Origin of the sequence: Ruminococcus sp. BSD2780120874_150323_B10 (genome assembly GCF_015553695.1) — a bacterium.
GTDB classification, from domain to species: Bacteria; Bacillota; Clostridia; order Oscillospirales; family Acutalibacteraceae; genus Ruminococcoides; species Ruminococcoides intestinale_A.
The window spans coordinates 1-57,671 of the sequence record NZ_JADNHD010000004.1 but is presented as its reverse complement, the minus strand read 5'-3'; the positions used below and the strand labels follow the sequence as shown (position 1 = coordinate 57,671).

Sequence of the window (57,671 nt, the reverse complement as noted above, 5' to 3'; positions counted from 1 at the left end):
AAATTCAATTACAACAAATTCAATCCTGAAAAGGACGGCTCTATAAATCTATCCATATTGGATTTTAAATGTGATGTTGGGAATATCGTCGTCAGGAAAGCTGATAACTATAAATCTATCCATATTGGATTTTAAATATGTAAAATTAATCGGTTATCGTGGGGTAATGATGACTATAAATCTATCCATATTGGATTTTAAATAGATTGAAAGAGCACCCTCTTGCTCTTTCAGGCGACTATAAATCTATCCATATTGGATTTTAAATACAGTAAAGGCAAAATTTTTCAACAGCAAGACAACCTATAAATCTATCCATATTGGATTTTAAATATAAACGACATCCCAACATTCGTCCACTATTGCACTTCTATAAATCTATCCATATTGGATTTTAAATAGCACAAGGTTAATTCTGTCGATAATCTTGGTTTTCTATAAATCTATCCATATTGGATTTTAAATCAGCACGGCAACTGGCACAATATTTTTGACTTGCGGCTATAAATCTATCCATATTGGATTTTAAATCAACTTGTCAGATACAAGATTAAAGATTTAAAGACTATAAATCTATCCATATTGGATTTTAAATAAGCAACTTAATACTACAAATATCGTTGTGTCAAACTATAAATCTATCCATATTGGATTTTAAATTAACTCTGCTGGAACAACTACTCAACCCAGTTCAGACTATAAATCTATCCATATTGGATTTTAAATTATGGTGTTATAATATTTAATGTAAACACCGAACGCTATAAATCTATCCATATTGGATTTTAAATTTAATAGTGAGAAGATTTTTAAAATCCTGCCAGACGCTATAAATCTATCCATATTGGATTTTAAATTCTAAAATTGAAGGTGATTTTTTTATTAATAAAACCTATAAATCTATCCATATTGGATTTTAAATCCTGTTGATGAGGATGAGAAAGCAAAGAATTTATTGCTATAAATCTATCCATATTGGATTTTAAATTAATAAATACAGAGCTATCAAAAAATGATGTGTTAAACTATAAATCTATCCATATTGGATTTTAAATAGAAATGTTAAAGGTTCGAATGAATTAAGTAACTGCTCTATAAATCTATCCATATTGGATTTTAAATTCTGTTGCGACTACTTCAAGTTTTATTGATTTTAACCTATAAATCTATCCATATTGGATTTTAAATAAACGATAGATTGGCTTGCTGGTCGAGGTCGATTAGCCTATAAATCTATCCATATTGGATTTTAAATGCAACTGATGATATTAAAGCAGCTTTCTATGATTCACTATAAATCTATCCATATTGGATTTTAAATAAATATAAGCTATTGCTTGCAGAGGACAAGGCATACTATAAATCTATCCATATTGGATTTTAAATGTGACATCATGATTAACAGTTTGAATTTGCTAAAACTATAAATCTATCCATATTGGATTTTAAATCTCTTGAAGCAGAGGTAACGCACATTACCTCAAACATCTATAAATCTATCCATATTGGATTTTAAATATTAAAACAGGCGCAAGCATTACGATTCGCAATTGTGCTATAAATCTATCCATATTGGATTTTAAATGCCTTAACTGATGAGGATTTCATACGCTCTACAAGCTATAAATCTATCCATATTGGATTTTAAATTAGGAAAATATAGCCCCTGTGAAGCGGTGCATCACCTATAAATCTATCCATATTGGATTTTAAATATAAAAAAAATTCAATCAAGGAGGCAACAAAATGACTATAAATCTATCCATATTGGATTTTAAATAAAACACTTGATGATATCGAGAATTATATAAACCGTCTATAAATCTATCCATATTGGATTTTAAATTTGTAGTTGACAATGCTCAACGATTTTTCTCTTTTCTATAAATCTATCCATATTGGATTTTAAATTAGCTCTGATATGCTCAAGGCTGTTTGTATCTGTACTATAAATCTATCCATATTGGATTTTAAATGATAATTCTAAGTACTTCTTCATAAATAATGACGGCTATAAATCTATCCATATTGGATTTTAAATAAAACGCAAATTTAAAAATCGGAGTGTATTGGTACACTATAAATCTATCCATATTGGATTTTAAATAATGGAACATTAGAATATACAATCGTAAAAAGAAATGCTATAAATCTATCCATATTGGATTTTAAATTTTAATCTCTTATACTACAGATAAACTACAGATTTTCTATAAATCTATCCATATTGGATTTTAAATTAAAAATGTCCCCTTATTAGTAAGATTTAACAATACTATAAATCTATCCATATTGGATTTTAAATAGAGTTCAACAAGATTTCTTTCGTTAATCTTTTCAATCTATAAATCTATCCATATTGGATTTTAAATTAACGAAAGTAAACCATATTATCGGAAGTATATTGACTATAAATCTATCCATATTGGATTTTAAATCTGACAAATATTTGCATTGTGTCATTACTTCGCAACTATAAATCTATCCATATTGGATTTTAAATATGCGGTATATCATCCGACTTGTTACGCTCAGCAGCTATAAATCTATCCATATTGGATTTTAAATAAAGCGTCTTTATAGTAATAGTATTACTATTCACTCTATAAATCTATCCATATTGGATTTTAAATTAGTTCACATATTAACTATTGCATTTAGTTGATATGCTATAAATCTATCCATATTGGATTTTAAATCGGCACTCCTTACGAGCAACTATCAGTCAATGATTGCTATAAATCTATCCATATTGGATTTTAAATGAAAATTACGGCGCAACTGTCGGATATGCTTGTAGCCTATAAATCTATCCATATTGGATTTTAAATAATTTTTTAAGTCAGTGAACAGATTATCAACAAGTCTATAAATCTATCCATATTGGATTTTAAATTTTGGTTACAAAATTGTAACTTGATTTTTTTAAAACTATAAATCTATCCATATTGGATTTTAAATATTTTGTTGTCGCAACTATTCAGATTTATAAAATAATCTATAAATCTATCCATATTGGATTTTAAATTTACTTCTCTTGCCGATTATAACATTATAATCGGCTCTATAAATCTATCCATATTGGATTTTAAATTATTTTAGCCTTTCTTATTAAAAAGTGTTTCACGTCTATAAATCTATCCATATTGGATTTTAAATACATTGCAAACATTGATTGATATTCAGCAATATTTCTATAAATCTATCCATATTGGATTTTAAATGACGTTGAAGAAAATCCGTCATGGAAACTGACAAAACTATAAATCTATCCATATTGGATTTTAAATATGAATGCTCTAATAGACTTAAGATTATTCCCGTTTCTATAAATCTATCCATATTGGATTTTAAATAAAGACCCCTTTGCGTGGCTTACATATCAGCAGGGAGCTATAAATCTATCCATATTGGATTTTAAATTTAAAAAACGAAAAAACATTAAAAATCATTGAGTCTATAAATCTATCCATATTGGATTTTAAATACACATTTAACGCAAAAGTTTGACAAAACGGCTCTACTATAAATCTATCCATATTGGATTTTAAATTTTAATTTTGTTTTATCGTTGTAAAGTTTTAATATCTATAAATCTATCCATATTGGATTTTAAATTAATTTTCTGGAACATTTGTTTGTGGCGATTTAATTCTATAAATCTATCCATATTGGATTTTAAATGAAGTATAAATATAATTAGATTCAGAAGATTTATCACTATAAATCTATCCATATTGGATTTTAAATCAATACAAACGCAAACCATATAATTTAAAATAATCTCTATAAATCTATCCATATTGGATTTTAAATTAAATAGTTCCGTCATCACAGACCATAGAACCTATACTATAAATCTATCCATATTGGATTTTAAATAAAGATGATGTAGTAGGACTTGCAGTTGAAACATTTACTATAAATCTATCCATATTGGATTTTAAATAAAAGAAAATGCCTTTGCGGTTATAAGTCCGATAACCTATAAATCTATCCATATTGGATTTTAAATCAAAAAAACCGAAACTCGCATGAAAAATTCCGTTACTATAAATCTATCCATATTGGATTTTAAATATTCTTCAAGTAGCAACTAACATTGTGCAAAAGTTGCTATAAATCTATCCATATTGGATTTTAAATAAAAACATTGACATCAACTATTTGAATATGTGTTTCTATAAATCTATCCATATTGGATTTTAAATCTCTTTGATAATATGATTGGATTGTATGTAGAGGCTATAAATCTATCCATATTGGATTTTAAATAAATGTATAGAAATATTAGAGAATGTCTCTCTGTACCTATAAATCTATCCATATTGGATTTTAAATAAAGATAAAAGTGATAAACAAGTATAAAGTGCAAAACCTATAAATCTATCCATATTGGATTTTAAATATTGAATCAATATTAAGACTATACATAGAATCACTACTATAAATCTATCCATATTGGATTTTAAATGTAAAAAATCGTATAATTTTTATTTGTTCTTCATAACTATAAATCTATCCATATTGGATTTTAAATAGTGAGAAATCTCATCTTGTTTATTGCGTTCAGCTGCCTATAAATCTATCCATATTGGATTTTAAATACAACACCGTCCGCAGGAGAAATGCAAAAAAGATTGCTATAAATCTATCCATATTGGATTTTAAATATATAATCATCAGTAACACCGATTGACGGGTCACAACTATAAATCTATCCATATTGGATTTTAAATAACGCAAAGAGGTAAAAACAATTAACGACCAATCACTATAAATCTATCCATATTGGATTTTAAATTAATATCAGAACCAATAATCTCTATCATCGTACTGCCCTATAAATCTATCCATATTGGATTTTAAATTTTTTTTGGTTCTGGTTTAAGCACCAAAGGTGACGACTATAAATCTATCCATATTGGATTTTAAATTTAATTACTAAATAACGATTATTGAAATCGACATCGTCTATAAATCTATCCATATTGGATTTTAAATTCAGATTAGAGGATTGCTTGAATATGACATTAAACACCTATAAATCTATCCATATTGGATTTTAAATACCAATAAATCCCATATATAAACCTCATTTCATTTCTATAAATCTATCCATATTGGATTTTAAATCCTTTTAAAAATATTTTACACAAAAAACACAATTATCTATAAATCTATCCATATTGGATTTTAAATATCAGTAATTCTCCATCATCAAATCATATTGCAAATCCTATAAATCTATCCATATTGGATTTTAAATAAGGAAATGCTACTCAAGCATGTATTAAGTATTACCTATAAATCTATCCATATTGGATTTTAAATGTAAAAATATACTGCATTTTTTAAACCTCCTTAAACTATAAATCTATCCATATTGGATTTTAAATATCGTCTTCCCTGCCCCTTGGCGACCACAATAAAGACCTATAAATCTATCCATATTGGATTTTAAATATAAATCCAAGAAGTTGATTAATATTATACAAAATTCTATAAATCTATCCAGAACATCGTTGTCTAAAAAGAACGGTTGGATAGATAAAAGCGGTATAACATTTGTTTACTACAAGCAAGAGCTTGTGCAGAAGCAACTCAATATTGGCAGAGATAAAGCTATGCGTATATTTAGTGAGCTTGAAAAAATTGGTCTTATAATTCGCAAAAAGCAAGGATTAGGTAAGCCTACTAAAATTTTTGTTATGAATTTCGCAAAGCCAATAGATAAATCGGATGATGAAGATGAAGTTATCTGCAAGATTAATGCTCTTACTAAAAGCACAAAAACTCAGCAAAAATCTGATAAGTCGGCTCAAAAAGATGAACCAACATCCCAGAGGTCGGAAAAATCGACCTCTGAAAAATCGAAATCGACCTCTTGAAGTTGATAAAAACGATGTCAGGACATCGGAAATCTCGACCTATATCCATACTGAGTTAAACCATACTAATCCATCTATCAATCAAGCTGATACAGCAACAGAATCGACTTCTGAAAAACTTGATAGAAGGATAGAAGAATATGAGGAATATGTCCAAAAGGCTGAAATACAAATTTCATACTATGCGTTGTTGTCGCAAGGTTACAATCAACATTACCTTAACTTAATTGTTAATCTACTTGCGGATACATATGTACATCGTGCAGAAAGCAAAATCAAAGTGATAATATCATTCTGACACAATCTGAAAGATTGACAATGAATAAAGCAAAATCACCAAAGTATGAGCGTAACAAAAATGTAATAGTTTATGGTGGTTCAGGCTCAGGTAAAACTCGCTTTTATGTAAAACCTAACCTGATGCAGATGCATTCAAGTTATGTTGTAACAGATCCAAAAGGCACAATAATTAATGATTGCGGCAAATTGCTTCAGCGTGGCAAACCAATTTATCAAAAAGGCGATATTATCGGTTATCAACCGTATGAAATTAAAATTTTCAATACAATTGATTTTAAAAAATCAATGCACTATAACCCGTTTGCATACATTCGTCCCGAAACTCGTGAGCAAGATATATTGCGTACTGTTGAAGTGCTGATAGCAAATACAACCGGCGAGCAAAAAGGCGGAGATGAGTTTTGGGTTAAAGCAGAGAAATTGCTTTATACATCATACATAGCTCTCATTCTGACTATGTGTCCTGAAAATGAGTGGAATTTTGAAACGCTTATTGATTTTGTCAATGCATCAGAATGCCGAGAAGATGATGATAGCTTTAAAAATGCAATCGATTGGGCATTTTACTATCTTGAAAAGTGGATTGAAAAGGATTGGGATAAAGATGAGCAGTTTGAAGAACAAAACGAAAACTATGCTGATTTAGTTGACATTGATGTAGAGCCTTGGAGAGCAAGTCTTGGCAGATTTGCTGTGCGACAGTACAAAGCCTATAAACTTGCGGCAGGTAAAACAGCTAAATCAATCTTGATTAGCTGTGCAACAAGACTCGCTCCGTTTAGTATTGACAGTATACTTGAAATTACAAGCTATGACGAAATGCAGCTTGATACTATCGGAGATAGACTTACTGCATTGTTTATAGTTGTATCAGATACTGACGCTACATTCAACTTTTTGGTTGCGATTATGTATTCTCAGCTTTTTAATCTTCTGTGTACTAAAGCTGATAAAACTCCGAAAGGCAGATTAAAGTATCCTGTACGATGTTTGATTGATGAATTTGCAAACATAAAGCAAATACCTGATTTTGAAAAAATAATTGCTGTTATACGAAGTCGAGGTATTTCTGCGAGTATTATTTTGCAAACAAAATCGCAACTAAAATCTTTGTATAAAGATAATGCTGAAACAATCGAGGGTAACTGTGACTCGGAACTATTTTTGGGTGGTAAAGAAAAAACAACGCTAAAAGACATATCAGATAATTTAGGAAAAGAAACAATCTATATGTTTAACACATCTCGTACAAGAGGAACTCAAGAAAGTTATGGAGTTAATTATCAAAAACTCGGTAAAGAATTGATGTCACGAGATGAAATAAGCGTAATGGACAACTCCCAATGCGTATTGCAAATCAGAGGTTTGCATCCATTTTTGTCTTACAAGTATGACATAACAAAGCACAAAAATTATAAATATCTGTTTGATTATGATGATAAAAATTATTTTGATGTAAAAAAGTATGTTAAGCGTAAGCATAACCATACCGCTGAACTTAGAAAAAGCACAAAATATACAGAATTTCAAACAGTAGATGAAAGGAAATGATTAGTATGAATTTAAACAAACCGAAAAAATTATCAAGCAGAAACAGAAATGCAAAAAAAGTTATTCTCGCAGTTACAGCCGTATCGGTTGTGATTGCTATGAGCTGTGTAACAGCGTTTGCTGCAGTAAGCACTACAGATTTTATCAACAAAACATCAACTGTACTTACCGCTGTTATTTCGCTCATTGGAGCAGGACTCGGAGTTTGGGGTGTTGTAAATCTTATTGAAGGTTACGGAAATGATAACCCGGGTGCAAAATCACAGGGTATGAAACAGTTCATGGCTAATTAAAGGGAACAAAAAGAAAGGGAATGCACAATCCAGACGGTATCAGCGGCAGGCTACAAGAATAAATTGTGATTTCACAAGATTGGTGTTATAATAAGAGAAAAGTTCCTGCCGGGGCAACCGCCCCGGTGGTATGGATAGAAAGGCAGGAAAACAATATGCACATCAGCTATAAACCACTCTGGCACACACTGTTAGAGCGTGATATGAGAAAAGAGGATTTAAGGCTTGCTGCTGGTATGACAACAAATATGATTGCCAACATGAGCAAAGAGGGAAAGCACATCAGCATGGATACATTAGCCCGTATCTGTGAAACTCTGAATTGTGAGATTACTGATGTGATTGAGTTAGTACCAGACGAGCCTGCTTCCACAGGAGGTAAGGAACATGAGCGAATTGAAACCAAGAATAACGGAAAACGGAATTGATTATATCCTTGTCGGAGATTACTACATTCCAGGCTTGAAACTGCCGGAGGAACACCGCCCTATCGGAAAGTACGGACGAATGCACCGGGAATATTTAAGAGAAGTCCACCCAGCCAGATTGAATACATTGATACTGACCGGAGAATTGTTGACATATCTTGCAGACCTGAATGAACAGGCACAAAAACGGTTAGACACTATCATGGAGCAGATGAAAGCTACCGAGGGCGTGACAGAGGAATTGAAGTGTACCCGACAAATGGAATGGGTGCAGCGTTGCAATAACATTCACAACAGGGCAGAAGAAATTGTTTTGTATGAGATGATTTATTCATAACGGGAGCAATTAAATCGGAGGTATATAAGATGATTGAAATTGTATTTGGTGAAAGTGCCTGTGGAAGTTTGAAAATTGCCCAAACTTACGGCAAGGGAAAGTATAGAGGAAGTGCTGTTTCAATATTTATGAGGCACGAAGACGGGAGTGTTCCATCTTCAGATGAAATGAAAAAGGCACAGCTTCAAGCACAGGAACAAGAACGCATTGCTTGGGAGAATGCTATTCCATTGGGAGGCAAGAGCAGTGATGTTTATTGTTTTGATATGGTTCTTAGTGTGGGAGATATTTCTGATAATGGAATTGGCGAACAGCGGAAAAATATTTTCAAGAAAATGCTGTCTGTCTGCTTTGTAGAGGATTTAGATTATCAGGTTGAAGAAAAAATACAGAAAATTAAAACTACATTGACCTCAGTGATTGAACGATATGTAGCTGGGGAAGAAATTCGCATTTGGTATAGCTATAATCCAGATGAGCTTTGTGGTATGTATTGGCTTATGAAACAACTTCAACCATTAAACTGCCAGACAACAATTTATTTGGTTAAGTTACCTACATGGGAATATGGAAAAGAAAATACTATGACATCCAAAATAGCATGGGGCGAGGTGTCTCCTGGCGAATGGGGAAACTATATAACTCTACAAGAGAAAGCTAATCCTGTATTTCTTTCAGCTTGTACTATGAAATGGAATCAACTTCAAAATGAAAATGCACCTTTGCGTGCAATGTTAAATGGTAAATTGCAAAGCGTTTCAGAAGATATATATGATAGTTTCATTCTTCGTGAAATTGCGGAACAGCCAGAGCAATTCAAAATGGCTATTGTCATAGGTAATGTTTTAGGAAAATATCAACTTGGAATTAGTGATGTATGGATTTCCAATCGCATTGATAAAATGCTTGAAGATGGTGTGTTGGAAATTATACAGGACGCACCAAAGGGAGAAACAAATTATCGCCGAATATTAAGAAAACGAATGAAATAATAACCACAGCACAAACCGCTGCTACATGGAATCCAACAAACCATGCAACAGCGGTTTTCCTTTACCGTTTTTTCCTCTGGCTGATAGGCGTTCCCATTTTCTTTGATTTTTTGAGAATACGAATGAACCAGCGAAATTCTTCTTCTGACAGGTTTTTATAGTTGATACCAAGCTGCTTGCAGTAAAGGATAACCAGTTTTTCATCTCGACTGCCCTTGAAATTTTCGACCGCTTCCAGATTTTCTTTCAGTTCATCGGCAACGGTAGTTTGGGGCGCACTCTCGCTGTCCTTTTTGTGGAATTCCCGAATATCCCGGATAATCAGGTTGAGGTCATCCAGAACCATGTGACTGAAATACTCATCATCACTGATATGTGCGGCTTGCAGCACCTTCAAATGCGGGTCATCTTCGCCGGGGCGATACCGTTCAATAATTTCATGCCGGACGGTATCAACAAGGGAGTTGAGATTTTGGATTTGCATGGTGGCAATCCCGTCCACATAAATCTCAATGTCCGCAAGAAACTTGATAAAGTCCTTATGGGTGGCAAGTTCGCAGAGCAGACGGTTGTTAATCCGACCGCTTTTCAGCAGTGCCACCATCTCATCGTTCAAATGCAGCTCCGTCAGTGGCGTGTTGATCTGCTCCCTATTCTCTGTCCGGCACAGCAGATAATCGACGGAAACCCCATAGAAGTCTGCCAGCGTGATAAGGTTGCCATGATTGATTTCCTTATAATCCTCTTTTTCATAACTGCCAAGGGCTGATTTAGAAATGCCCGTCAGCTTTGATAGTTCTTCCAGATTTAAGCCTTTGTCTTTGCGGAGTTCCCAAAGGCGTTCCTGTATGCTTGTTGCAACTTTCATGGGCGCACGCTCCTTTCCGGTGGTTTTATTTCTGCCGTTTAACTGGATTATATCACACTTTCCGCAATCGTGGAAATTTCTGATTTTCCCCCTGATTCCTACTTTGTGGATATACGGCACAGGGCACAAAAATGTTCTATGATACAGGTAGTTCATCGATGGATTATTCCAATCGAATGACCAGCCTGTGTGGGATATGCTTCCCCGGCGATGTAGCGCCATGACTTTTGGCAGGGATATGGAGGAACCCTGACCGAAACGAGCGTACCAAAGGGAGCGATACGCCGCTGTGAGATTCAGGGGAGGAACGACACCGGGGAGAACTGGCGAACTGACACCGAAATGATACCGAAACACGACAATCTGATAGGGGGATAGTCTACCCTATCGCTGATACTTCGGGAGATTTTAAGCGGCTCTATGACCGTAATTTTGCCGAAAATCGCCCCGAAACCATACACAAAAACGGGAGGAAGCGCAATATGCCGAGAATGAGCAAAAAGAGGAAGCATGAGCTTTCCTTTTACCTCAATGACCGGGGGCGTGTCACTTACAACGAATTATGCCGGAAATGCCAGCATGGGTGCAGGCAGAGCTTCCGGGCGGTTGTGGTTGACTGCCCCCGTTATTTATCCAAACGAGCAAAGAAAAAGGAGGAACACACCGAATGAATTTTGAATTTATGACGATAGACACACCATTGCCGCCGTGTATGCCATTTCCCATAGCGTTGACAGGATTTCCAGTCAGCAGCACCGCAAAGGTCATGTACTGCCGGATGCTGGACGCTATGCTATCCAAAGGGCAGGAGGACGAAAACGGAATCCTGTTTGTCTGCTTCCCTGTCACAGCCATTGCTACAGTCCTGTCCCGCAACTCCATGACGGTCAAGCGTTCTCTGAATGAACTGGAAACCGCTGGGCTTATCATGCGGGTGCGTCAGGGCGTGGGAGAACCAAACCGGATTTATGTGCTGATACCGGGAAAGGAGGACGCTGCCCTTGCCTGAGACCTCAAAGCTGGAAAAACTCAACTGGGAGCTGGAGAAAAGCGAAAAGAAACTGCGGAAAGCCATCAATGATGAAAAGGCATTGCAGTACCAGTTAAAGCAGCTTACCCGAAAGGAACGAACGCACCGGCTCTGTACCCGTGGCGGTATGCTGGAAAGTTTTCTGCAAGAGCCGGAACGCCTGACAGATGATGATGTCATGCTGTTGTTGAAACTCATTTTTCACAGGCAGGACACGCAGGAACTATTGAAAAAACTGCTGGAACGGGAGAAGCCGGAAACCCCTTAGTTTACTAAGGGCGCAATTATACACCACCCAGAGGTTGGTGCATTGCGTTCTCCGAAGGCTCCTTGCCGGAGGGCTGTGATTTTCCGCAGTCAAGGTCTGCTCCAAATCATACAGGGGACGCTACGCTTCCCCTGCGCTGGCTGCCGCCAGCTACCCTTTTGTGGACTTGCCATCTGGGGACACCTTGCGTTGCAAGCTGTTCCCAGCCGATAAGTTTCATAAAATATAATGCAAATGGAAAGCTAACTTGACATAAAAGAACTATGTGATATAATGGAAGCATGGAAAGTTAACTTTCCATAAGAGAGGAGGATGACATGAAAAATCGCCTGGAAGAATTACGAAAGCAACGAGGCATAAAGCAAGAAGATTTAGCAAATGCATTGGAAGTATCACGACAGACCATCGGCTCTTTGGAAAACGGACGCTATAACCCATCTATTCAGTTGGCATTTAAGATTGCCAGATATTTCAACATGAGTATTGAAGAAATTTTTATTTACGAGGAGGATTGATTATGAAAAAAAGGTTGTTGATTTTAATGACAGTTACAGGAATGATTATTCTACTGGGAGGATTGCTAACATACGGTTTGGGAGTACATGAAATAATACCTGTGCCACGTCCCGACTTAATAGTAGTAGGTACATCTCTCATTGGAATTTTGCTGATTGTATCTGGTGTGTGCGACTTGTTCGTTAAGAAAACCAAAGAAATGGAAATAGAGGAAAATGACGAGAGAAATATTTCGCTTAGTAATGCTGCTATGGCAAGTGGCTTCAAGGTAATGAATGTTACGATTGCTGTTTCTATTTTTGCTTTGATTTTCACCGGATATATGACAGTAGTCCCATGTTTCACTATTATTGGGGCTTATGCTATTGGACAAATTGTATTTATTGTGCGACTTTGGTACTTGCACAAAACTATGTAAATGTATTACTAAATACCCGCCGCCCCCAGCGGCACAACAAGCAGGAAATCTGAAAAGGTATCCTGCTTTTTCTATGTCCAAAAACGGAAAGGAGGAACACAAAATGCCCTGTCCACACAACGAAATCTCTATTGTGCAGCGCAGCCACCGCCAGTCTGCGGTTGCCGCCGCTGCTTACCAGAGCGGCGAAAAGCTGTTCTGTGAATATGACCAGGAAGTAAAACACTACCCGGAAAAGCGTGGTATCGTCCACAATGAAATCCTGCTCCCGGCAAACGCTCCCCTGGAGTACACAGACCGCAACACCCTCTGGAACGCTGCCGAAGCTGTTGAGAAGCAATGGAACTCCCAGCTTGCAAGGCGGTGGGTGCTTTCCATTCCCAGAGAGATACCGCCCGACCAGTACGCCGCCCTTGTACGGGATTTCTGCCGCCAGCAGTTTGTTTCCAAAGGAATGTGCGTGGATTTTGCCATCCATGACAAAGGGGACGGAAACCCACACGCCCATGTCATGCTGACCATGCGGGCAATGGATGAGCGTGGGAAATGGCTTCCCAAGAGCCGCAAGGTCTATGAACTTGATAAGAACGGGGAACGAATCAAGCTCCCGTCCGGCAGGTGGAAAAGCCACAAGGAAGATACGGTTGACTGGAACGACCGCAAATATGGCGAAATCTGGCGGCATGAATGGGAGGTCATCCAAAACCGCTATCTGGAAGCCAACAACCGCCCGGAACGAGTAGATCTCCGTTCTTACGAAAGACAGGGGCTTGATATTATCCCTACCGTCCATGAAGGGGCTGCTGTCCGGCAGATGGAAAAGCGTGGGATTCAGACGAACATCGGCAACCTGAACCGAGAAATCAAAGCCGCCAATAGTTTGATGAAGTCCATCCGGCAGCTTATTAAAAATCTCAAAGGCTGGATTGCGGAGCTTAGCGAAAAGCGGAATGAACTGCTTGCCCAAAAAGCTGCGGAGGAAGCGGTCTTTCTTCCCAATCTGCTGATGAAGTATATGGAGATACGAAAGGCAGAACGGAGCAGCTGGACACGGGCGGGACAAAGCCGGGGGACTTCCAAAGACTTAAAGGCAGTCAGCGAAGCCCTGTCCTATCTCCAGAGAAAGGGACTTTCCACCGTGGAGGATTTGGAAAACTTTATAGAAACGTCCGGGAAATCTGCCGCCGACTACCGAAAGCAGATGAAGCCAAAGGAAACCCGCAGCAACGTGATTGACGCTATCCTTGCCGCCCGGACGGACTGTAAGGAATGTAAGCCCGTTTATGAGAAATACCAGAAGATATTTTTCAAGAAAACTAAGGAAAAATTCAAGCTGGAACACCCGGAGGTTGCCCGGTTTGAGAAAGCCAGTGCCTACCTTGCCAAGCACCCGGACGATAAGGACAGCACGAAAAAGGAGCTTTTGCTGGAACAGGCGAAGCTTGTGGACGAAATCGCAGACTTGAAAGTACCGTTGACCGAGGTGCAGGAAGATTTGAAGAAGCTGTGGGACATCCGCTACTGGGTACGGAAAGCCACACCCGGCACAGAGGAAAGCAAAGAGCCGCCCAAGAAGCAGCCCCTCAAAGAAGTCTTGCAGGATAAGGCTGACGAGAAGAGAGCACAGAAAAACGCCCCGGCGCAGACGAAACACAAACAACAGGATATGGAACTTTAACAGGCACTTGCCATTTTCAGATTGAGAATGATAAGTGCCTTTTCTTTTTTACAAGGAGGAATTGATTTGAATGTATTTGAAGCTGTGAAGCAGTCCGTTACGACAAGACAGGCTGCGGAGCATTACGGAATCCGGGTAAACAGAAACGGGATGGCTTGCTGCCCGTTCCACAACGATAAGACCCCCAGCATGAAGCTGGACAAGCGTTTCCACTGCTTCGGATGTGGTGCAGATGGGGATGTGATTGATTTTGTAGCTGCCCTGTACGGGCTGGGGAAAAAGGAAGCCGCCGCACAGTTGGCGAGTGACTTCGGGCTTGCCTATGAGGACTGGAAGCCACCGGGCAGGGCAAGGAAGCCCAAGCCCCGGCAGAAATCCCCGGAAGAACAGTTCCGGGAAGCAAAGGCACATTGCTTCCGTGTCCTTGCCGATTATCTACACCTCTTACGGGTATGGAAAACCGACTATGCCCCGCACTCCCCGGAGGAAGCGTTTCATCCCCGGTTCGTGGAAGCCTTGCAGAAGCAAGCCCATGTGGAATATCTGCTGGATGTGCTGCTGTTTGGGGATACGGAGGAAATCGCTTCACTGATTACGGAACATGGAAAGGATGTGATACAGCTTGAACAGCGAATGGCAGAGCTTGCCGCCGCAGACGCAGCAAGAACTAAAAAACACCATGAACGCCATGCAGCCGCCCCAGAGCGTTGAGGAAGTAAAGGCAACTCTGGAAACCACCGAGAAAGGCGGTGTCCGCCAGAGCATACGGAACTGCCTGACCGTATTCCAGCGTGACCCGGTGCTTGCCGGGGCAATCGCCTATAACATCCTGACCGACCGAAAGGACATCATAAAGCCCATCGGTTTTCACAGAGAAAGCACAGCCCTGACCGATACAGACATGAAGTATCTGCTTCTCTATCTGGAGGAAACCTACGGGCTGACCAGTGAGAAAAAGATTGAAACCGCCATCGGGATTGTGGCGAATGAGAATAAGTACCACCCCATCCGGGATTTTCTGAACAGCCTTGCATGGGACGGGACGGAGCGCATCCGCTTCTGTCTGCGGCACTTTCTGGGGGCGGATGTGGACGATTACACCTATGAAGCCCTAAAGCTGTTTCTTTTGGGGGCGATTACAAGGGCATTTAAGCCCGGAAGCAAGTTTGAAATCATGCTGTGTCTGGTAGGCGGTCAGGGGGCTGGCAAGTCCACCTTCTTCCGTCTGCTGGCAGTCCGGGACGAGTGGTTTTCCGATGATTTGCGGAAGCTGGACGATGATAACGTGTACCGCAAGCTGCAAGGTCACTGGATAATTGAAATGTCGGAAATGATGGCAACCGCCAATGCCAAGAGCATTGAGGAAATCAAGTCTTTTCTAAGCCGACAGAAAGAGGTTTATAAGATACCCTATGAAACCCACCCGGCAGACCGTCCCCGTCAGTGCGTGTTCGGCGGTACTTCCAACGCCCTTGACTTTCTCCCCCTTGACCGTTCCGGCAACCGCCGATTTATCCCGGTCATGGTGTACCCGGAGCAAGCCGAGGTTCACATTTTGGAGGACGAAGCCGCTTCCAGAGCCTATATCAGCCAGATGTGGGCGGAAGCAATGGAGATTTACCGAAGCGGCAGGTACAAGCTGTCATTCAGCCCAGCCATGCAGCGGTATCTCAAAGAACACCAGCGGGATTTTATGCCGGAGGACACCAAAGCCGGGATGATACAGGCTTACCTTGATAAGTACACCGGGGAAACGGTCTGTTCCAAGCAGCTCTACAAGGAAGCCTTAAATCACACCTTTGACGAGCCGAAGCAATGGGAAATCCGGGAAATCAACGAGATAATGAACCAGTGCATTACCGGGTGGAACTACTTTTCCAATCCAAGAATGTTTGCGGAATATGGCAGACAAAAGGGCTGGGAGCGTGAAATCCCGGCAACGGACACCGACAACCCGCCCGAAAAATCTATGGACGGTTTTGTGGAGGTCACGGAGCAGATGGAGCTTCCATTCTGAAAATGACAGCCCGTTGCCGACTTCGTTGCTATCCCGTTGCCGAGCCGGTTGCCGGGGAAAAACCCATAACTGCGGGCTTTTCTCCCCTATGACAACCAAAACAACAGAAAAATAAAAGAAAAGTATAAATAGTAACCACCGCCAGATTGAGATTGTTTGCAAGGTCTTTTGAAGCCCGTTGCCGGACTTCGTTGCCGACACCCTCTGTCTGGCTATTTTCATGTATGGAGGATAACTGCCTATGGCAAAAAACAAAACAGAGATTCATGTGACCACTGTATTTGACGGGGAGCTGGACGCCACCGATGTGTTCGTCAGCCTGATTTCCCAGAAATACGGCAAGACAAATACAAAAGAATATCTTGCTAAAAAGAAAGAATTGAAGTATAATGAAGATGAGGTTCAAAAGAGCCGGATACCGTCTGGATTGTGTGGGTAAATGGCTATGATGAACGAAATGGAATACAGAACAATCGGTTCGGCACTTGCCGGGGGCTATCGTGCAGCGGTCTATTGCAGACTGTCAAAGGACGATGACCTGCAAGGCGAAAGTGCCAGTATCGCAAACCAGCGTGATATGCTGGAAAAATACTGCGAAAAGCAGGGATGGGAGGTTGTGGCAGTCTATCAGGACGATGGCTTCACAGGTCTTAATATGGAGCGTCCTGATTTACAGAGAATGTTGAGATCCATTGAGCGCAGGCAAATCAACCTTGTTATCACGAAAGACCTCAGCCGACTGGGGCGTAACTATCTGCAAACCGGGCATTTGATTGAGGACTTTTTCCCAAGAAACGGGGTGCGCTATATCGCCATGAATGACGGTATCGACACCTTACGGGATAACAACGACATTGCCCCGTTCAAGAATATCCTGAACGAGATGTACAGCAAGGATATTTCCAAGAAAGTCCATTCCTCTTATCTTCTGAAAGCGCAGAAAGGACAGTTTACCGGGTGTCTTGCCCCGTTTGGGTATCGGAAAGACCCGGAGGACAAAAACCATCTGCTCATTGACGAGGAAACCGCCCCGATTGTGCGGCTGATTTTCGGATATGCCCTAAACGGTCATGGTCCGAACTATATCCGCAGACGGCTGGAGGAAGAAAAAATCCCCTGCCCCACATGGTGGAACCGGGAACGGGGGCTTCGCAATACCCGCACCAAATGGGAAAAGAAAGACCCGGAAAACGGGCGGTATATGTGGGACTTCTCCGTTATCAAAGACCTTTTGATGAATCCCGTCTACACCGGGGCGATTGCTTCCCAGAAAAAAGACTACCGCTTCAAAATCGGCACGATTGGGGAAAAGAAACCGGAGGACTGGGTTGTGGTTGAGGGACAGCACGAACCGCTGATTGACCGCATGAGCTTTGATATTGTGCAGAACAAGCTGAAATCCCGCCAGCGTCCGGGGCAGACCAATGAAATCAGCCTGTTTGCCGGACTGATAAAATGCGGCGAGTGTGGGAAGTCGCTGACGATACGCTACACAAACGCAAAACATCCCCAGCGGATTTACTCCTGCAAGACCTACAATGCCTTTGGAAAGAACCACTGCACCCAGCACCGGATTGACTATGACACCCTTTACAGCCATGTGCTGCGGAAAATCCGGGAATGTGCCAGAGCTGCCCTGATGGACGGGGAAGCGGTTGCTGACCGCCTGACCAATACCTGTGAAGCCGAGCAGCGGGAACAGCGGGAAGCAATGGAACGCTCCCTTACAAGGGACGAGGAACGGATTGAGGTTCTGGACAAAATGGTCATGCGGCTTTATGAGGATATGATTGCAGGGCGTATCAGTGAGCAGAATTTCAACACCATGCTGGAAAAGACACAGACCGAGCAGACGGAGCTTAAAACAAAAGTGTCCGAGGGCAGAAAGCGGCTGTCCGATGAAGTCCAGCTTGCCAATGACGCAAAACAATGGGTGGAAGCCATTCAGGAATACGCCAACATCACAGAGCTGGACGCAGCCACCCTCAACCGCTTAATCAAAGAAATCGTCGTGCATGAGCGCATTGACGAAGATAAAACAAGACACATTTCTATCGAAATTCATTTTAATCTCAAACCCATCCCGGAGGTGGAACAGGTCACTGCCTGACCTGTCCCGCCGGGACGGTTCTCTTAAAAAATACCATATAGATTTTTTGTACGCCGCCGCCCGCCATCGAGCAGAGTTTTACACCTAATTGGGGATAAAACAGTTGATGGCAGGTATTGCACTTATTGCTGTAGGTGTACTTATTGTGCCAGTCTTGAAAAATATGATGTCATCTGCTATGACTTCGTAATATTACTGTTGTTATCTTAAAGAAGGGTGTGATAGTTTGGAAATTTGGGAAGACTTTATCTCCGGAATAGATGAGTGGTTCAGAGGATTTCTTGCCGGAGCAATTGAAGGTTGTTTAAAAACAGTAAATTCTATGCTGTCAGGTGCTCTCAACAATGGTGATGATGGAGGAATTAATTCAATTTTTAATTCTTTTCTCGGTGACCCTACGACTTTCACGGGGTCAACATCTACAAATGAAAGTCTGACTCCGATTTGGAGTACGATAGAAACACTGTCAAATAATGTGATTGTACCTATCGGCGGTTTTGTTCTTATGGTTATTGTATGTTATGAGCTTATACATATGGTTGTTGACGGCAATAATTTTAAGGATGTTGATGATTCAATAATTATACGGTGGATACTTAAAACATTCTGCGGAATTTTGCTTATAAGCAATGTTTTTTATATAGCAACAAGTGTATTTGCGTTTGGTACAGATGCTGTCAACGATGCATTGACAACCTTGTTTGGCACAGGCGATTTTGTTGATGATGAGTTAATAAGCAGCAGTACATTTCACGATGTATTAATGGCACAGGACAAAGGTACTCTAATTGTAACTCTGATAATAAGTTTTGTAATGATTATAGTCACTTTCTTGCTATTAGCATCAATTATCGTAGTGCTTGCATCGAGAATTATTGAAGTATTTATGCAATTATCTATTGCCCCTATTCCATTTGCAACATTTCTTAACAAGGATTGGGCTGACATAGGCAGGAATTGGCTAAGGAATATTTTAGCACTCGCTTTTCAAGGATTTTTTATCATCGTTGCACTCGCAATATTCCAATCATTGTTCAATAACGCACTTGTCACAATGATGTCAGGGTCAAGTACAGATGTCATTATGACTATGGCTATTCTTCTTGGATTTATAATTGCATTTATATTTACGATGTTTCGCACATCAAGTATTTCAAAGTCAATATTTTCAGCACACTAATAACTTGTGCCCCATCGGGGCACAAGTTAAAAGAAGAGGAGGAAATTACATTATGCAGGTGCAGGAAAATTTTGTTCACATACCAAAAGATTTATCACTCATTAAGCAAAAATTCCTTTTGGGACTTACAAAAAGACAAGCAATAGGTTTTGCTGTCGGACTCATATGTGGTTTACCTGCGTTTTTTATAGTCAAGGCTATAATTAACAATTTGACAGTTGCAATATTTGCAATGGGTATGTTTGCTATTCCGGGGATTATGTATGCTTTATTCAATAAAAACGGTATGTACTTTGAAACATATATTGCATTGCTTATTAAATTTTTTAAAAAGCCGAGAGTACGAAAGTATGAACCTTTATCTGCTTTAAAAGCTATTGAAAATCAAATTGAATATAACAGATTAAAAAGAATTCTTTTAAATGCAGATGTTGATGTTCCGGTATTTGATAATAAGAAGGTGACATTATTTGAAAAAATCACAAGTAAACACAAAAAATAACAATCAGAAAAAGCAATTAAGTAAGGAAGATATTAATTCTATAAAAAGAAGAATGTCACAGCTGAGGAAGGAAAATACAGACAGAAAAGCATCAACTCAGGCACTGATACCATACAAAACGATGCTCCCTGATGGTACTTGCCATATTGGCGGTAAGAAGTATTCTCAGACTGTTGAATTCTATGATACGAACTATCAACTTGCAACATTTGACGAAAAAGGCAGTAAGTTTTCTTCGTGGTGTGATATTCTCAATTACTTCGATGACAGCATTGAATTTCAAAATACATACGAAAATCAAATCATTGATAAAGACTCAATGATTAAGTATGTAAAAATTAATGATGTCAATGACTCTTATAATGACATCAGAAAAGAGTACAGTAATATTCGCATTGAAAATTTATTTGGAGGAAACAACGGTAGAAGCATTAAAAAATATCTTACCTTCACAACAGAAGCTAAAAATCTAAGAGAAGCAAGAGCAAAACTTAATACAGTAGCAAATGAAGTTATTCAACTGTTTGCCGATATGAAAGTATCCGCTCGCAAACTAAGCGGTGAAGAACGACTTGAGAGTATGTATAAATCGCTCAATCCTTTTACTACACAACCTTTTCTTTTCGATTGGAATCTCGTTAGGAAAGGTTATGATACAAAAGACTTTATTGCTCCTTCATCTGTAAAATTTGTTGGTAAAAATCAATTTGAAATTGGTAATGCGTATGGCTGCGTAACATCAATTAATATTCTCGCCGGTGAATTATCGGACAGAATAATTGCAGATTTTCTTGACAAAACAGAAGGACTTGTTTCGTTAAATTTCCATATAAAGCCTTTTGACCAAATAAAAGCTTTAAAATATGTGCGTGGTAAACTTTCTGATGTTCAAAAAATGAAAATTGATGAACAAAAGAAAGCCTTTCAAGCAGGTTATGATTCAGATATTTTGCCTGAGTCAATTCAAATATATCTTAACGAGTTAAAAGGCTTACTTGAAGATTTAAACAGTAAAAATGAACGCTTATTTGACATTACAATTACTGTCAGACAATATGCTTTGAGTAAACAAAAAAGCAATTTACAGCTTGAAACATTATCAAGAATTACGCAAAAAAACAACTGTAAACTCATATCACTTGATTATATGCAAGAGGAAGCACTCGCATCGTCATTGCCAATCGGCTACAATGATGTACCGATTGCAAGAAGCTTACCGACAAGTGCAGTAGCTGTATTTATACCTTTCTCAACGCAGGAAGTATTTCAAGCAGGCGGAACATATTACGGACTGAATCAGGTCACTAAAAATATGATTTTGGCTGATAGACTAAAATTGAAAAACCCTAACGGCTTATACTTAGGCGTGCCGGGTGGAGGTAAATCTTTTGCTGTAAAGCGTGAAATAACAGATATATTTTTAACAAGAGATGATGATATTTTTATAACCGACCCTGAGGGAGAATATTATCCCATTGTCCAACATTTGAAAGGTCAAATAGTAAAAATATCATCGAACAGTCCTCATCATATTAATCCGCTTGATATAAATATTAATGCAGCCAATTTACAAGATGAAAATCCTGTTGCAACAAAATCTGATTTCATCATCTCTTTATGTGAGCTTATTGTTTCAGATAAATTAGGATTAACAGCAGAAGAACGCTCAGCTATTTATAAATGTACGAAAAGACTTTATCAAAGATTTTTTTCAAACAGTCCAAGCAGAGAAAATATGCCAACACTTGCTGATTTACAAAAGGAATTCAGAGCAGCTGATGTTGTACATACTCTCAACCGAGTTGCTAATTCGCTTGAAATGTATGTTACCGGCTCACAGAATATTTTTGCATATAGAACAAATGTTGATATTGATAATCGCCTTGTGTGCTTTGACATTAAAGAGCTTGGCTCACAACTAAAAAAAATCGCACAGCTTATTATACAAGATCAAGTGTGGTGCAAAGTTTCTGAAAATCGTAACATCAAAACAACACGCTACTACATTGATGAATTTCATTTGTTGCTGCGTGATGAACAAACTGCGAAGTATTCGGTAGAAATGTGGAAACGCTTCAGAAAATGGGGCGGTGTGCCCACCGGCATAACGCAGAATGTAAAAGACTTGCTCTCATCACCGGAAATTGCAAATATACTTGATAATTCTGACTTTATATATATGCTGTCGCAAGCCAATGGTGATAGAAAAATATTGCAAGAAAAACTTGATATATCCGATGCACAAATAAAATATGTAAAAGGTAGTCAACCGGGTCACGGATTGGTTTTTTATGGTGATATTATTTTACCTTTTGAGGATGATTTCCCCGAAAATACAATTATGTTCCAACTTTTGAATACTGACCCTGCAAAACGAAAAATACCTGCAAATTTGAATTGAGGTGAAATGCAATGAGTTTAACGGGTAAGGAATATCATATTGAATTTACAAGAGTTAAAACAAGTACAGGCTTTCACAGACAAATTAAATTAAAGAAAGCTGATGCTCCTGCATTTGTTCAAAACGGTGTTTTGCATAAATTGTATAATGTTAATCGCAGATTTGAAGGTGATGTTCCGAAATTTTAAATCTCACAAAAAATTGAAAATATACAACCGCATACAACTCAAGGCAAAAGTGTAAAATATACTCTCTTGGCAGTAAGTAAGTCACGCAAAATTGCTACAAGTGCTGCCTGGAAAGCTGCTTTATCAGCCGAAACGATAACGCTTACTTCGGCAAGGTTAGCAGGCAATAGACTTACTCAAAAGATAAGGAATAACGCTGATACGATTGATAGCGGTAAAGCGATTTTAAGTGCCGTTACAACTATATCAACTGCAAACAGAGTAAGAAAAACTTTAATTCAACATAAACTGCAACGCAAAAGATATAAAGCATATAAGCAAGCTGTTGCCACTTCAAAAGCTCAATTCAAATCTGCTAAACACAGACTGCAAATTAAAAAGAAAGAGTTTAAGTCCGCAAAAAAACTGCAAAAGCAAAAATTGAACAATATTTCTAATGAATTTAAAAACTCTTCAAAATTTATTTCCGCAAAAAAAATAAGGGTTATTGCACGAATTTTGCATAAAAACATAAAAGCTAATCGTAAATTCATAATAGAGAAAGATAAAGTAGAAGTTCAAAAAGACTTATATAAAAGCAAAATTAAGTTAAAACGCTTATATAAGCCTAAAAACATCGTTTTGCAAGGACTTAAAAGTGCTGCTGTCCGTGGTGCATACAGTGTTTCAAACAAAATTGCCCAAAATGCTCAGGACAATGATTTCGTTCAGGCTATATCAAACGCTGTTACAGTTGATAGACAAATAAAAACTATAATAAAATCATATAAAAATCAAAAAATTTCAAAAGCTGAAAAAAGACCCGAAAAATTAAACAAAAGGAGAAACAAACTTCAGCAAAAGCAGAATAAGCTAAATCAGACTCGTATGAGGAAAAGAAGTCATAAGCCTAAGCCGAAAAGTACAGCAAAAGATAAAGTAAAGCAACTTAGTAAAGGAATGGTGAATATTATTGCTAAGCTGTTTGGAGCTTTAGCATTTCCTTTGCTGATTATAATACTGGTTTTTGGCTTAGTCGTTATGATGTTCGGCAGTTGTACGGCTAACAGCAGCTTTCTGCTCGGCACTTATTATTGTTCAGATTACGATATGGCACAAGCGATTGAAACATATACCGATATTGCTTACAGCTATAATCAAGAATCGGATACATTAAATCTTAATGTACCTAAATGTGAAATGCACATAGTAGATGTTGAACCGACCGAATTGCAGGAAGAGCTTGTTAATGAACTATCAGACAGAGCCGATGAGGTCAATAACGGCTCCGTAGATCCGTCACAGGATAATATGCTCAAAATTACCGGTGACGGCAGAAAGCTCGGACTTGACCCTCGACTTATCGATGCAGAATTTGAAGATAATCCCGGTACAAAGTTAAATGTGTGTGTTAATAATGTTTTTGACATTTATGAGAAAACCACTGATAAAAAACTTACGCAAATTATATTCTGTGATTTAGGTGTTCCGGGCAAAGGTGTAAATGTTGATGCAGACAGCAAAGACGAGGATACAAAGAGTGTTACAGAAATTGACTCTCTCGAAGAATCAGGCAAATTCTGCGTGTATGACGATATTAAAGATAAACTTATTGCTAAGGGTGTATCGTCACAAGAGATAGCGTTTATTCACGATGCTAAGAATGAAAAGCAAAAATCTGAGCTTTTTGCCAAAGTACGAAGTGGCGAGGTTCGCATACTCTTAGGTTCTACTGGCAAAATGGGCACAGGAACAAATGTGCAGGATAGAATTATTGCCCTACACGATTTGGATGTACCCTGGCGACCTTCTGACCTCGAACAAAGACGAGGAAGAATGGTAAGGCAAGGTAATATTAACGAAAAAGTGCATCTCTATCGCTATGTCACGAAAGGCACTTTTGATGCTTATTCATATCAATTACTTGAGAAGAAACAAAAGTTTATTAGCCAAATTATGACATCAAAAGCTCCTGCAAGAAAATGTAGTGATGTTGACCAGGCTTCATTATCTTATTCAGAAATTAAAGCTCTTTGTACCGGTGATGAGCGTATTAGAGAGAAGCTTACCCTTGAAAACAGAGTAAAAGAACTTACAGCGTATAAGTCTGAATATGATAATACCCGTTATGAGCTTGAGGACAAAGTAAACGCTTATCCTGAGCAAAGAAAAGATTTGCTCTGCACGATTGGTAATATCCAAAAAGATATTGATAAGTTAAATGCATTGCCTAAAGATGATGAAGGCTCGATTGTTTATACATATAATTTTGGAGATGCAGCTTATACCAACTCGGAAGAAGATAGAAAATCCGCAGCTAAAGCTCTTGGAGCTTTTGTAGCATTATCAAGGCAGCACCGAAATGAAACCATTAAAGTAGGTGATATTTCAGGATATGAGGTTGAAATAATCAATAAAGGCTTGATTGTTGATGATATTACTGCGAGATTAGGCAACGGAAAATACAAGGTTAATTTTGGTAGTCTTAATATTCACAATCTTTCTAAACTTGAAAATCTGTTTACAAAATTCAATGAATTTCTGTCTAATGCTAAAAAAGAATTGAATCGAATTGATTATGATTACAATTCAGCAAAAGAAATGCTTACAAAACCTTTTGAATTTGAGCAAGAACTTACTGAGAAAACTCAAAGATTAGCCGATTTAACAACTGCCTTGAATATTGAGCTTGCCCAGCGACAAAATACATTGACAGAAAAGGAATGCAAAACACGCTATTTTAGCAAAAACTCAATTTTGCACAAGGGAAAAAGTAGTGTTATTTCTGACCAAAACAGTCTTGAAGTAAAAAGGAGTGCACCTGAATTATGATAGCTTATGCAAAAGGCAATATAACAAAGTTTGATGTAGATGCAATTGTAAATGCAGCCAACGGCTTTGGATATATGGGAGGTAAAAGATGTGTTACAGAACTACATAGAGGAGTTGCAGAGAGCATTCAATTTGCATCTCAAGGTGCTGTTGAACAGCTTGCAAGAGCAAAATGTAAAACGCAACCTTTTTTCAGCTATGCACCGGGAGATGTTTTTGTGACCGATGCTCCTAACTTGGTATGTAGAAAAGTAATACACGCAGTTACTATGCGTACTCCCGGAAGTAAAGCAAAAATTTCAAATATAATAAAGCTAATTCCCAAAATTATAGCAACAGCTGAACAGCTTAATATAGAATCAGTAGCTGTCCCCTTGCTTGGGTGTGGAACAGGCAGACTTGATACAAAAGTTGTTCAAGAATTATTAGCTGATAATCTTATAAGTGATAAAGTGACTTTTTATATTGTTGATTTCTCTTAAAATAAGCTGTAAAACGATTTTTATAAAAACCTGAAATTATATTCTTTTTTAGAACTGCCGTTAAAATCAATTTAAACGGCAGTTTTACTTTGTATTATACTTGCATTTTTAGCGTTTTTAGCATATAATAATATAAAAGATTATTTGTTTATAAAAGTAAGCGTGGTGATATTTATGATGTCAATTACAAGTACAAGGTATCTTTCTAATGTTGACTGGTTGCAGGATGTGGTTCAAGGAACGGATTTAATCCTGTGCGGAGTTTCGGCACTTGAGTATCTCGAACTATTTAATGGTTATGTTAATGAATCTAAGATACAGGTATATGCAAAAAATAAGGGGCAATTTGATAACATAGAATATCACATTGTCAATTCGTTTGACCACATAGAATATCTCAATTTTAACGGTGTTTTGTGTACTACTGTTAATCAGACTATAAATGATATGCTTGCTAATTATGATAACATAGATGAGCTTGCTTTTCTTGAAGCATTGAGTAATTATTATTTTGCAAATGATGAATCCTTTGATAATCTTAAAATTAAACCTGAAAACAGAGATGTTTTTAATCAAGTGAAGCAGATGGCGATAGAATATTATTGTGAGGAGTAATATGACTGAACAGGAAAAACTGATGTACGAAATTCTCGGACAAATAACCACCTCTGATATTCCTATTGTGTTCAAGGGCGGTCTGATAACTAAACTGATTTTAAACGAGAGTGGCCTTAGCTCAGTTCAACGAACCACGAAAGATATTGATGCGAATTGGATTGGTCAACCCCCGTCTATGGACTATTTAGTTGATTCTTTAAATAACAGTTTTGGCGATTTACAAAGATGCTATAAAGCTGTTGCGTCACGGCAATACGGAGAAAAACAATCTGCCGGTATAAGTGTTATTGATAAAAACACAGGCAGAAAATTTATTACTATGGATATAGACATTAAGCCGTTGATTGACAGCAAAACCTATTATTATGAACAAACTAAAATCAGAGGAGTACTTCCAAATGAAATTTTGGCTGATAAGATTTGTGTCTTGTCGGGAGAAGCTATATATAAAAACAGAGCCAAAGATGTATTAGATGTTTTCCTATTATCTAAATGTGTGAAAGTGTATTCTAAGGACATTTCTGATATTTGCAAAAGAGCAGGAAGGGAAATAAAATCATTTGATGCTTTCCATAATAAAAAAGCTGAAATTGAACACGCATACAACAAATTAAAGGGTATTGAAGGAAAACCTGATTTTAATACTGTTTACAATTACTTGTATGAATTTATAGTCCCATTTGCACAGGAAGTAATTCCAAATAAAATGTGGGATTGCAAATCATTGTCGTGGAATGATGTATGTAAAACAAAATCTCCTCTATCAAGAAAGCAGATAAATCAAAACGCAAAAATTATATCCCGTACACAAGAAAATCAATCGCAACATAATAAGGACAAAAATAAAGGCATATAGCTCCTTTTACGGTGTTATATGCCTTTTAGTATGAACTACTCCGTTTTCACTAACAACAAATTCAGTTCCCTTACCGCTATTACCAAGAGTAAGGTCATTCGGTTTTGTAATTTTATTTTTATCAAAATATTCTTTTGTCAATAAAGAATATTTTGAAACAGAATCGTTCTTTGAGTCTGCAACGATAAAAATAATATCTTTGCTATCATACTCTTTAAACATTTATTATCACCTTACAATTAACAGTTTAAATTATATATGTAATTCATATCAACTTTTTCGGGAATACCATTAACCTTGCCATTCCACGAATACTGATGAATGTCAACATATGACGGAATGTCAGAGTAGGAAGTATTCGGAGCTGCTATCCAAATCAGATATTTAGATGAAAGTTCGTCCGGATATGCACTATCGACTAACATACTTTTTGCACTATACATACCAACATCATAACCATAGCTTTTTATGCCGTCACAAAATGTTGAAATTATATCAGTTAGTGTTCTGCGTGGCAAAACAGCTTGTCTGTATTCTTCTACATCAAGAAAAACCGGCAAGTCAAACTCTTTACCTTGAATGGTTTTCATACAATTTCTTACTTCTGCTTTTGCCGCATCGACAGATGTAGCGTAACTATACCAATACGCACCTACATTCAGTCCTGCGGCTTTTGCTTGCTTATAATATTTCTGAAATTCATTATCCTCTTGATTCGGGTCTTTTCCATACCCAGCCCTAAGAATTACACAAGTAACACCCGATTTTTTTACCTTGTTAAAATCAATATTGCCATTCCATTCAGATAGGTCAATACATTTCGCTTTTTCAACATTAAACTTAACCGATACGGACTTAGAACATTGCTTTGCAGTTACAGTAGCAGAACCTACTTTATTGACTTTAACCTTGACGGTATTACTGTCTGTTGAAACTATTTTTGCGACAGAGCTGTCTGATGATGAGTATGTAATGTCGCTTATATCGTTATTGGTTGTTATTGAAAATGTAACTGTATCACCGACATTTTTCTTATACTCATTTGTTGTCACAGATAGTTTTGTGTTTGCCTCAATGGTTTTAATATCGTTGTTTGAAATTTCTATTTGTAAAGTTGAAATATCATTTACATCAATTCTGCCGTCATTGTTTAAATCATAGTCTGTATTATCGTTGAAATTAGATATTTCATTCTGCAAGAATGTAACATCGTTTACATTCACAGTGTTGTCGTTGTTGACATCAAAGCCGGCAGCAAATACAGATGTGCTGTAACAGATGACCGACAATATTGCTGTTGCTGTAATCAGCGATTTCTTAAATAGATTATTCATTTTCCGTTCCTCTTTCTTTTCTCTAGTTTATTTTATTGTAGCAATACAAAGTAGCTCTGCAGTCAGCTAAACTATCGTGAGCAATGTCTGTTCCCCAGTCATAACCGTAATACTCTGCACACTTAGTTAGTTTCTGCCATTTATTGCAGCCATACTTATCACTCCATTCGCCGTATATGTCTGCGAAATCTTGCATAACATCTATGACAGTTGCCTTGCTGTTTTCGATACCAAAAGCAGCAAGAAATTCTAAATCGAAAAGTATGTTGTATCCAACAATCACATTCGCTGAATTAATTATCTTGTTAATTTCTTGCTTGACTTCAATGATGTTGGGTGCGTTTGCTACCATTTCGGGGGTTATATGATTTACCGCCATAGCTCCATCCCAATTTTCGGTAAAAAGCGGCTTAATATAGCTGTTGAAGAGCGTATTGCCCTGACTGTCTATAATTGACACCTGTAACAGCTCATCGGTATCGGCATTAAGTCCTGTTGTTTCTGTATCTATGACTATTTCGTCATATTCTATGCCTGAATCAAAATTTTGAGCTGTAAAAGTGTTTTTAATAATGCTTTAACAATGTCCTGTGTGATTTCTCGACGCAGTTGCAGTAACTCTTCTTCCTTCTTTACCTTTTGTTGCTGTAAAAAGGCTTTTTGACGAGCAACACGCTTTCCTTTCTCTTTTGTTCGATAGGCTGTAAGTTCTTCATCAGTCATTTTGCGTACTTCCTCATCCCAAAGATACAGTTCTTGATTAGGACAATAAGCATTTACCCAAAGATACCTACCGCACTTATCATCAATTTTGATATAATGCTTGAGCTTCCACTGTCTTTCGGTCAGCAAAAGTCTATCTTGCTTAACATTTATCCTTGTCCTTACGCTTGTTTTATAATCGTCCCAAATGCTCATATATACGCTCCTTTCTATCAATCACCTTTATAAGCTAACTGTGAGTCAATATCTCTTTGTAATCATAGAGTGCTATATCAACAGCCTTGGCAATACATACTGAATTATTGATTATTTTATTTCTCATTGGTTTCATCATATTAAAACTCCTTTTTATACAAAAACCATATTTTTATACACATCTTCTCTTACAATCAATCTTAGATTGTTGAGCAGCTTCTTATACTTCTCAGTATCATTATTGCGTTTGGCAAGCTGAATATCGTTGTTGCTGTTCTCAAGTTTTTTTACTGTATCATCGATCTTTTTGTCAGTATCAATAACCTGTTGCATAATTGTCTTATACAATGAGCCGTCATTGAGCATTTTTTGTAATTCATCACGCTTTTGATGATAAAGATAATGAGTAAAAATGCCCTCGTTCCAATATAATCTTCTCATATTGTAGTTGTCTGTTTTAAAGTTGTAACTGTAATAATTATACTCTTTTTTGCCGGGTTCGTCAATTACTTCCTCAAGGGCGTATTTTGGTATCGCAGATTGTAAAATGAAGATGAAAGAATAAAAAAGAATATCCGTAGAAACGATTTCGTAGTAGAATTAAGTTACCACAACAAAAATTCGAAAGGAAACCGTCACTATGGATATGCTTAATTTTACACCAAACCACAAGAAAGGTCAACACTTAACAAGAGAAGAACGCTACTATATATCAATCAGGCTTAATGTAGACCACTGGTCAGTTTACAAAATAGCAAAAGAACTTCATCGCCCATATAATACAATCAATAAAGAAGTACAGAATGGAACGGTGTATTTGTATAACGGAAAAGTCAAAAGGTATAAACCTGATATTGCTGAACAGAAATACAAAGATAAGCGAGCAAACAGTAAAAGAAACTACCGTTGTCTTGAATGTGTTGAATTTCTCAATTATGTAGTTGAAATGTTTAACAAAAAGGGTTGGTCATTAGATGCCAGTGTCGGATATGCCCCAAAAAACAATCTGTTTTCAACTGATGAAATGGTATGTACCAAAACACTTTACAACTATGTGGATTTAGGGATACTGCCAATCAAAAACATAGATTTGCCTGAAAAGCTTAAGCGAAACACCAAATCCTCAGGCACTCGAAAAAACAGAAAAATACTGGGCAAAAGTATTGAAGAACGCCCCGAAACAGTGAATTTAAGGGAAGAATTCGGTCACTGGGAAATAGACAGTGTGCTTGGTAAAAAGAAAGATACAGAGCCGGCCATAATGACAATAGTCGAAAGAAAAACACGAATGTCTTTGTGGATAAAAATAAAAGATCATTCATCAATGGCTATTGATGAAGCCCTACAAAGTCTGATTAATCGCTTTGGAACTAAGAAATCCGAAGTGTTTAAAAGTATCACAGGCGACAACGGTTCTGAGTTTGCCAATCTATCAAACATAGAAAATAACGGAATATCCGTGTATTTTACACATCTTGTGAAAAAGGAACTAATGAATGTCACAACAAAATGTTAAGACGGTTCATTCCTAAAGGAAAAGGCATAGATGACTATAGTGCAGAAGATATACTATTCTTTTCTGATACAATCAATGGACTGCCAAGAAAAATTCTTAACTATCACACACCGGAAGAACTGTTTGATAATCAATTGGACAGAATATATGCTACTTAAATGTTTGTGATAACATTTCTTATTGCGATAACTCACAAATTTCTGCTTCAGCGGATATGATATTTTTTATTATTTCAACTTGCTATTGCAATTTGCAAATTTATTTTTTCATAACTCTGAATTGAGTTGCTAAAATTGAAAAACTCTAAAAAATTATCAACTGTCATAATAGTTACACATCCTTTCTATCGCTGTAAAACATTTCAAGAGATTGTTCAACTATTTGTTGAATTTCATCATTGTTTTTGTCTGTAAAATACTTTTTATAAGTGTTTGGACTGATAGCAATTTTTTTATCAGGCTTTTTCTTTTTAATGTCAAGCACCTTGAGCATTTGGTTTCCTGTAAGCTCAAGGTTTTCTTTTTTGCAATCAACCGATAAAACTCGTAAATCTCTTGCTTGTGCTTCTGATATTTTCATCAGCATATCATTATTATCAGCTGTATTAATCTCAAGTAGTGTTGACTGCTCCTCTGCGGTCAAATATGACAACTCAACACCGGCTCTAACTGCAAGCTGACCTTTATCGAGCCAAGCAAGTATTCCATCACACAACTTACTTATTCTCACAAGTCTTGCTATTGTGTTTCTTCCTAATCCATATTCTTCTGCAACCTTTTCTCGGCTGTTACCGTTGCTTTCAGACTCACCGTTTAACGCTCTTATTTCATTGATAATGTCATTACGCTTTTCCTGAGAGAACATTTCGGAATATCGTCTTGCAATAATTCTTGCCTGCTCTGATATTTTAAGGTCATTAAAACCTCGTTGGATAAGGTTGCTCTCATCAACATAAGTTTGAGCTTCATCCTCTGTGAGTTTTTCTTTGATGATAGCCGGTATTGTTTCAAGACCGACTATCTTTGAGCAATTCCAACGGTTATGACCAATGAGAATTTCATATGTGTCTGAACCGTCAGGATTAGGACGGCAAACGATTGGAGATGTAACACCGTTCTTACTTATTGACTCAACCATATCATCCCTGCGTTCACCGTCATAGAGTGAAAACTGATGATTGTGAAACGGTACAAGCATATCAAGCGGTACTTGCTTTATCTGATTATTTTGTGAGAGCATTGTTTCAAAGTTAAAACCTGTCATTTTAACACCTCTGTAATTTACGCACCGATTCTTTCGGTCAGCTCATCGGTACAGGCTATGTATTCCTCACCGAGTTTACTTCCTTTAATCAAGCATAAAGCTTTGTGTTGTTTAGTGCTTTCAACTGCCTGTGTAGCACGATGTATGTGAGTGCTAAAAAGAGCTTCGTTATAGATGCTTTCAAGTTGTTCAACAACACGCTTGCTTGCGTTGGTACGGTCAACCATTGTCGGCAGTACGCCGAGGATTTTTAAATCAGGATTGATTGTTTCCTGTATCTGTGCAATAACACCTGTAAGCGTTTTAAGACCGCCAAAGGCGAAGTCTTGTACCTGTACAGGAATAATTACTCCGGAACTTGCAGTCAGAGCGTTCATCAGCAAAACACCTAATGACGGATTGCAGTCAATGATTACATAATCATACTGCTTAATTATGTCATCATTCAGGATACGCTTGAGTATGGTTTCTCTTGAAAGGACTCCTGCAAGGAATAAGTCTGCATTTGCAAGGTTAATATCGCAAGGTATGTAATCAAGATTATTAATCTCGCTATGTCTGATGCAGTCTTTAATTTTGACTGTCTTACTCATACCTACCTTGCCGATGAGAAGGTCACTCATTGTAGGGTTACCATCCGTATTGTCGAAATCGGCATATTTTGATAAGTCTGCCTGCGGCTCAAAATCTATTGCAAGGACTCTGCTGTTCTTGAGAGCAAGTGCTGCTGATATATTAAATGCTGTTGTAGTTTTGCCAACTCCGCCTTTTTGGTTTGCTACTGATATAATTTTACACATTATGCATACCTCCGTTATCGTGATTTTTCTGTTTGTTTTTCTTCGATGACTGTATTCTTTTGAGCAATTATTTTAGCGTTGCTCTTAATCTGTTTGCGAGAAATAGGAGCTTTTTTCTTAGTTCCTTTTTCTTTAGTTTCAACTGATTTAGACTGCAACTTTGATTTTTCAGGCTTTTGAAATATGTATATCAAATCGTGTTCTTCGCCTATATCGGTAACATCAAATTTCTTTACACATTTCCGTAGCCAAGGGAATGTTGTATTCATATCATCAATAAGGTTTATGATTTCGTAATCAAATAGTTTTCCTTTTGAAATATATCCCGACCATTGTCTATGGACGAAGCCGTTATCAGTAAAGAATTTGTTAATTTGTTTGTATGCTTTTAGATATATAAAAGGATTATCAGATTGATATATTTTTTGAAGAGCCTTAGAGTCTAAATCAAAATTGATTGCTTTTAATGATTTAATCATTTCTTTCTGCATTTATTTAAACCTAACATAATATCTTCAATGCTGCCATTTGACTTGTTATGCCAAAAATATTTTACGGCATAATTTTTAAACCAATCCATATCATACAAATCAAGAATTACTCTCCATAATGCACCGTAATCTCTGCTTCTGCCTTTGTCGGTAAAAATCAGGTGATAGGGCTTGTCTGTTTTGATTTCGGGTAAATCAAACCGCCTGAACATATTTTTGATATATTCGTACATTTCTTTAGGGTCGTAAATATCGTCATTGATAACCTTTTCTTCGTCAATAACAATTTCGACTTTATATTTATACTTCACTTTTCTCGAACTCCTTTATTATCTTAATTTATCTGTTTGTTTTTCTTTGCTGACTGTATTTTTTTGAGTGATTATTTTAGCATTGTTCTTGATTTGTTTGCGAGAAAGGGGAGTTTTTCCTTTAGTTTCGTTTTCTTTAGTTTCAACCGATTTAAACTGCAACTTTGATTTTTCTGACTTTTGAAATATATACATTAAATCGTGTTGCTCACCTATATCGGTAACATCAAATTTCGTTACGCATTGGTGAAGCCAAGGTAAAGTTTTATTCAAACCTTTTACAATAGCTGTAACTTGAATTGGTGTTAAAGATTGTTTTGATATATAACCTGACCACTGTCTGTGCTCAAAACCGTTATTTATCAAAAATCTACCTATTTTTCTGTAAGCAATCATATAAACAAAAGGATTATTGGATTTAAAAATCTTTTTAAGAGATTCGGTGTTTAAGTCGAAATTTACAGCTTTTCGACAAAAATCATCAGCTGTTCCCATATTCAAATCCCCTTGATTTTGAAATCATTAAGTTCATCAAAGATACTACTTTTTGATATGGTATTGTCGTTGTTGCGTGAATGCCAGTAAAATTCAACTGCGTATTTTTTGAACCAATCACTTTCATACAAATCTATAGCATTTGATGCTAAAATTCCCATATCTCTGCTTCTGCCTTTATCGGTAAAAATCAGGTGGTAGGGTTTATCCGTTTTTATTTCGGGTAAATCAAACCTTCTGAACATATTTCTGATAAATTCATACATTTCTTTAGGCTCGTAAATATCGTCATTGATAACCTTTTCTTCATCAATAACAATTTCGACTTTGTATTTCATTTTTATATCACTCCTTAAAACGGTAAATCTTCTTCATTGCAAAGAGCATCGTGTATCATCTGATATTCTTCCTGGGACTTATGGTCAGGGTCAAGCTGTGACATTGGCTCTTCTTTGTCAATTCCCTTTTTGGTAAAACCAAGGAAATCAACTTCCGTAACAATAATTTCAACAATGTTGCGTACAATATTTTTACTGTCAATATAACTGCGTGTTTTTAAGTAGCCTGTAACGGCAATTAAGTCACCTTTTGTTTTGTATTTACAAAGATTAGTTGCTTTGCTCTCCCAAAACACAAGGTGAAAATAATCAGCGTCATTGTTATAGCTGTTATTAACAGCAAGTACAGTGTTGCATACAGCTGTATTGTTGTTAGTTGTGTACTTTAATTCAGGCTCTGCTGTTAATCGTCCAATAAGTCTTACTTCGTTTCTAATCATTATTAAAACTCCTTCTGTATGTGTTTTATGTTCAAATAACTTGTGCTCCGTTGGGGCATAAGTTATTTTTGTTTTACTGTGGCTTCATTATATATCACAATAATATTATTGTCAAGCATAAGTTTTACAAAAAATCTAAATTTTTTATTGACAGCATTAAAAAACTGAAATATAATCAATATATCACAATAATAACATTGTCAAATATATAAAAGGGTGAGATGTAAATGGATAAAATAAATAAGAGAAGTATTCCAAAAGAAAGAGAGTTTATTTGCAAGATGTGCGGAAACACATTCAAATCAACTGCTACACACGCAAGCTATTGCAAATATTGCAGAGATAAAAGGCAGCTTGAAAGGAGCAAAGAGCATTATCAAAAAATGCTCGAAAATAAAATTCGAAGACTCGGCTCTGAACAGATATGCCCGGAATGTGGCAATACATATATACTTAGGAGCGGTACTCAGAAGATGTGCGAAGACTGTGCCAACAAGCACAGTATGCAGCTTAAAAAAGAAGCTAATCGTAATTATTCAAAAAGAACATATGACTCGTTCCTTATGTATTTTCCAAAAGGCAAGAAAAAGGAATTGCAAGACTATGCAAAAGAGCATAAAATGAGTTTTAACGAATTTATTAATACTTGCATTGATTATTACATAAAAAATCATAAAGACTGATTATTCCAATTCGTTTTTATGTGATTTATCAGATACCTTTAAATAATCTTCGATACTCTGACGGGCAAACTCAAGTTCTTTTAATTCGCTTACTGTTTGTTTGTACTGCTCGTTTAATTCTTTTATATCTTCAATCAAGTGATTCCTTTCGTTTGTTAGTTTTTCAATCCTCGGCAATGTTTTGTCAGGATACAAATTTAATAATTTATTAACGGCATCATCGTACTTATGTAGTGCGGTGATGTTTTCTTTTTTATAACGGCTCGGATTTTTTGAATTTTGCAAACCTGTATGAACAGCTTTGTATTTTTCGTATGTGTTAATGAGTTTTATTACATCTCCGATTTCATCAATCTGCCGTTGTTTCTTGTTAAGCTGCGATACAAGCATCATTCTTTCGTTGTATTTTTGAGTAGAACTGTTTTCAATATCCTCCTGATTGCTGATATTGTGCGTAGTCAAAAAATTAATAAGTCTTGACGCTTCTTTCATATTTTGCAATTCTGCCCAATGCAATAATCCTTTAGATGCTTGAAATTTATTAGTGTCTATAATATTTGTCTTATAAGTTTTTCCTGAAATGCCTTTTTTAAGAAACTGATATTGTTCAATCCTTTTTCGTATTTGTGGTCCGTCATAAAACCAACCGAGAGTTCGACCTCTTGAAAATCTTTCTTGTCCTTCAAGGCGAAACTTAATTTTCACAACATTATTTGGGGTATATACACACTCAACTTTTTTGCTTTTGATTAGTGTCAGAAATTCGTCAAAGTTTGTACATTGCATTATTGTTTCATCAATAATATATCTGAGTTTAGACTTCCAACTCGTGCCTAAATAATCCTGTTGCCACTCGTAGTAGCACTTACCTTTATTTTTAGGATTTTCAATTACAGACAAATTATTTTCTCGACACAAATCATCGTTAATATTTCTTAACTTTTCCCAAACTTTGCCACCTCGGTTTTTTTGATATTCAAAACTTCGGAAATTCACAAAATCAATATTATTAAAGATAATATGATTATGTATATGAGCTTTATCAATATGTGTAGATACAATATATTGATAGTTATTATCAAGCAATCGTTCTGCAGTTTTAACTCCTATTTCTAATGCTTGTTCCGGTGTGATTTCTCCGATTTTGAATGATTGTTTTATATGTTGTGCAAGGACAGATCCTTTTCCTGTTCCTAATGCTCTGATATCTAAAAATTCAACGCTCTGCTGTTTTACCGTCTGCAGTACATCCAAATGTATGCACTAATCGTCCATTGTCTGTTTTTTCAGGATTTAGTATATAGTCTATTGCTACAGCGAGAGAAGTTTTGATTGCACCGATTTTAGTGACTGCCATATATTTTCCGATACTTCCTTTATATATTTAATGTCATCATCGTAATAGCGATTTGTCGCATTTACTCTTTTGGCAATTTGATTTATATTAGCACCGATATTAATTAATGATTTATTAAGCTGTGCAATTTCTTTTAAATCTAAATTAATTATTAGTCCGTTCATTGCCATTTTTCGACTATAAGAACTTATAGAAATTTCTCTTGTTAATGACATTCTATTTTCGATAATTTCAAATTCTTGTGGTGATACTCTGAACTTGATAATTATATTTTTATTTTTGCCATTGTCTTTTATATTTCTATCTTTCATAAGATAAGCCTTTCGTAAAATAAGTATTTAGGGGTTTTAGGGGATTTGCCCTTAACAAGCATTTTTTTCGGAGCTTAAAGCGGAGAAAAAATTAGGATTTGTGTCCACACAAAGCAGTGCTTGCTATTTTAGTGAAAAGGGATATTTGAAATAATCTGTACTCCCTATATATAATCCGCAAAAAAACGCATTTTGCACCTAATTTTGATAAAAATTTTTAAAAATATATATTTTTGTAATTTTTATATTGTTATATGGCAAATATTGTGATATTATAATGTCATCGATGTTGTCTGTTAATCGTTATTGGAACGGAGAGTTTTAATGACGAATAACAGTAATAATGCTGATGATAAGCAATTAATTTTGCTGAAAGCATACAAAAGACAAACTGCAAGGCAAGAAAAATATTTGCTTTTTGAAAAAGATTACAGAAGCAATAAATGCAGAAGTATTTTATCTCTTAATGATATAAACGATAAAAATATAAATCAAGTTGATAATAGTGCAGATATTAATAGCGTTATAAACAAAAATAATCTGCACAAAGCACTAATGACTGCATTGCAAGAGTTATCAGTAATCGAAAGGCAAATAATAGATGAGTGCTTCTTTTATGAGGATGTAAAGCGAAAAACTTATCAAGAACTCGGCAAGAAGCACAACATATCCAGGCAAGTCTATGTACGCAAGCTCAACAGAACTTTAAGCAAATTAAGACAACTTATTGAGCAACATTTTGACGAATTTTAAAATAAAATCAAAGATAATTTATTTTTTTACAAAAAAAGAGGTGCAAAAACCTAAAAAATGCGGAACATATATAGAGGACTTGGCTTCTCTGTATATTATCCGCAACTCTTGCAATGAATATTTTGTTGTGTTATGATTGCTGTAATCAATTGTTGTCTGTTTATAATGGAGGATAAAATGCACGAAAACAGACAAGATTTAAAAATAACAGCGTTGTATTGTCGCTTGTCGGCTGATGATGAACTTAAAGGTGACAGCAACTCTATCATACATCAAAAAGAACTATTGCAAGAATATGCTTACAAACACGGCTTAAGGCAGATAGAATTCTATGTTGACGATGGATACACCGGTACAAATTTTGAGCGTCCTGACTTTCAAAGGCTAATATCCGATGTAGAAAATAATCTTATTGGAAGCGTTGTAGTCAAGGATTTATCACGATTGGGAAGAAATTATCTAAAAGTAGGTTACTACACAGAGGTACTTTTTCCTCAAAACGATATAAGGTTTATTTCTGTAACAGATAATATAGATTCTATAAGTGAAGCAGGAATGAATGATTTTGTGCCATTTAAAAATATAATGAATGAATGGTATGCAAAAGATTTATCACGCAAGCAACGAGCTGTTGTAAAAAGCAAAGGTAATTCAGGTAAAAGATTAACTTGTCGCACTGTTTATGGTTATAAAAAAGACGAAAATGGTGAGTGGGTAATTGATGAACCATCTGCGAATGTTGTTAAAACAATTTTTAATTTGTATCTCAAAGGATACGGACAATCAATGATTGCAAATTATCTTTTTCAACAAAAAATTGAAACACCGAATGCTAAGAAATCAGACAAAACTAAAAATCCATATCGTTGGTCTGTTCAGACAATAACACAAATACTATCTCATCAAGAATATGCAGGTGACACTGTAAATTTCAAAATGTCTGAACTTGGTACTAAAAAAGTGTTTACAAACACACAACCTGCAATAATTGAGAGAGAGGTTTTTGAAAAAGCTCAATTGCTCAGGGAAAAGCGAAAAAGAGTGTATAGACGATTTGACGAACAATCAATTTTTGCCAATGTATTGTTTTGTTCCGACTGTGGTAGTAAGATGTACATACAGCGTAAATTCAATAGAAATTGTACAAACTCATATGTATGTTCTAAATCAAGATTGTCATCAGACTGTTCTTCTCACTATGTTAATGAAAAAAGGTTAATTACTTATGTTTTAAAAAGCATAAATGCTCTTATTACGACAGATAGAAAAAGCCTTGTTTCATTGATTGAAACGAAAAAGCAGTTAGAAGCTCAAAAGCAAAAAATTGAGAACGAAAAAAATCTCCAAAATGCTAATAATCACATTTCGGAGATTGATAAAATTCTTATTAATTTGTACGAGGATAAGGTCAAAGGCAATATTACTCTTGAAACATTTCAAATGTGTGACAAAAATTTTTGTATTGAAAAAGCTGAGTTGCAAAAACTCATTATTGACGGTTCAAGACAAAGTGTAGTTATTAATAAGCAAGAAGTAGAAATTTCAAATTTCATAAAGATGCTTAATAAGTACCATACACCATTGTCCGAATTAACACCTGAAGTCATAGATGATTTCATTGAAAAAATCGTAGTATTTGAAACAGAAAAAATTAACAATGTTCGCAATCAACAAATTAATATCTTTTACCACAGGATTGGTATGATAAGCCTTGAGTAAAAGTTGTACCTTAATTCATCTATCCATATTGGATTTTAAATTTTTGAAAAAGGCTTATACAAGGCTTATGCGTAAAACTATAAATCTATCCATATTGGATTTTAAATAGACACCCTTATCCAGCAAAACAGTGACTAAAACGGCTATAAATCTATCCATATTGGATTTTAAATTTTGCGCTCTCCCATACATTTAAAGCAAAAGTCTGGCCTATAAATCTATCCATATTGGATTTTAAAGGTGATTGGCTTTATAATCGCCTTGGTAACCTTGCCTATAAATCTATCCATATTGGATTTTAAAGCAGATTTAGCAATTCTGATAAGCTGACTTACAAACCTATAAATCTATCCATATTGGATTTTAAACTTATTTTATAATTTCAGCTGTATAGCCGTCTGTTCCACTATAAATCTATCCATATTGGATTTTAAACATACATTCCCTTGCTTGGATATAGTACCTTTTGATGACTATAAATCTATCCATATTGGATTTTAAACATTGTTCTCAGAGTTACGCCGTGACCATATGCACTCTATAAATCTATCCATATTGGATTTTAAACGCACAATTGTTTTTCGCAGACTTTGCAAGTCTTCAACTATAAATCTATCCATATTGGATTTTAAACTAAACATCATTATTACAGCTGCAATTTTGGCTCGGCTATAAATCTATCCATATTGGATTTTAAACTTCACCCTTTTATTTAACATTGTTCTAGGCAACATCTATAAATCTATCCATATTGGATTTTAAACATACAGCAAACGCACTAACGCAAGAAGCAACAACAACCTATAAATCTATCCATATTGGATTTTAAACAGTCTTTCAATCTGTGTACAATTTTAACTAAAAACTATAAATCTATCCATATTGGATTTTAAACCATCTCCACCAAAACAAAAATCCAGCAGATAAGCCACTATAAATCTATCCATATTGGATTTTAAAGGTGATGAAGAAGTTTGCAAAAAGTGTCAATTCAAACTATAAATCTATCCATATTGGATTTTAAATTTCGGGATCAGGATCGGGCGTGGGATTAAGTCGAAGTCGGTATTTGGGGACAGCGGCACTTGCAGTATATCAAGGCGCACCGTAAAGGTTTTTATACGACCTTGCTCACAAAATGCGAACTGAACAGACACCTTGCCGATGTAAATAAACAGGCTGAGGATATGTTTTTTCGGCTCATAAAACAGATGGCAGAACGTGATGGCGTGACCGAACAACTCAAATCAGAAAACCAAATGCTGTGGGTGCGGAAGATGAACAATATCCGCAACCGTGCAACGGAGATTGTAAATGTAGAGTTGATTTACAACTAACCAGCACAGCCGCCACGTGCGATAATCTCCTGCTTGGCGGCGTTTTCTGTTGCGAAATCAGCTTTTCTATGGTATTGTTATTACAGTGAAAAATTTTTTAAGATTTTGGGATATTTTGCTGTTTTGAGTTGTTAGTATAGTGAAAGGTCTTTCAAAAGCAGCGAAAGGTGAACGATCCTTTTCGTTGCAATTATCTCAGACAGGAGGGAAATGTATGGAAGCTGCCGAGTTTAACAGAATTGCAAGGAAATATACTGATGTCGTATACAGAGCAACGCTCAGTTATTGCAAAAACAAAAATGACGCTGAGGACGCTGTTCAAAATACTTTTTTGAAGCTTCTGAAAACCGATACTCAGTTTGCTGACGACGAACACATAAGAAAATGGCTTATCAGGTCGGCGATCAATGAATGTAAGAACATATGGAAATCCTTTTGGCACAGAAATGTTACATCCATCGACGAGCTGAACGAAGAGTCTGCATACATAGAGTCAGAAAAGCAAGAACTGTTCAGTGAAGTAATGAAGTTACCAAAAAAGTACAGCACGGTACTGCATTTGTATTACTACGAAAGCTATACATGCAAGGAAATTGCGGATATTCTTAATATTTCGGAAAGCGGCGTACAATCTCGACTGATGAGAGCACGAAACATACTGAAAGAAAAATTAAAGGAGGCGTGGTTATGAATCAGTATAAAAGCAATCATGAGTTCTATCAAAGTGTTTTTGACGAAGTCCACGCATCTGATAAACTGATAATGAAGGTGCAGAATATGACTAATAACAAAACAAAAAAGAAGATTTATGCAATCAGAAAAGTAGCCTTTGTTGCCGCCGCAATAATAATGGTGTTAGTTATAAGCAACGCCGTCGCTTATGCCGCTACGGGAGCGACTTGGATAGAACATCTCGTGACCGCAACCGTCAATGGCAGCGATTATACGGCAAAGCTGATTGACAAGTATGATGAAAACGGCGAGCTTGGTTCTCAGGAACTCATTAATGATTACGGAAACGGTATAAAAGAAGGAATTGAATATGATGGTCAATATGCGATAGACAGCAATTCGGATATTGAAATTCAGATTGCCGAGAAAGATCCGAGGGTCGTTCAGGAATCAAACAGAGTATTTCTAAGCTGGATGTCGGCAGATATACACGAGGATATTACCGAAGATTTTTCCAAAGGTCACGCCGAGATCACCGTTGACGATGATGATCACAACAAAATGAAGTTTACGGTCACCGGTACAGTTGGCAAATATAAAATCGTTTTATCTTACAGAGATCATTCTGTAGAATTCTTTTCTGAGTAAGGTGGTTCCGATAAACGTACAGAATTAGAAATATAGTCAAAGCCGCCAAGCGGGATGATCTCCTGCTTGGCGGCTATTGCTATATCAACATTTTTATGATAAAATTTTATAAAACAAAAAGGAAATAATCACTATGAGCTTAATTAAAAATGACTATTGGATTTTAAATAGGATTGTAGATAAATGGATCTTAATCATAATAACCTATAAATCTATCCATATTGGATTTTAAATATGGTTGCAATAGCTGTTTGAGCAACAGTCTTAATAGCTATAAATCTATCCATATTGGATTTTAAACTTAAATAATTAAGAAAGGAGCTTTAAATGAAAGCACTATAAATCTATCTAAGCCGGATTTTAAACGCAACAGTATCCGTTGTAACTGAATCCATCAAAGTAACATTACCTAATCTGCAGCAATTAAACCCGAGTATTTTATATTCTATTGTAAAATATATTTTCTTATTGGAATAATAGAGGGGGAAAGTTTTGTTATAATTAAAGAAATATAATTGAACGGAGGTATTTTCAATATGTTAAGTGATATTGAAATCGCTCAGGCTGCGACCTTACTCCCGATTAAAGAGGTTGCCGCACAGATCGGAATTAAAGAGGATGAGCTGGAGTTTTACGGCAAGTATAAGGCTAAACTTTCAGACGAACTTGCCAATCGTTTGGAAAATGAGCCGGACGGAAAACTTATTCTTGTTACAGCTATCAATCCAACCCCCGCAGGTGAGGGCAAAACAACTACTTCTGCAGGTCTTGGTCAGGCTATGGCTAAGATTGGTAAAAAGGCTGTAATCGCTCTAAGAGAGCCTTCACTCGGCCCTGTATTTGGTATTAAGGGCGGTGCTGCAGGCGGCGGTTATTCTCAGGTACTTCCTATGGAAGATATTAATCTTCACTTTACAGGCGATATGCACGCTATTACTTCTGCAAACAATCTTTGCTGTGCAATGCTTGACAATCATATTCAGCAGGGTAATGTTCTCGGGATTGATCCTCGCCAGATCCTTATTAAGAGATGTCTTGATATGAACGACAGAGCTTTGAGAAATATTGTTGTCGGTCTTGGCGGCAGAGTGAACGGTATTCCTCGTGAGGACCACTTTATAATTACTGTTGCATCTGAAGTTATGGCTATCCTTTGCCTTGCTGACGATATTTCTGATTTAAAGAAAAGACTTGGTGATATTCTTATTGCTTATACATATGCAGGCGAGCCTGTTTTTGCAAAGGACATTAAGGCTGACGGCGCTATGACGGCTCTCCTTAAAGACGCTATCAAACCTAACCTTGTTCAGACACTCGAGGGTACCCCTGCTATTATGCACGGCGGTCCTTTTGCCAATATTGCTCACGGCTGTAACAGCATTCGTGCTACAAAGCTTGCGTTAAAACTTGCCGATTACTGTATTACAGAGGCAGGCTTCGGTTCAGATCTCGGTGCAGAGAAATTCTTTGACATCAAGTGCAGATATGCAGGTTTTAAGCCTTCTGCCGTAGTTATTGTTGCTACTTGCCGTGCGTTAAAGTACAACGGCGGTGTGCCTAAGGCAGAGGTTTCTGCAGAGAATCTTGAGGCTCTTAAAAATGGTATTGAAAACCTTGGCGTTCACATTGATAACATGAGAAAGTACAATGTTCCCGTTGTAGTTGCTATCAACCAGTTCGGTACAGATACAGCAGAGGAACTTGAGTTTATCGAGAGTTACTGTAAATCTAAAGGCGCAGACTTTGCTCTCTCAAATGTATTCTCAAAGGGCGGAGAAGGCGGTACAGAACTTGCCAAAAAGGTAGTAGAGGCTTGCGAAAAGCCGTCTGATTTTGCTCCTATTTATTCAGATGACCTTACAATCAAAGAAAAGGTTGACAAAATTGCAAAAACAATTTACGGCGCTTCAAGAGTAAACTATACAAAGGCTGCCGAAAAGGCATTGAAGCAGATTCAGGCTCTCGGCGGTGAAAAACTTCCTGTTTGTATTGCAAAAACACAATATTCGCTTTCTGATGACCCAACACTTCTCGGTGCTCCAAAGAATTTTGAAATCACAGTAAAGAATCTTACACTTTCAAACGGTGCAGGATTTGTAGTTGTATATACAGGTGATATTATGACAATGCCGGGTCTTCCGAAAGTTCCGTCGGCAGAGAAAATTGATGTTACCGAGGAAGGAAAAATTAACGGTTTATTCTGATGATTACTGTAAATACTCATAATGCCCGTGAAACAGAGGCACTCGGCGCAAAAATTGCCGAAAAGTTGTGCGGCACGGAAGTAATCGCTCTTTTTGGCGGTCTTGGTATGGGCAAGACTGCCTTTACAAGAGGACTTGCCGGTGCGCTCGGTGCAGGAGAAAATGTTTCAAGCCCTACATTCGCTCTTGTCAATGAATATTCGGGTAAGTATAATATTTTTCATTTTGATATGTACCGTGTAAATACATGGGATGATTTGTATTCCACAGGATTTTTTGATTATATTGATAACGGTATAATCATTATCGAGTGGAGTGAGAATATTGAAGAGGCTTTGCCTGCCGATTGTATTAAAATCAGAATCAGTAAGGGCGAAAATGATGATGACAGAATTTTTGAAATTGAAGGTGTTGATCCGCAATGAAAATTCTTGCAATAGATACAAGCGCCACAGCTGCGTCAACCGCAATTTGTGACGAAAACAAAATAATAGGTGAGTTCTTTATAAATACAAAACTTACTCACAGCAGAACACTTATGCCTATGGTTGAAAGTCTGCTTGCAAACACAAACCTAACGACAACAGATATTACCGCCGTTGCGGTAAACTGCGGTCCGGGTTCGTTTACGGGTGTAAGAATCGGTGTTGCAGCGGCTAAAGGACTTGCTTTTGCCGATGATTTGCCTTGCATAGAGGTATCGACGCTTGAAAGCCTTGCGTATAATTTGCAATCTGCAAAGGGGATAATCTGTTCTGTTATGGACGCTCGCTGTTCGCAGGTTTATAATGCGCTTTTCAAATGTGACGGCATAAAGCCTGAAAGACTTTGCAAAGACAGAGCTTTGTCTGTTGCCGAGCTTTCAGAAGAACTTAAGAGTTATGACGAAAGAATTATACTTGTGGGTGACGGTGCGGAGCTTTGCTATAATGCTATGAAAGAATTATTACCAAATGTTGAACTCGCACCAATCAGTATAAGATTTCAAAGAGCGTCATCAACAGCAGAAATAGCTGTACAAAAATTTAATGACGGAGAAGTGCTTTCGGCTGCGGAACTTATGCCGATGTATTTAAGACTGCCGCAGGCTGAAAGAGAACTTAAAAAGAAAATGGAGGAAAAGAAATGTTAGCACTCGGATGTGACCACGGCGGATATAACCTTATCTGCGCAATTAAAAAATATCTTGACGAAAAGGGTATTGAATATAAAGATTTTGGTACTTACAGCACAGACAGCGTTGATTATCCTGTTTACGGCTATAAAGTTGCAAAAGCAGTAGCAAGCGGCGAATGTGAGCTTGGTATCCTTTGCTGCGGTACAGGTATCGGTATTTCAATGGCAGCAAACAAAGTTAAGGGTATTCGTGCGGCAGTTGTAAGCAATGAGTTTTGCGCTGAAATGACACGCAGACACAACCACGCAAATATTCTTTGTATGGGCGGCAGAGTTACAAGCGAAGAAGATGCTGTTAAGTTTACAGAAATTTTCCTCAATACTCCCGAAGAGGGCGACAGACACTTAAAGCGTCTTGCTATGATTGATGAGATTGAGGCAGGTACTTTCAAGGTTGACTGATTTCGGGAGATTTTTATGTCCGACGAAGAATTAGAGGTGTTGAACGACATCAAATATATTCTTTATGTCTGTTATGCTTGGAAATAAACTTGATGATGTGAACGCAAAAATTGATGAAACCAATATTCTGTAAAACGAACTAAAGGGTTATGGTTTTGAAAACTCTTTTGTTTAAGTTACCAAACAGCAGGCTGTTTGGCTATCGTCAGATTACATAAGCGGAAAGTATTTGTGGGCTTTGCCCACACCCACAACCTTTGAAAAGGTTGACCAAACTTTTATAATTTTTGTGATACACCGGAATTTCTTGACAAAACACTGCATAAAACCGTCTAAATCTTAAAACCAAAGTAAAAAGCTCTCTTTACGCAAATAAAGAGAGCTTTAATGTTATGATAAATATAAAGTTTTAGCCGCAGAGCTTATTCGAGTTCAAGAGCCTCTTCAATAGCGTAAGAAAGCTGATCGGGGCAAGATGTACCTCTGCCACGGCAGTCAATGCCTTTTAATCTCTTTACAGCCTCTTCTGCGTCCATACCTTTTACAAGAGCGCAAATGCCTTGAGTGTTGCCTGCGCAACCGCCGATAAATTCGCAGGATTCTATAATTCCGTCATTTATCTCAAGGTTAATCTGTCTTGAACAAACACCTCTTGGAATGTATGTATATTTCATAATATTACCTCCTTAAAACATTTCAACTGTATTTTAACATATTTCTTTAAAAAAATCTATAAAATTTAAAAATATGTGTCGATTTTTAAATTTAGTGTGATATAATAATGTGTACGATAAAGTTTGATTATGATAAAGTTCGATTATAATATTTATTTTGGGTCAGAGGTATATGAAATGTCTATGAAAATTAATCTTGGTGCTTGGAATTCAATATTTGCTGTGCCTTCGTCTGTTGTAGACGAGGGACTAAAGTTTTCGGACGGCGTTAAACTTAAGGTATTGTTATATCTTTTGCGACACAGTGGGGAAGATGTGAACGAAAGCGACATCAGTAAGGCGACAGGTGTAAATGAAACCGATATTCCGGAGGCAGTTGAATACTGGGTTATGAAAGGTATCTTTTGCCAAAATAACGGTGCTTTTGAGCCTGCACAGGCAGAACAGCAAACGACTGAACAGCCTGCGGTAAAACAAGTCGAAAGAAATAATACTGCCGCTCCGATTGAAAAGGAAGAGCCTACAGTTCCGCATATGTTTGTAAGACCGCAGCGCCCCGATTATGTTTATGTGGCACAACAGCTTGCGGTTGACGAAGAATTTAAAATGCTTGTAAACGAGGCACAGACAGCCCTCGGCAAGCCTTTATCAAACTCCGATGCATCGTCGTTACTGTTACTTAAAAATACCTGCGGTTTGCCTGTAGAGGTAATTATAATGCTTATTCAGTATTGTATAAGCATCGGAAAATCTAACATAAGAGCCATTGAAACAATAGGTTTGAGATGGTCTGATGCGGGAGTTTTCTCAATTGAGGAAGCCGAAAATAAAATAAAACAAGCACATCGTGCAAGCCAGAGTTTTACGGTTGTAGCATCTGCGTTCGGTTTAAAAAATACGGGTTCTCCTACTAAAAAGCAGGTTGAATACGCCGATTTGTGGGTAAACGAGTGGAAATTTTCTCCCGAAATGCTAAGAGAGGCTTACGAAAGATGTGTTGACAGTAAGGGCAGCTGCGATTTCAGATACATAAACGGAATTTTAAAACGCTGGAATTCAAGCGGAATTTACAATGTTGACGATTTAAACAAATTTGACAGCAGACCCGATAAGTATAAGCATAAAGGCGGAAACAGGAATGACGCCAACACATCATATAATATAAATGATTTGCAAAGATTAGATACAATCGACAGTATTTAGTGTGGTGATATAAATGGGATACAGTAAAGAAATTTACAGAGCGACAAAAGCAAAAATGGAAGAAAGGCGCACCAAAGCCGAGAGAAGAGCGGAGCAGGTTCGTGAAGAGGTTTACAGAAGAGTTCCGAGAATAGAGGAGCTTGAAAAAGAAATATCTTCATGCGGAATACTTGCGGTTCGTGCGGTTTTAAACGGCGGAGATGTAAAGTCTGCCACGCAGGATTTGCGTGCAAAAAGTCTTTCTATGCAAAATGAAGTCAAAAAGCTGCTTAAAGAAAACGGCTATGAAGAAAATTGCTTTGAACCGCATTACAACTGTAAATACTGCAAAGATACGGGATATATAGAAAAAGACGGAAGAACAGTGTATTGCCCTTGCTTTAAAAGACTTCTTGTAGCAACTGCGTGCGAGGAGCTTAACCGTACTGCGCCTTTAAGACTTTCCACTTTTGAGAGCTTTGACCTTAATATGTACAGTCATGAAGTTGATGAGGCGAGCGGAGTATCACCTTTTGATAAAATGCAAAAAATTTATAATTATTGCGTACAGTACGCAAGGACTTTTACGCCCGAGTCAAAGAGTATACTTATGAGAGGCGGCACAGGTCTTGGCAAAACCCACCTTTCGCTCGCTATTGCCAATGAGGTTACAAGGCGTGGTTTCGGTGTAATCTATGTGTCTGCTCCTATGCTTATGTCAACGCTTAGCAATATGCATTTTTCCAAAGAGTCTAACGATTACGAATATTTTGAAATGCTCACAAAGTGCGATTTACTAATTATTGATGATTTAGGCACAGAGTTTTCAAATTCTTTTTCAAATACGCAGTTTTATAATTTGTGTAATTCAAGAATGCTTTTGAGAAAGCCTTTGATAATAAACACAAACCTTTCAATAACAGAACTTGAAAAAACTTATACTTCAAGATTTATTTCAAGAATATACGGAGAGGGTGTAAGGCTTAATTTTGTCGGCGACGATATAAGACTCAAAAAAAGTTTTAGCTAAAATTTCGTATTTTTTTGTATTTTTCAAATTTTAGAAAAAATTGAAAAAAGATGTTGACAAAACACACTTTCCGCTATATAATAGCTATTGTTGATTGCGTGACAGTAAGCAACATGTCAATGCTAAACGAAAGTTAAAAACTTCTAAAAAGTTTTAAAAAATTTCAAAAAAGTGTTGACAAAACGCACTTCATAATATATAATATATATCGTTGATTGCACGGCTTGCAGCAATGAGCAATAAACATTGAGGAATGGTGTAACGGTAGCACGACAGACTCTGACTCTGTTTGTTGGGGTTCGAATCCCTATTCCTCAGCCATTAAAAGCCCCGAGTAATCGGGGCTGTTTTTATCGAGGTGTAGCGCAGTTTGGTAGCGCACATCGTTCGGGACGATGGGGTCGCAAGTTCGAATCTTGTCACCTCGACCATCTGAATACGCCGGGTCACACTGATTCGGCGTAATTTTTTTATAAGACATTTTTGGAGGTTAATTATGAAAAAGGTAGTTTCTTTGGTAACAATATTTGTACTTTGTCTTACTGCGCTTGCAGGTTGTTCAGGCAGCAAAGAGGTTGATTTAAAAACAGTTCTTTCTGACATCAACTCTAAGTATTCATTGGACTTAAAAGAGCTTACAGATTCTAATGATCTTAAAAAATATTACAGCATAGACACAGAAGATGTTAAGCAGTTTGCGGCAGAAATCAATTCAGACAGCAATTCAAGAGTTGAAATCGTACTTGTTGAGGCTGTTGACGCTGACGCTGCATCAAGAGTAAACGATGCGCTTTCTAAGACATACACTTCAATCGTTACACAGTATTCAGGCTATAATGCCAAAAAACTTCCTATGGTTGAGGCTTGCAAGGTTACACAGGACGGCAACTATGTTACAATGATTGTTGCTGACCAGGGTCCTGAAATTCTTGAAACATTCTACGGCTACATAAAATAAAATCGTCAGATTATACGGGCGGACGCAGTTCGCCCGTTTTCTGTGTTATTAAACTTTTAACGGGAATATTGCTATGGTACAATCAGAATTAAAAAAACAGTTTTCACATATGAATAATATGCAGCAGCAGGCTGTATTTTGCACAGAAGGCCCTTTGCTTATACTTGCGGGTGCAGGTTCGGGCAAAACAACCGTTCTTGTAAACAGAATTGCGTATATTTTGCAGTCTGAACTTTGCAAACCGTGGCAGATACTTGCAATTACCTTTACAAATAAGGCGGCAGGGGAGCTTAAAGAGAGAATCTGCAACGCTGTTCCGGAAGGCGGTTCGGATATTTGGGCGGCTACATTTCACTCTACCTGTGCGAGAATTTTAAGAAGATACGGCGACAGAATCGGTTTTACAAGTCATTTTACCGTTTACGGTACTGACGATCAGAAAAAACTTGTAAAAGATATTTTAAAACAGCTTAATTATGACGAAAAAATGTTGCCGGTAAAAAGAGTGCTCAACGAAATTTCAAAAGCCAAGGATGAAATGCTTACTCCGCAGGAAATGCTCAAAAGAGCAGGTTACGATAACCTCAAGCAGTCCGTGGCAAAAGTATATGAAATTTACCAGTCAAGACTAAAAACCGCAGATGCAATGGACTTTGACGATATGCTCTGCAAGACTGTTGAGCTTTTTCAAAAATGTCCCGATATACTCGAATTTTATCAAAATCAGTTTAAATACATAATGGTTGATGAGTATCAGGATACAAACAAGGTGCAGTATAAATTTGTAAGTATGCTCGCCGCAAAATACGGCAACATCTGCGTTGTAGGTGATGACGACCAGAGTATTTACAAATTCAGAGGTGCTACAATTGAAAATATCCTTTCTTTTGAAAACACCTTTAAAGGCGCTAAGATGATAAGACTTGAGCAGAATTACCGCAGTACACAGAATATTCTTAATGCGGCAAACGGTGTTATTTCTAACAACACAATGCGTAAGGGCAAAACTTTGTGGACTGAAAATGCCGTTGGCGATAAAATTGAGGTGCATACTTCCGATTCCGAGCGTGACGAGGCTCAATTTATTGCAAAAACTATACTTGACGGTGTTGCAGACGGCAGAAAATTCTCTGATTTTGCAATTCTTTACAGAATGAATGCACAGTCAAACTCAATTGAGCAGGCTTTGTCACGAAGCGGTATTCCGCACCGTGTAATCGGCGGCAGACGATTCTATGACAGAGAAGAAATCAGAGATATGGTTGCATATCTTCAGGTTATTAATAATCCGCACGACGATGTCAGACTGGGCAGAATTATTAATGTGCCAAAGCGTGGTATTGGCGCAACTACACTTGAAAAAGCCTCTGAAATTGCCGCAGGACTCGGCGAAAGCATATATTCCGTAATTAAAGATGCAGATGTATATCCACAGCTTTCAAGAGCCGCAACAAAGTTAAAGAGTTTTGTTGCGCTTATTGACGGTCTTATGGAGGCTGAACAAAGCGGAGATTATTCTCTTGCAGAATTATACAATCTCATTCTCGAACATACAGATTACGAAAAATATTTAAAAACAGAGAAAGACAACCCCGATGTAAGAATTGAGAACATCGAAGAGCTTTCTTCAAATATTATCAAATTTGAAGAGGATTACGCAGAAGAAGCGTCACTTTCAAACTTCCTTGAGGAAATTTCATTGCAGACAGATATTGATAACTATGATGCAGAAGCGGATTCATCGGTAATGATGACATTGCACAGCGCAAAAGGACTTGAATTTCCCGTAGTTTTCATTGCAGGTCTTGAAGAAGGTGTGTTCCCGTCTATTGCCACAATGATGAATCCCGATGAACTTAACGAGGAACGCAGGCTTGCTTATGTAGGTATTACAAGAGCAAAAGAAAAGCTCTACATTACCAAGGCAAAGTCAAGAATGTTGATGGGTCATACAAGCTATAACAAAGTATCACGCTTTGTAAATGAAATCCCGCCCGAATTACTTAATTATACAGGCGAGAAAAAGACTTTTGCGTCAACAAACGGTTTTTCCGCATCCTCAAGTCATATCAGTATCGGTGCCGGTTCAAAATTCACACCTAACAAAAGTTTTAATACATTTACTAAACCTGCCGTTAAATCGGGTACTGTTTACAAAAAAGGAGATTGCGTATTCCATAAGGTATTTGGCAAAGGTATGATTATGAAAACCGAAAAAATGGGCAACGACACAATGCTTGAAGTTGCTTTTGATAAGGCAGGCACAAAAACTCTTATGGCTAATTTCAGTAAAATGGAAAAAATCTGATGAGGTGATTTTTTGAAGGCTTTAGCAAAATCATTAATGTGCGTAGCTATGGCGGCGTGTTCCGCAGTTGCATTTACAGGCTGTGACAATGATTCGGAATCTTCGGCTACAACAGCACCGCAGACTACAAATTCTACAGGTGCATCGACGCAGGGACTTACCGTTGCGCCTGCAACTGCTGATGAAGTACCTACTAATCCTGCATATAATTTTACAAAATTAAAACAAGATACCGACAGCATAACAGCTAAGTTCGATAATACACTTGTTGCAAGTAAATTCAGAGGAACTGTATATTATAAACTCGGAAATGATTTTGAATATATAGGCAATAACGGCTATGCCGACAAGGGTTCGCATACATATAATTCGCTCAATACAAATTACTACATAGGTTCGCTTACAAAGCAGTTTACCGCTGCGGCTGTTATGATTTTACAGGAGCAGGATAAGCTGAGCACAGATGATACGCTTGACAAGTATTATCCAGATTATAAGTACGGTTCAGATATAACTATCCGTAATTTGCTTACAATGACAACAGGCTTGCCGGATTATCTCGGCAAATCTGACGAAAGCGTGCGTGCAAATGCTCCGCAGTACGATATTTCAGAGAAAAATTCCGCTAAAGATAATCATTCTGTTATTTTAAAATGGATATTGTCACAAGAAATTGATAATGATGAAGAAAATTACAGCTATTCAAATTCCGATTATTTTATTCTCGGTGACATAATCGAAAAGGTAAGCGGAAAAAGCTATGAGGAATTTTTGAAAGAAAATATTTTTGAGCCGCTCGAAATGACTTCGACAACCTTTGAGAGCACAGACCAACTTGCTACAGGTTATCAGGATATTTTTGACGATGAGTGGAATATTTATCCGGGTGTTGCGTATTCTTCTACGGGTCTTATCTCCAATTTGAGTGATTTGCTTAAATGGACAGACGCTATTACGGGAAGTGAATTGTTGTCTGCAAAATCCAAAGAAGAAATGTTCACTCCTTATAAATCAAGTTTTGCGTACGGTTTGTATGTTGACGATTGCGGTAATTATTATTGTGACGCAGCATTCTACAGATTTAATGCAAGAATTGTATTTGCGCAGGACCAGAGCAAAGTATTCATCGCTTTTTCAAATTATACGCAGTCAAATCCGAAAGCTGTAAACAAAAATCTTGATGAAATTTTAAAGCCTTATTTAAAATAAATCAACTCAATATTCACAATTAAGTATAACCTTCATAAAATGTATTGTTACAGAGCGTAAGCCTGTTAATACATTTTATGGGGGTTAATTTTTATGCCAGATGTATCATACGGCACAGTACCACGGCAGTCGGGCAACGAACCGCTTACCGAAAACAAATGCACAGACGCTGTCTGCATAAACGCAAGCCGTATTTATGACAGTTGCGGCTCAAAGGATTGCCTTAGCAATCTTGCGGTTTATTTTACACCTTGCAGTCAATCTGTTATCAATAACGCATCATCTGTAAAAATCTGCAAGGCAAGCGTTATAACCGCCGATGTAAGCGTTGAATCAATCGCTTTTCATCGTGGCTGTTATGCGGTTGATGTTACATTCTATTTTGATATTTCTCTTGAGGCATATACCTGCGGTTCAACAATTCCGTCACGGGTAAACGGACTTGCAATTTACGGTAAAAGGTCGGTTCTTTACGGCAGTGAATCAAATTCAAAGAGCTTTTCGAGCGACAGTTGTATAGTTTGCTCTCAACCTGTTACATCATGCGGTTGCACGGAGTTTTTACCAAATGCAACAGTACAAATTTCCGAACCTATGGCTCTTTCGGCACGACTTATAAAAGGAAGTGTTCCGCAGCTTCCTTGTGCTCCTATACCTGAATGTGTAATAACATACTTTGGTGACGATTTTGCTGTGACCGGAGATGCGAGCGTAAGTGCCACTATCGGTATTTTTACAATTACACAGCTTGAGAGAAATGTACAGATTATGATTCCGTCATATGATTTTTGTATTCCTCGCAAGGAATGTAAGCCTGAAAGTGACGACCCGTGCGAAGTATTCAGCAGGGTAGATTTCCCTAACGAATCATTCTTCCCGCCGAATGCAAGACCTGAAGAAAGAGAAAAATGTAATTTTGAGTGTGGCTGTAACGGCTGACAAAGAAAAAGGCAGGCAGTTTTTACTGTCTGTCTTTTAGCTTGTTTCATTAAAGTTAAGGTGAATTATGTTTTGATTTGAAGTTTGTATTAATAATTTTCTAATCTGAAAATCGACCTAAAGAATCATAACGAAAATTTTTGTTTGAAAAGTATTTCGATTAAATCCGCTGTTTTTTCATAACCGAAGTCATTTGATTTTATAGTCAGATTGTAATTTTTTGCATTGCCCCAATCTGTATTCGTAAAGTATTTGCAGTGCGCAGAGCGTTCTCGGTTTACTTTTCTTACTTGCTTGGCGGCATTTTCATGTGAAAGGTGATCTCTTTCTTTTACTTTTTCAATTTCACTTTCTTCATCTGCGGTTATAAATACATTGTAAATATGTTTTTTGTTTCTTAAAATATAGTTTGCAAGTCTGCCGACAATTACACAGTTTTCGGTTTTGGCAAGGTGCTTAATAACCGATTCTTCTTTTTTGAACAAGCTGTTGATATTAGAAACAGTATCACCGTTGTTTTGCTGGTACCATTCAAAAAAGTCGTTAAGCGCTGATTTGTCAAGAGTTTGCTCGTTGTGTTCTATGTATTCAGGTGAATATCCGCTTTCCTGCATTACAAGTTTTATAAGTTCGGTGTCATAATATTTGTATCCGAGTTTTTCGGCAAGAATTTTTCCTATTGCTCTGCCTCCGCTGCCGTATTCTCTTGAAATGGAGATTACATAAGTAGGTTTGTCATCTGTTTCAGCGGTATCATCTGCAATTTTGGTTTTGCCTAAGAGTTTATCTCTGTATTTTCCGAACACTTTATTTATTATACCGAGAATAAATCCTACAAGAAAAGCGGCAATTACTGTGCCGATTCCCACACTGCCGAGATTGTGGATAAAAATAAGGCAAGATACACCTGATATAATAACCATTGTTATGTCAAATGCCATTTTTACCTTTGAAAATTCAATCTTAGTTACTTGCGAAACCGCACTCATAACGCCTTCGCCCGCAAGCGGGATAACATCGGTAGGCAAGTAAAGGAAAATACCGATAGCAACAATTGCGGCACTGATGAGTACCATAATAATTCTTATTACGATATTGTCGGGAGTGGGGAAGAAGCTTACAAGATAATTACAGAATGTTGTGAAATAACCGAAAACAACGCCTACGGGAATCTGTAATAAGCTGATCAGTTTAAAATTCTTTCTGAGAATAATTAATTGTATTAATACCAATACAATATGAAAAAGTATGGTAGCCTTTCCCATTTCAATTCCCCATATACAGGTCATAGTGTAGGGGATAGAACTTACAGGCGATACACCGAGGTTCGATTTAACGGAAATTGCTATACCTATTGTCATTATAAATAAACCTACAAGGTACATCGGTAGTCTGATTTTCATATTTTTTAAATTCATTGTTGTTTTTCCTCCTTATCATATTCAAGCATATTTTCATAGACACGCATTAATAAATCGTTAAATTTTTGCTTTTCATCTTCATTAAAATTTTTAAGAGCTGCATTTTCAATTTTTTTAAATTTTCTGTTTAGATAATCAATGTATTCTTTGCCTTTGTCAGTCAGGAATACATACAGGGAGCGGCGGTCACCGTTGAGCATTTTTCTTTCAATATAGCCTTTAGTTTCCATTCCTTTGAGAATAACTGTAATTGATGCCGGCTCAATATGGCAGCCTTTAGCAATGTCTTTTTGCACGCAGCCGTTATGATTTTGCAGATAGTCGAGTATTTTTGGCTGTCCCGGAGTAAGACCCGAATCCTTTATACTTGCAAGCAGTGCCTTTTGAACTAAAAAATGATCTGCCATTAGCAGATAATGTATTGATTCTTTCATACTACACCTCTATAGTTAAAATTCTAATAATTAAAATCCTAATTAATTATATGCTTGTAAAACGACAAAATCAATATTTTGACAAATGTTCTCGCTTTTATATAAAAATTGCTGTGATTACTTTTTATAATATGTGAAAATCAGTGTTAAAATTTATTCATTTTATTGACAAAGCATTTTTGCAGTGATAACATAGAAATATAAATATATTAGTTAGGGGTTATAAAATGAAAAAATTTAAAAAAGCTATTACAGCTATAATTGTTACCGCAATGCTTGCTTCCGCATTTTCTGCAATACCTTTCACTGCAAACGCAGTCGAAGTAAATGTACCAAAGGTTTCGCAGAGCAGAGATGCTGTGCATTCTGTTGTAACAAGCGGCGACTACCGCTATGAGAACATTGATGGCAAGTCAATTATTTTTTGGGAATACCTTGGCAGTGATACCGATGTAGTTATTCCGGAACAGATTGACGGCAAAACCGTAACTATGCTTGTGACCCGACCCCCAAAAGTTAGACCTAAAAAATCTAACTTTGGAGGTCGGTATTTTTATGTCAAAATACAGTTATGAATTCAAGAAGAAGGTAGTAATGGACTACATAAATGGAA

Annotated in this window: 58 protein-coding genes, 2 tRNA genes, 2 pseudogenes and 2 CRISPR repeat arrays (1 of these 64 running past the window's edge); of the genes and pseudogenes, 44 read left to right on the top strand and 18 right to left on the bottom strand. The window is 37.0% G+C overall.

What is annotated here, in order from left to right:
• A CRISPR array of direct repeats spans nt 1–5,532; the repeat unit is 30 nt; unit sequence CTATAAATCTATCCATATTGGATTTTAAAT (it extends 2,329 nt beyond the left edge of the window).
• Nucleotides 5,533–5,627: 95 nt separating this feature from the next.
• From I2E21_RS03925 to I2E21_RS03900, 6 genes and pseudogenes are all read left to right on the top strand, one after another.
• A complete protein-coding gene (locus tag I2E21_RS03925) occupies nt 5,628–5,891 on the top strand; it encodes a hypothetical protein (RefSeq protein WP_195410482.1) in 264 nt (87 codons plus the stop codon).
• Between the two features lie 282 nt (nt 5,892–6,173).
• Nucleotides 6,174–7,742, top strand: a pseudogene (locus I2E21_RS03920) (VirD4-like conjugal transfer protein, CD1115 family); the annotation flags it as partial.
• 5 nt (nt 7,743–7,747) lie between these two features.
• Nucleotides 7,748–8,035: a Maff2 family mobile element protein gene (locus I2E21_RS03915; RefSeq protein WP_243240584.1), complete on the top strand. Its 288-nt coding sequence runs from the start codon at nt 7,748–7,750 to the stop codon at nt 8,033–8,035.
• A 65-nt stretch (nt 8,036–8,100) separates the two neighbouring features.
• A complete protein-coding gene (locus tag I2E21_RS03910) occupies nt 8,101–8,463 on the top strand; it encodes a helix-turn-helix domain-containing protein (RefSeq protein ID WP_005335920.1) in 363 nt (120 codons plus the stop codon).
• Nucleotides 8,423–8,800 (top strand): TnpV protein, encoded by a 378-nt coding sequence (locus I2E21_RS03905; protein WP_005335912.1) that lies wholly within the window; start codon nt 8,423–8,425, stop codon nt 8,798–8,800. Before I2E21_RS03910 ends, I2E21_RS03905 begins: the two co-directional genes overlap by 41 nt.
• 29 nt (nt 8,801–8,829) lie before the next feature.
• Nucleotides 8,830–9,792, top strand: a complete 963-nt coding sequence (locus tag I2E21_RS03900) for a DUF3658 domain-containing protein (protein ID WP_005601707.1) — start codon at nt 8,830–8,832, stop codon at nt 9,790–9,792.
• Between the two features lie 61 nt (nt 9,793–9,853).
• Here I2E21_RS03900 and I2E21_RS03895 read toward each other — a convergent pair whose 3' ends face one another.
• The gene (locus I2E21_RS03895; RefSeq protein ID WP_008372835.1) at nt 9,854–10,660 is read right to left on the bottom strand and encodes a helix-turn-helix transcriptional regulator; all 807 of its coding nucleotides are present in this window, start codon (nt 10,658–10,660) and stop codon (nt 9,854–9,856) included.
• 482 nt (nt 10,661–11,142) lie between these two features.
• On the opposite strand from I2E21_RS03895, the gene I2E21_RS03890 reads away from it, so the two are divergent.
• From I2E21_RS03890 to I2E21_RS03805, 18 genes are all read left to right on the top strand, one after another.
• Nucleotides 11,143–11,331 (top strand): hypothetical protein, encoded by a 189-nt coding sequence (locus I2E21_RS03890; protein WP_002592123.1) that lies wholly within the window; start codon nt 11,143–11,145, stop codon nt 11,329–11,331.
• Nucleotides 11,328–11,669: a hypothetical protein gene (locus I2E21_RS03885; RefSeq protein WP_002595108.1), complete on the top strand. Its 342-nt coding sequence runs from the start codon at nt 11,328–11,330 to the stop codon at nt 11,667–11,669. The genes I2E21_RS03890 and I2E21_RS03885 overlap by 4 nt, the downstream gene beginning before the upstream one ends.
• On the top strand, nt 11,662–11,958 hold the full coding sequence (locus I2E21_RS03880) for a DUF3847 domain-containing protein (RefSeq protein WP_002592121.1): 297 nt from the start codon (nt 11,662–11,664) through the stop codon (nt 11,956–11,958). The genes I2E21_RS03885 and I2E21_RS03880 overlap by 8 nt, the downstream gene beginning before the upstream one ends.
• Nucleotides 11,959–12,275: 317 nt before the next feature.
• A complete protein-coding gene (locus tag I2E21_RS03875) occupies nt 12,276–12,473 on the top strand; it encodes a helix-turn-helix transcriptional regulator (RefSeq protein WP_002595107.1) in 198 nt (65 codons plus the stop codon).
• 2 nt (nt 12,474–12,475) lie between these two features.
• The gene (locus I2E21_RS03870) at nt 12,476–12,892 is read left to right on the top strand and encodes a hypothetical protein (protein WP_002595106.1); all 417 of its coding nucleotides are present in this window, start codon (nt 12,476–12,478) and stop codon (nt 12,890–12,892) included.
• 103 nt (nt 12,893–12,995) lie between these two features.
• On the top strand, nt 12,996–14,570 hold the full coding sequence (gene mobQ / locus I2E21_RS03865; protein WP_195410480.1) for a MobQ family relaxase: 1,575 nt from the start codon (nt 12,996–12,998) through the stop codon (nt 14,568–14,570).
• A 66-nt stretch (nt 14,571–14,636) separates the two neighbouring features.
• Entirely contained in the window at nt 14,637–15,281 is a 645-nt protein-coding gene (locus I2E21_RS03860; RefSeq protein ID WP_002595104.1) for a CHC2 zinc finger domain-containing protein, read from the top strand.
• Entirely contained in the window at nt 15,250–16,587 is a 1,338-nt protein-coding gene (locus I2E21_RS03855) for a virulence-associated E family protein (protein ID WP_007047420.1), read from the top strand. The genes I2E21_RS03860 and I2E21_RS03855 overlap by 32 nt, the downstream gene beginning before the upstream one ends.
• 241 nt (nt 16,588–16,828) lie before the next feature.
• Entirely contained in the window at nt 16,829–17,026 is a 198-nt protein-coding gene (locus I2E21_RS03850) for a hypothetical protein (RefSeq protein ID WP_002595102.1), read from the top strand.
• Complete coding sequence (locus I2E21_RS03845) at nt 17,027–18,697, top strand: recombinase family protein (RefSeq protein ID WP_005335872.1); 1,671 nt, start codon at nt 17,027–17,029, stop codon at nt 18,695–18,697.
• Between the two features lie 226 nt (nt 18,698–18,923).
• On the top strand, nt 18,924–19,877 hold the full coding sequence (locus I2E21_RS03840; RefSeq protein WP_195410479.1) for a VirB6/TrbL-like conjugal transfer protein, CD1112 family: 954 nt from the start codon (nt 18,924–18,926) through the stop codon (nt 19,875–19,877).
• Entirely contained in the window at nt 19,813–20,379 is a 567-nt protein-coding gene (locus I2E21_RS03835) for a PrgI family protein (protein WP_195410478.1), read from the top strand. Before I2E21_RS03840 ends, I2E21_RS03835 begins: the two co-directional genes overlap by 65 nt.
• The gene (locus tag I2E21_RS03830; RefSeq protein WP_243240583.1) at nt 20,348–22,780 is read left to right on the top strand and encodes a VirB4-like conjugal transfer ATPase, CD1110 family; all 2,433 of its coding nucleotides are present in this window, start codon (nt 20,348–20,350) and stop codon (nt 22,778–22,780) included. Before I2E21_RS03835 ends, I2E21_RS03830 begins: the two co-directional genes overlap by 32 nt.
• Nucleotides 22,781–22,791: 11 nt before the next feature.
• Nucleotides 22,792–22,968: a hypothetical protein gene (locus I2E21_RS03825; protein ID WP_195410477.1), complete on the top strand. Its 177-nt coding sequence runs from the start codon at nt 22,792–22,794 to the stop codon at nt 22,966–22,968.
• 66 nt (nt 22,969–23,034) lie between these two features.
• Nucleotides 23,035–25,779, top strand: a complete 2,745-nt coding sequence (locus I2E21_RS03820; RefSeq protein WP_195410476.1) for a helicase C-terminal domain-containing protein — start codon at nt 23,035–23,037, stop codon at nt 25,777–25,779.
• A complete protein-coding gene (locus tag I2E21_RS03815; protein ID WP_195410475.1) occupies nt 25,776–26,261 on the top strand; it encodes a macro domain-containing protein in 486 nt (161 codons plus the stop codon). Before I2E21_RS03820 ends, I2E21_RS03815 begins: the two co-directional genes overlap by 4 nt.
• Nucleotides 26,262–26,435: 174 nt before the next feature.
• Nucleotides 26,436–26,876, top strand: coding sequence for a hypothetical protein (locus I2E21_RS03810; RefSeq protein WP_195410474.1), 441 nt, complete (start codon nt 26,436–26,438; stop codon nt 26,874–26,876).
• 1 nt (nt 26,877) lies between these two features.
• Entirely contained in the window at nt 26,878–27,735 is an 858-nt protein-coding gene (locus I2E21_RS03805) for a nucleotidyl transferase AbiEii/AbiGii toxin family protein (RefSeq protein ID WP_195410473.1), read from the top strand.
• Nucleotides 27,736–27,741: 6 nt separating this feature from the next.
• On the opposite strand, the gene I2E21_RS03800 is transcribed toward I2E21_RS03805, so the two are convergent.
• The 5 genes from I2E21_RS03800 to I2E21_RS03780 all read right to left on the bottom strand — a co-directional run bounded on the left by I2E21_RS03800 (nt 27,742) and on the right by I2E21_RS03780 (nt 30,428).
• Nucleotides 27,742–27,957: a hypothetical protein gene (locus I2E21_RS03800; protein ID WP_195410472.1), complete on the bottom strand. Its 216-nt coding sequence runs from the start codon at nt 27,955–27,957 to the stop codon at nt 27,742–27,744.
• Between the two features lie 17 nt (nt 27,958–27,974).
• Entirely contained in the window at nt 27,975–29,069 is a 1,095-nt protein-coding gene (locus I2E21_RS03795) for a GH25 family lysozyme (protein WP_195410471.1), read from the bottom strand.
• A 22-nt stretch (nt 29,070–29,091) separates the two neighbouring features.
• A complete protein-coding gene (locus tag I2E21_RS03790; RefSeq protein WP_301965964.1) occupies nt 29,092–29,580 on the bottom strand; it encodes a 3'-5' exonuclease in 489 nt (162 codons plus the stop codon).
• A gap of 17 nt (nt 29,581–29,597) precedes the next feature.
• The gene (locus tag I2E21_RS03785; protein ID WP_195410470.1) at nt 29,598–29,987 is read right to left on the bottom strand and encodes a hypothetical protein; all 390 of its coding nucleotides are present in this window, start codon (nt 29,985–29,987) and stop codon (nt 29,598–29,600) included.
• 153 nt (nt 29,988–30,140) lie between these two features.
• Nucleotides 30,141–30,428, bottom strand: coding sequence for a hypothetical protein (locus I2E21_RS03780; RefSeq protein WP_195410469.1), 288 nt, complete (start codon nt 30,426–30,428; stop codon nt 30,141–30,143).
• 199 nt (nt 30,429–30,627) lie between these two features.
• Between I2E21_RS03780 and I2E21_RS03775 the strand changes: the two are divergent.
• A pseudogene (locus I2E21_RS03775) lies at nt 30,628–31,661 on the top strand (IS30 family transposase).
• A gap of 172 nt (nt 31,662–31,833) precedes the next feature.
• On the opposite strand, the gene I2E21_RS03770 reads toward I2E21_RS03775, so the two are convergent.
• The 7 genes from I2E21_RS03770 to I2E21_RS03740 are packed head-to-tail and all read right to left on the bottom strand — an operon-like array spanning nt 31,834 to nt 35,641.
• Nucleotides 31,834–32,766: a ParB/RepB/Spo0J family partition protein gene (locus I2E21_RS03770; RefSeq protein ID WP_195410468.1), complete on the bottom strand. Its 933-nt coding sequence runs from the start codon at nt 32,764–32,766 to the stop codon at nt 31,834–31,836.
• Nucleotides 32,767–32,783: 17 nt separating this feature from the next.
• Nucleotides 32,784–33,566: an AAA family ATPase gene (locus tag I2E21_RS03765; protein ID WP_207735298.1), complete on the bottom strand. Its 783-nt coding sequence runs from the start codon at nt 33,564–33,566 to the stop codon at nt 32,784–32,786.
• Nucleotides 33,567–33,580: 14 nt separating this feature from the next.
• Nucleotides 33,581–34,057, bottom strand: a complete 477-nt coding sequence (vapD, locus tag I2E21_RS03760) for a VapD family protein (RefSeq protein WP_195410467.1) — start codon at nt 34,055–34,057, stop codon at nt 33,581–33,583.
• Nucleotides 34,042–34,368, bottom strand: coding sequence for a hypothetical protein (locus I2E21_RS03755; protein WP_195410466.1), 327 nt, complete (start codon nt 34,366–34,368; stop codon nt 34,042–34,044). The genes vapD (I2E21_RS03760) and I2E21_RS03755 overlap by 16 nt, the downstream gene beginning before the upstream one ends.
• Nucleotides 34,369–34,386: 18 nt before the next feature.
• Nucleotides 34,387–34,863 (bottom strand): VapD family protein, encoded by a 477-nt coding sequence (gene vapD / locus I2E21_RS03750; protein ID WP_195410465.1) that lies wholly within the window; start codon nt 34,861–34,863, stop codon nt 34,387–34,389.
• 2 nt (nt 34,864–34,865) lie between these two features.
• Nucleotides 34,866–35,201 carry a hypothetical protein gene (locus I2E21_RS03745; protein WP_195410464.1) on the bottom strand — a complete coding sequence of 112 codons (336 nt, stop codon included), beginning with the start codon at nt 35,199–35,201 and terminating at the stop codon, nt 34,866–34,868.
• Nucleotides 35,202–35,215: 14 nt separating this feature from the next.
• The gene (locus I2E21_RS03740; protein WP_195410463.1) at nt 35,216–35,641 is read right to left on the bottom strand and encodes a single-stranded DNA-binding protein; all 426 of its coding nucleotides are present in this window, start codon (nt 35,639–35,641) and stop codon (nt 35,216–35,218) included.
• Nucleotides 35,642–35,868: 227 nt separating this feature from the next.
• Between I2E21_RS03740 and I2E21_RS03735 the strand changes: the two genes are divergently transcribed.
• Nucleotides 35,869–36,324, top strand: coding sequence for a hypothetical protein (locus I2E21_RS03735; RefSeq protein WP_195410462.1), 456 nt, complete (start codon nt 35,869–35,871; stop codon nt 36,322–36,324).
• Here the strand turns inward: I2E21_RS03735 and I2E21_RS03730 are convergent, their stop codons facing one another.
• Nucleotides 36,325–37,578, bottom strand: coding sequence for a relaxase/mobilization nuclease domain-containing protein (locus tag I2E21_RS03730; protein WP_195410461.1), 1,254 nt, complete (start codon nt 37,576–37,578; stop codon nt 36,325–36,327). It abuts the gene before it with no gap.
• A 57-nt stretch (nt 37,579–37,635) separates the two neighbouring features.
• A complete protein-coding gene (gene mobC / locus I2E21_RS03725) occupies nt 37,636–37,992 on the bottom strand; it encodes a plasmid mobilization relaxosome protein MobC (RefSeq protein WP_195410460.1) in 357 nt (118 codons plus the stop codon).
• 324 nt (nt 37,993–38,316) lie between these two features.
• Here mobC and I2E21_RS03720 point away from each other — a divergent pair, with 324 nt between their 5' ends.
• From I2E21_RS03720 to rpiB, 9 genes are all read left to right on the top strand, one after another.
• Nucleotides 38,317–38,745: a sigma factor-like helix-turn-helix DNA-binding protein gene (locus tag I2E21_RS03720; protein ID WP_195410459.1), complete on the top strand. Its 429-nt coding sequence runs from the start codon at nt 38,317–38,319 to the stop codon at nt 38,743–38,745.
• 177 nt (nt 38,746–38,922) lie between these two features.
• Nucleotides 38,923–40,464: a recombinase family protein gene (locus tag I2E21_RS03715; RefSeq protein ID WP_195410458.1), complete on the top strand. Its 1,542-nt coding sequence runs from the start codon at nt 38,923–38,925 to the stop codon at nt 40,462–40,464.
• Nucleotides 40,465–40,475: 11 nt separating this feature from the next.
• A CRISPR array of direct repeats spans nt 40,476–41,489; the repeat unit is 29 nt; unit sequence CTATAAATCTATCCATATTGGATTTTAAA.
• Between the two features lie 42 nt (nt 41,490–41,531).
• Nucleotides 41,532–41,801 carry a TnpV protein gene (locus tag I2E21_RS03710; RefSeq protein WP_195410540.1) on the top strand — a complete coding sequence of 90 codons (270 nt, stop codon included), beginning with the start codon at nt 41,532–41,534 and terminating at the stop codon, nt 41,799–41,801.
• 214 nt (nt 41,802–42,015) lie between these two features.
• Nucleotides 42,016–42,492, top strand: coding sequence for a sigma-70 family RNA polymerase sigma factor (locus tag I2E21_RS03705; protein ID WP_195410457.1), 477 nt, complete (start codon nt 42,016–42,018; stop codon nt 42,490–42,492).
• Nucleotides 42,489–43,121: a hypothetical protein gene (locus tag I2E21_RS03700; protein ID WP_195410456.1), complete on the top strand. Its 633-nt coding sequence runs from the start codon at nt 42,489–42,491 to the stop codon at nt 43,119–43,121. The genes I2E21_RS03705 and I2E21_RS03700 overlap by 4 nt, the downstream gene beginning before the upstream one ends.
• A gap of 536 nt (nt 43,122–43,657) precedes the next feature.
• The gene (locus I2E21_RS03695) at nt 43,658–45,325 is read left to right on the top strand and encodes a formate--tetrahydrofolate ligase (protein WP_195410455.1); all 1,668 of its coding nucleotides are present in this window, start codon (nt 43,658–43,660) and stop codon (nt 45,323–45,325) included.
• Nucleotides 45,325–45,750, top strand: a complete 426-nt coding sequence (gene tsaE / locus I2E21_RS03690; protein ID WP_022233955.1) for a tRNA (adenosine(37)-N6)-threonylcarbamoyltransferase complex ATPase subunit type 1 TsaE — start codon at nt 45,325–45,327, stop codon at nt 45,748–45,750. Before I2E21_RS03695 ends, tsaE begins: the two co-directional genes overlap by 1 nt.
• Nucleotides 45,747–46,457, top strand: coding sequence for a tRNA (adenosine(37)-N6)-threonylcarbamoyltransferase complex dimerization subunit type 1 TsaB (tsaB, locus tag I2E21_RS03685; RefSeq protein ID WP_195410454.1), 711 nt, complete (start codon nt 45,747–45,749; stop codon nt 46,455–46,457). The genes tsaE and tsaB overlap by 4 nt, the downstream gene beginning before the upstream one ends.
• On the top strand, nt 46,451–46,903 hold the full coding sequence (gene rpiB, locus I2E21_RS03680; protein ID WP_022233957.1) for a ribose 5-phosphate isomerase B: 453 nt from the start codon (nt 46,451–46,453) through the stop codon (nt 46,901–46,903). Before tsaB ends, rpiB begins: the two co-directional genes overlap by 7 nt.
• A 422-nt stretch (nt 46,904–47,325) precedes the next feature.
• Here the strand turns inward: rpiB and I2E21_RS03675 are convergent, their stop codons facing one another.
• Nucleotides 47,326–47,577: a TIGR03905 family TSCPD domain-containing protein gene (locus tag I2E21_RS03675; protein ID WP_022233958.1), complete on the bottom strand. Its 252-nt coding sequence runs from the start codon at nt 47,575–47,577 to the stop codon at nt 47,326–47,328.
• A 177-nt stretch (nt 47,578–47,754) separates the two neighbouring features.
• Here I2E21_RS03675 and I2E21_RS03670 point away from each other — a divergent pair, with 177 nt between their 5' ends.
• From I2E21_RS03670 to I2E21_RS03635, 8 genes are all read left to right on the top strand, one after another.
• A complete protein-coding gene (locus I2E21_RS03670) occupies nt 47,755–48,780 on the top strand; it encodes a DnaD domain protein (protein WP_195410453.1) in 1,026 nt (341 codons plus the stop codon).
• A gap of 13 nt (nt 48,781–48,793) precedes the next feature.
• Nucleotides 48,794–49,789: an ATP-binding protein gene (locus tag I2E21_RS03665; RefSeq protein ID WP_195410452.1), complete on the top strand. Its 996-nt coding sequence runs from the start codon at nt 48,794–48,796 to the stop codon at nt 49,787–49,789.
• Nucleotides 49,790–50,036: 247 nt separating this feature from the next.
• Nucleotides 50,037–50,110, top strand: a tRNA-Gln gene (locus tag I2E21_RS03660).
• Between the two features lie 33 nt (nt 50,111–50,143).
• A tRNA-Pro gene (locus I2E21_RS03655) sits at nt 50,144–50,220 on the top strand.
• Between the two features lie 65 nt (nt 50,221–50,285).
• Nucleotides 50,286–50,747: a DUF4358 domain-containing protein gene (locus I2E21_RS03650; protein ID WP_186934903.1), complete on the top strand. Its 462-nt coding sequence runs from the start codon at nt 50,286–50,288 to the stop codon at nt 50,745–50,747.
• Between the two features lie 73 nt (nt 50,748–50,820).
• Nucleotides 50,821–53,055 carry a UvrD-helicase domain-containing protein gene (locus I2E21_RS03645; RefSeq protein WP_195410451.1) on the top strand — a complete coding sequence of 745 codons (2,235 nt, stop codon included), beginning with the start codon at nt 50,821–50,823 and terminating at the stop codon, nt 53,053–53,055.
• A 12-nt stretch (nt 53,056–53,067) separates the two neighbouring features.
• On the top strand, nt 53,068–54,264 hold the full coding sequence (locus I2E21_RS03640; RefSeq protein ID WP_195410450.1) for a serine hydrolase domain-containing protein: 1,197 nt from the start codon (nt 53,068–53,070) through the stop codon (nt 54,262–54,264).
• 93 nt (nt 54,265–54,357) lie between these two features.
• Nucleotides 54,358–55,203, top strand: a complete 846-nt coding sequence (locus I2E21_RS03635) for a hypothetical protein (protein WP_207735296.1) — start codon at nt 54,358–54,360, stop codon at nt 55,201–55,203.
• 125 nt (nt 55,204–55,328) lie between these two features.
• On the opposite strand, the gene I2E21_RS03630 is transcribed toward I2E21_RS03635, so the two are convergent.
• Together I2E21_RS03630 and I2E21_RS03625 are read right to left on the bottom strand one after the other, a co-directional pair.
• Complete coding sequence (locus I2E21_RS03630; RefSeq protein WP_022233965.1) at nt 55,329–56,621, bottom strand: cytidylate kinase family protein; 1,293 nt, start codon at nt 56,619–56,621, stop codon at nt 55,329–55,331.
• The gene (locus tag I2E21_RS03625; protein WP_022233966.1) at nt 56,618–57,058 is read right to left on the bottom strand and encodes a MarR family transcriptional regulator; all 441 of its coding nucleotides are present in this window, start codon (nt 57,056–57,058) and stop codon (nt 56,618–56,620) included. The genes I2E21_RS03630 and I2E21_RS03625 overlap by 4 nt, the downstream gene beginning before the upstream one ends.
• Before the next feature lie 227 nt (nt 57,059–57,285).
• On the opposite strand from I2E21_RS03625, the gene I2E21_RS03620 reads away from it, so the two are divergent.
• Nucleotides 57,286–57,633 carry a hypothetical protein gene (locus tag I2E21_RS03620; protein WP_195410449.1) on the top strand — a complete coding sequence of 116 codons (348 nt, stop codon included), beginning with the start codon at nt 57,286–57,288 and terminating at the stop codon, nt 57,631–57,633.
• The last annotated feature ends 38 nt before the right edge of the window (nt 57,634–57,671 follow it).

What these genes read in the sequence shown, in the direction of transcription:
- vapD (WP_195410465.1), bottom strand. Translation starts at nt 34,863, where the DNA reads ATGGGAACAGCTGATGATTTTTGTCGAAAAGCTGTAAATTTCGACTTA.
- I2E21_RS03740 (WP_195410463.1), bottom strand. Translation starts at nt 35,641, where the DNA reads ATGATTAGAAACGAAGTAAGACTTATTGGACGATTAACAGCAGAGCCT.
- I2E21_RS03915 (WP_243240584.1), top strand. Translation starts at nt 7,748, where the DNA reads ATGAATTTAAACAAACCGAAAAAATTATCAAGCAGAAACAGAAATGCA.
- I2E21_RS03795 (WP_195410471.1), bottom strand. Translation starts at nt 29,069, where the DNA reads ATGAATAATCTATTTAAGAAATCGCTGATTACAGCAACAGCAATATTG.
- mobQ (WP_195410480.1), top strand. Translation starts at nt 12,996, where the DNA reads ATGCCCTGTCCACACAACGAAATCTCTATTGTGCAGCGCAGCCACCGC.
- I2E21_RS03895 (WP_008372835.1), bottom strand. Translation starts at nt 10,660, where the DNA reads ATGAAAGTTGCAACAAGCATACAGGAACGCCTTTGGGAACTCCGCAAA.
- I2E21_RS03885 (WP_002595108.1), top strand. Translation starts at nt 11,328, where the DNA reads ATGAATTTTGAATTTATGACGATAGACACACCATTGCCGCCGTGTATG.
- I2E21_RS03635 (WP_207735296.1), top strand. Translation starts at nt 54,358, where the DNA reads ATGCCAGATGTATCATACGGCACAGTACCACGGCAGTCGGGCAACGAA.
- I2E21_RS03765 (WP_207735298.1), bottom strand. Translation starts at nt 33,566, where the DNA reads ATGTGTAAAATTATATCAGTAGCAAACCAAAAAGGCGGAGTTGGCAAA.
- I2E21_RS03705 (WP_195410457.1), top strand. Translation starts at nt 42,016, where the DNA reads ATGGAAGCTGCCGAGTTTAACAGAATTGCAAGGAAATATACTGATGTC.
- I2E21_RS03900 (WP_005601707.1), top strand. Translation starts at nt 8,830, where the DNA reads ATGATTGAAATTGTATTTGGTGAAAGTGCCTGTGGAAGTTTGAAAATT.
- vapD (WP_195410467.1), bottom strand. Translation starts at nt 34,057, where the DNA reads ATGCAGAAAGAAATGATTAAATCATTAAAAGCAATCAATTTTGATTTA.
- I2E21_RS03630 (WP_022233965.1), bottom strand. Translation starts at nt 56,621, where the DNA reads ATGAATTTAAAAAATATGAAAATCAGACTACCGATGTACCTTGTAGGT.
- I2E21_RS03670 (WP_195410453.1), top strand. Translation starts at nt 47,755, where the DNA reads ATGTCTATGAAAATTAATCTTGGTGCTTGGAATTCAATATTTGCTGTG.
- I2E21_RS03805 (WP_195410473.1), top strand. Translation starts at nt 26,878, where the DNA reads ATGACTGAACAGGAAAAACTGATGTACGAAATTCTCGGACAAATAACC.
- I2E21_RS03695 (WP_195410455.1), top strand. Translation starts at nt 43,658, where the DNA reads ATGTTAAGTGATATTGAAATCGCTCAGGCTGCGACCTTACTCCCGATT.
- I2E21_RS03815 (WP_195410475.1), top strand. Translation starts at nt 25,776, where the DNA reads ATGATAGCTTATGCAAAAGGCAATATAACAAAGTTTGATGTAGATGCA.
- I2E21_RS03675 (WP_022233958.1), bottom strand. Translation starts at nt 47,577, where the DNA reads ATGAAATATACATACATTCCAAGAGGTGTTTGTTCAAGACAGATTAAC.
- I2E21_RS03700 (WP_195410456.1), top strand. Translation starts at nt 42,489, where the DNA reads ATGAATCAGTATAAAAGCAATCATGAGTTCTATCAAAGTGTTTTTGAC.
- I2E21_RS03810 (WP_195410474.1), top strand. Translation starts at nt 26,436, where the DNA reads ATGATGTCAATTACAAGTACAAGGTATCTTTCTAATGTTGACTGGTTG.
- I2E21_RS03715 (WP_195410458.1), top strand. Translation starts at nt 38,923, where the DNA reads ATGCACGAAAACAGACAAGATTTAAAAATAACAGCGTTGTATTGTCGC.
- I2E21_RS03665 (WP_195410452.1), top strand. Translation starts at nt 48,794, where the DNA reads ATGGGATACAGTAAAGAAATTTACAGAGCGACAAAAGCAAAAATGGAA.
- I2E21_RS03625 (WP_022233966.1), bottom strand. Translation starts at nt 57,058, where the DNA reads ATGAAAGAATCAATACATTATCTGCTAATGGCAGATCATTTTTTAGTT.
- I2E21_RS03770 (WP_195410468.1), bottom strand. Translation starts at nt 32,766, where the DNA reads ATGACAGGTTTTAACTTTGAAACAATGCTCTCACAAAATAATCAGATA.
- tsaE (WP_022233955.1), top strand. Translation starts at nt 45,325, where the DNA reads ATGATTACTGTAAATACTCATAATGCCCGTGAAACAGAGGCACTCGGC.
- I2E21_RS03925 (WP_195410482.1), top strand. Translation starts at nt 5,628, where the DNA reads ATGCGTATATTTAGTGAGCTTGAAAAAATTGGTCTTATAATTCGCAAA.
- I2E21_RS03905 (WP_005335912.1), top strand. Translation starts at nt 8,423, where the DNA reads ATGAGCGAATTGAAACCAAGAATAACGGAAAACGGAATTGATTATATC.
- I2E21_RS03890 (WP_002592123.1), top strand. Translation starts at nt 11,143, where the DNA reads ATGCCGAGAATGAGCAAAAAGAGGAAGCATGAGCTTTCCTTTTACCTC.
- I2E21_RS03780 (WP_195410469.1), bottom strand. Translation starts at nt 30,428, where the DNA reads ATGAGAAGATTATATTGGAACGAGGGCATTTTTACTCATTATCTTTAT.
- I2E21_RS03785 (WP_195410470.1), bottom strand. Translation starts at nt 29,987, where the DNA reads ATGAGCATTTGGGACGATTATAAAACAAGCGTAAGGACAAGGATAAAT.
- I2E21_RS03845 (WP_005335872.1), top strand. Translation starts at nt 17,027, where the DNA reads ATGGCTATGATGAACGAAATGGAATACAGAACAATCGGTTCGGCACTT.
- I2E21_RS03825 (WP_195410477.1), top strand. Translation starts at nt 22,792, where the DNA reads ATGAGTTTAACGGGTAAGGAATATCATATTGAATTTACAAGAGTTAAA.
- I2E21_RS03875 (WP_002595107.1), top strand. Translation starts at nt 12,276, where the DNA reads ATGAAAAATCGCCTGGAAGAATTACGAAAGCAACGAGGCATAAAGCAA.
- I2E21_RS03850 (WP_002595102.1), top strand. Translation starts at nt 16,829, where the DNA reads ATGGCAAAAAACAAAACAGAGATTCATGTGACCACTGTATTTGACGGG.
- I2E21_RS03855 (WP_007047420.1), top strand. Translation starts at nt 15,250, where the DNA reads ATGAACGCCATGCAGCCGCCCCAGAGCGTTGAGGAAGTAAAGGCAACT.
- I2E21_RS03645 (WP_195410451.1), top strand. Translation starts at nt 50,821, where the DNA reads ATGGTACAATCAGAATTAAAAAAACAGTTTTCACATATGAATAATATG.
- rpiB (WP_022233957.1), top strand. Translation starts at nt 46,451, where the DNA reads ATGTTAGCACTCGGATGTGACCACGGCGGATATAACCTTATCTGCGCA.
- mobC (WP_195410460.1), bottom strand. Translation starts at nt 37,992, where the DNA reads ATGAAAGATAGAAATATAAAAGACAATGGCAAAAATAAAAATATAATT.
- I2E21_RS03735 (WP_195410462.1), top strand. Translation starts at nt 35,869, where the DNA reads ATGGATAAAATAAATAAGAGAAGTATTCCAAAAGAAAGAGAGTTTATT.
- I2E21_RS03720 (WP_195410459.1), top strand. Translation starts at nt 38,317, where the DNA reads ATGACGAATAACAGTAATAATGCTGATGATAAGCAATTAATTTTGCTG.
- tsaB (WP_195410454.1), top strand. Translation starts at nt 45,747, where the DNA reads ATGAAAATTCTTGCAATAGATACAAGCGCCACAGCTGCGTCAACCGCA.
- I2E21_RS03650 (WP_186934903.1), top strand. Translation starts at nt 50,286, where the DNA reads ATGAAAAAGGTAGTTTCTTTGGTAACAATATTTGTACTTTGTCTTACT.
- I2E21_RS03745 (WP_195410464.1), bottom strand. Translation starts at nt 35,201, where the DNA reads ATGAAATACAAAGTCGAAATTGTTATTGATGAAGAAAAGGTTATCAAT.
- I2E21_RS03800 (WP_195410472.1), bottom strand. Translation starts at nt 27,957, where the DNA reads ATGTTTAAAGAGTATGATAGCAAAGATATTATTTTTATCGTTGCAGAC.
- I2E21_RS03620 (WP_195410449.1), top strand. Translation starts at nt 57,286, where the DNA reads ATGAAAAAATTTAAAAAAGCTATTACAGCTATAATTGTTACCGCAATG.
- I2E21_RS03870 (WP_002595106.1), top strand. Translation starts at nt 12,476, where the DNA reads ATGAAAAAAAGGTTGTTGATTTTAATGACAGTTACAGGAATGATTATT.